Origin of the sequence: Desulfoferrobacter suflitae (assembly GCF_022603395.1) — a bacterium.
GTDB classification, from domain to species: Bacteria; Desulfobacterota; Syntrophobacteria; order Syntrophobacterales; family Syntrophobacteraceae; genus Desulfoferrobacter; species Desulfoferrobacter suflitae.
Map to the genome: position 1 here is coordinate 1 of NZ_JAIBKA010000003.1, position 57,671 is coordinate 57,671.

The window sequence follows — 57,671 nt, forward strand, 5'->3', positions numbered from 1 at the left end:
AAGCATTCCTTCAGAAAATCCGGGTTGTCCTTTCTGAAATCACTCAACACTCTGAAGTTAGGACAGTTCATGTGCGATATATACATAAAGCTCAAATCTTCACGGCATCTCCTCTCAATCTGGCGAGAACTGAATACCCCGCGACTGTACGCATAAAGCAGGATGCCAACGATCAGCCTGGGATCAAAGGCTCTCTGCCCCAAATAACTGTACTTCTTCTCGATACTCGAGATGTCGAGCTGCCTGAAAATGTCATCGTAGACGAAGCACTCGTGGTCCTTCGGCAGTAAATCGAACACGCTCGAAGGAAACAGCAACCTCTGATTAAACTTTACAGGATCATTCTTGAACGGAACTCGCATACTGCTATCCTCTCTAATTTTAGCCAGTATCATCCTATGGATATGCGAGCTAATTGTCAAGTGTATTTAATATATTATTGCTATATTACATTATATACATAATGTCATGTGTTCTCGGACAAGCTCCTAGTAACCACATTAGGTTCTTTGCACGTAATGAGAAGCGTCGTGCAAAGTCATCGGCTCCAATCTCTGGAATCTCATTTTCATTGCCACTGCTGGTCACGAGGACCTCCGGTTAGAGCCCAACGGCAGGGCTAAGCGGACCGAACCACGCCGCCAATGGGCTCGAAATAAGCACCGAAAAATGCGCCCGGCGTGGGTCGGTTCCGCTTGAGCCCTTTGTTAGCAGGCTTTTTCCAGCTTCTCGGCGATCCATTGATTGAGGCTTTTGCCTTCTCGTTGAGCGTTTACATAGGCTTTCCGATGCAAATCTTGGGGCAAGCGAAGCATGAGCCGACCGGAAAACGGCTTATCTGGTTCTTCCCCACGTTGCTCGCAAAACTCGAGGTAGTCGTCGATGGACTCGCGAAAGGCGAGTTCTATCTCCGCAACGCTCTTGCCCTGGAAGGTAATCACATCCCTCAGGTCCAATACCTCACCATGAAAGATGCCTGCTTCGTCATCATATTCGACCTGACCCGTGTAACCCTTATATTTCAACATGGCTCTGTTCCTCTGGACTGATACCTGCTTCTTTCAAGAATCGTCTCATAGATTTAAGTGCTCCCTTTTCTATTTCTTTGCGTGGATGAGGACGGTGAAACACGGTTCGAATTCCGTTGAGATATATCCGAACCCGGGAACCTCTCCCTTCACTCAGTTCGGCACCCAATGCAACGAGCAAAGTCTCGATATCCGTCCAGGCAATGTCGGAGCGGATTGGATCCTCAAAGGTGGCACGAAGTGTTCTTCTGTGTTTGTTGCTCAGCTCCATAGTGCCAATATATGACACCACCTCGCATAAGGGAAGCAGGAATTTGCATCAGGGGACGATGACGCTGGGCGACAGGGTCTGCTAATCGGGATAGGGGGAAGCCTCGCGGCTTCCCTCCTCCCTCACCACCTGGCATACGGATCACGAATCCCGCTGCAAGCGGGATTCGGCTGATTACTCCGGCCCCGCTCGGAGCGGGGTTCGGTTTCCTCTGCCCACCATGAACATCACTCTTTCGAGCAGCTACGTCTCCGCCAGCTTTATCCACACTGCTACGTCTCACAATACTTGACTCTAAGAGTCCCAGTTTAGATGAAGATGTCCTCCCCCACAAGTTGTTGGGAGCTTGAGAGGGAAGAGGTGCGTATTTTAGCAGTCTTGTAAGCCGTCGATCATTTCAACAGCCTCACGGAAGTTGCAGCAATTGACGGCCATGACGATGTCGATTGGATTGAAGTTTTTCTGACAGCGGAAGCACCGGGCCAGGTTGGTTTTGGGGTTGGTGGCGGTTTGGAACTCCGAGCACAAGGGAAAGCGAAAGCCCGGTATCCAACTCGGCGGAGAATCGAAATCAGTGAACGTGCGCTGCTCGATGCTGCGGCCGCTCACGATTTGCGTTGCGCTGGGTAAGCAAGTTGTGGTAACGAAGATAGGTGAATCCGGCAAGAAGCCGGGCTGGTAAGTTTATCAAAGAGGATTGGGTGGCGCGGTCTGCTGGAAAAGCCGGACCCAGTGCCGCTGAATTCGACACGTTTTCCGTTTTATGCGGTCAAGAAGGCCCTGAACCCCAAAGATTTGGGTGGATGGGCCTTTTGCATTTAGGGCGAGAAGCAACCCCAGCAACAGGGAGAACAGCGAACCGTGACACATCGATCAGGCATCGTATTTCTGATCTGGCTGTTGGCCGTGTGCGCGTGCAGCGGGGATGATAAAGCTTCCACAGGCGATCCATCCAAGCCGGCGGCACAAGCATCCCGTGAGCTCCACCTGGCAGGGGGTGACTGGGGGGTTCCCACTCCTTTCACGTTTTACCCCAGAGGGCCGGGTTATATTCATTTGAGCCTGATCTATGACACCCTTGTCTGGAAGGACGCCACAGGCTTGATTCCGTGGCTGGCTGAACGCTGGCAAAGGAGTGCGGACGGCCTGGAATGGACTTTTCACCTGCGCCCCGGAGCCGCATGGCAGGACGGAAAGCCCGTTACCGCCCGGGACGTCTGTTTTACTTTTGACTATTTGCGAAAGCATCCGGTGGAGTGGTTCGATCTGGATGCCGTTGCGACCGTCTTGGAAGTCGACGATGACACTGCACTGTTCCGCTTGCGCAGGCCGTACGCGCCCTTTTTGACTCAAGTGGCGGGAAACGTTCCCATCATTCCGCAACATATCTGGCAGGATGTGGCAGATCCGCGCTCGAGTGCAACCTTTGAGCGGGCAGTCGGCAGCGGTCCCTACCGCCTCAGCCACTACGACAAGGCGCAGGGCGCCTATGCCTACCGGGCCAATACGAACTTCTTCCTGGGGCCGCCGCGCATCGAAAAAATTGTCTTTGTGCCAGTGGGTGATCCGGTGGCGGCTCTCGAAAGAGGCCTGGTGGATGAAGGGGGTGTACCGGCATCACTGCTGGCGCGATTCACCAACCGTGAGGATTTCGCCATGGTTTCAGGCCCTTCCTACTGGGTGTTGACGCTGCGTTTCAACGACGAGCGCTATCCCTTTTCCCGCACAGGGGTGCGCCAGGCGCTGGCCTATGCCGTCGAACGCGACGCATTGATCCGCCAGGCTGTACCGGGCGGGCTGCAGGGAGCCAAGCCCGGCAATCCGGGATTTCTGCCTCCCGATTCCAGCTGGCATGATGCAGCGCTGCAGCATCTCTACCCGCACGACCTCGCCAAAGCAACAGCGCTGCTGCGCGAGAACGGCATAGAAGATCGCGATGGGGATCAGGTCTGTGAAGGAGAGGACGGAGCTCCTCTGCGCTTCACTCTCATTACCACGCCCCAGTACCTGCGCGAAGCGGAGGCAGTGAAGCTGATGCTGGAAAAGATAGGTCTGCCGGTGCAGCCCAAGGCGATGGACGTGAAGAGCCTGGACGCCTCCGTCCGGGAAGGGCGGTTTGACCTGGCGCTTACCGGCCATGGCGGACTGGGAGCGGACCCTTCGGTGATTATGGGCTTTGGAGCGGTGGCAAGAAGAGCGCGCAATTTCGCAGCTCCCTCGATCCCGGAATACACCGTTTTGGCAGAACAGCTGCTGACCTGCCCGGATTTGCCGCAGCGCATGGAATTGTGCCGCAGGATGCAGCGCATCTATGCGCAGCAGCTGCCCACTCTCCCCCTCTACTATCCCGTCTGGTTCAGCGTGTATCGCAGCACCGTCCTGGACAACTGGTTTTATACCGCTCAAGGGGGAGTCGGAATCGGCATACCGTCCCCGTACAACAAGTTGGTCTTCATCCGGGGGAAGCGATCGTGAGCAGGCACCTGCAAAGACGTGCGGCAACCTACCTGCTGGTTTTTCTGGTGGCGGTGTCGCTCAATTTCCTGCTGCCGCGAGCCATTCCCGGAAATCCTCTGGAGGAGCTGAGCAGCGGTCTGGGCAATCTGCCGATCCAGCTCGACCCCGAGACTCTCAAAGCGTTGCAAAGTTATTATGGCCTGGACAGACCGCTGTTGGAACAGTTTCGGCGCTATCTCGAAGGGCTGGTGACCGGCCAGCTGGGCTATTCCATAAGCTACCGTGCTCCGGTCAACAGCCTGCTGCTGCAGCGTTTTCCATGGACCCTGCTGCTGACTTTGAGCTCCCTTGTGCTGAGCTTTTGTGCAGCAGTGTTGCTCGGGACCCGATCGGCCAAAAGAAGAAACGGGGAGTGGAGGGTGCTGCTTCCGGCAGTTTTTTTTGAGAGCGTGCCGTCCTTTGTCCTGGGCAGTCTGCTCCTCGTTTTACTTGGCGTAAAATTACCCCTGTTCCCCCTGAGTGGCGCCTACAGCGCTTTTTCGGATGCCGAAGGGGTGTGGCAAGTGCTCGATATCGCCCACCATGCCGCACTGCCCGTGCTGGTTCTGAGCACGTCGAGTTTTTTTTCCGCCTACCTGGTGGTGAGAAGTTCGGTATTGCTGGTCAGCCAGGAACCCTACGTTCTGATGGCTGCCTTGAAGGGATTGCCCGAGCCGATCATCCGCTACCGCTATGTGCTGCGCACCGCATTGCTGCCGCTCATCACCTTTTTTGGAGTGCGTCTGGCGTATTCGGCCGGCGGTGCCATACTCATCGAGGTGCTTTTCGCCTATCCCGGGGTCGGACGATTGATCTACGAAGCGGTTTTGAGCCACGACTATCCGCTTTTGCAGGGAGCGTTTCTGGTGTTCACCGTGTGGATCATTGCCGTCAATTTTCTGACCGACTGTCTGTACATGAGCCTTGATCCACGGGTCAAAGAGGTGTGAGGCCGTGCATAACTGGAAGCATGTGACAACTTCGCTGTGGAGCCGGTCGGCTGGACGGGTCGGATTGCTGGGGGTTATGGGCTTGACCGTTTTGGCGCTGACGAGCCTGGTGTGGAGCCCTTACCCGCCGGAAGCGGTAGCAGGGGCCAGCCTCATGCCGCCAGGTCTGTTGCATCCCCTGGGGACCAACGGCCTGGGCCAGGATATTTTCAGCCAGGTCCTTTGCGGGTGCCGAGTGTCTCTGCTGGTGGCGTTGACTGTCAGCATCGGCTCATCCTCCTGCGGGTTCTTCATCGGCGCCGCCGCCGGGTATTATCCCAGGCGTCTGGGCGTTTTTCTGATGCGCCTGGTGGATGTGCTGATGGCCATTCCGCGGCTGCCCATGATTATTCTGCTGGCGGTATTTTTGCGTCCGCACCTGTTGAATGTGACTGCCGTGTTGATTTTTCTTTCCTGGCCGGGTGTGGCGCGCACCATACGCTCCCAGGTCCTGGCCCTGCGCGAGCAGGACTCGATTCGTTTTGTGCGTTTTTGTGGGGGCGGCTTCACGTATGTCCTGCACCGCCATCTCATCCGCGAACTGTTTCCTCTGCTGCTGGCCAAAAGCGCCATGGCGGCCAGCTATGCCATCGTGGCCGAAGCGGGTTTGAGCTTTCTTGGGCTGGGCGACCCCACCCTGAAAAGCTGGGGTACGATGATTCGGGGTGCCCTCGACTATCCCGGTTTGCTGTGGATGCCGGCGTGGACCTGGTGGCTGGTGCCGCCTGCAATGATGGTGAGCCTGGCGGTGTTTTTCTGTACCCTGCTGGGATACGGGCTGGATGAGGCGCTGCGACGGCAGGAGGGCGAGTGATGCTGACGGTGCGGGATCTGACACTGAAGGTCACGCGCAAGTGCATTTTCCCGGTCTGGCACGTGGGGTTGGACCTGGGCAAGCAGGAACGGGTGGCGGTTGTGGGCGAATCGGGCGGAGGCAAAACGAGTTTGGCCTGCGGCCTGCTCGGCCATCCGCTGCCGGGACAGCATATTGTTTGCGGCCGGGTGAGCTTTGGCAGGACCGATCTGTTGCATCTTTCCCCTGCGGAGCGGGTGCAGTTCTACTACCGCGACATAGCCCTGGTGCCGCAAAATGCGCAAAACATCTTTCATCCCACCCAAAAACTTTGGAAATCGGCGCGCGAAGTGATGGCCAAAAACAGTCCGGAAAGATTGATGTTTCGGGATGTGACGGAACGGGTGTCGGTTTTCAGTGAGTCGCTCGAACTGCCCGTTGCTTTGTGGTCTCACTATCCCCATCAATTGTCCGGCGGGCAGAAGCAGCGTATGGCCGTCATTCTGGCACTGTTGAACAACCCCCGGGTGCTGCTCCTGGATGAACCGTCCAATGCTCTGGACGAGCTCAATCGCAGAAAGCTTGTCGATTTTCTCACTGCCTGGGCGGGTTCGACGGGGGCCGGGCTGTTGCTGTTCACCCATGACATGGGCATCGCGGCATGTTGGGCAACCCGTATCGTGGTGTTGTACCGCGGTGAAGTGGTGGAGGAATTGCCCGCGCGCATGATCGGTGCCCCGCGCCATCCCTACACGCGCGGACTGGTGGCCGCCAATATCCGCTTGGGAGATCCTCCTTTGAGCCGTTGCGGTATCCCCGGCCATGCCGTTCCCGTTGCGCAAATGCCGAAGGGCTGCGGCTTTTTCGAGCGCTGCCCGCAGGCGCACAGCCACTGCAGGCATGAAATCCCTTCTCTGGTGGCGAGGGGAGAGTCCAAAGTGAGGTGCTTTGCGGTGGATTAGGGGCGACCGGGTAAAAATGATGAACAGCAGGCCTTGCTCCTGATGATATATTTTGAAGTGAGAAGCGGATGCATTGGTCATCTTTCACGTCATGGCGTGATGGTTTGGCCTTTGCATCTTGGGATCCGGCGTTTTGGTTCCGGCATTGCCGGGTGCATTGAGTTGCAGGCTAACCTTAAATATAGGGAGGACAACGATGAGCACGGAATACCCACAGGACCTTCAGGAAGTGATTCGATTTCACGGTCACATGTGCCCCGGTCTTGCCATCGGCTATCGCGCCGCCAAAGCGGCTCAGGCGCGTCTTGACGTGGCCCGGCCGGAAGATGAGGAACTGGTGGCCATCGTGGAATCGGACGGCTGCGGCATAGATGCGATCCAGGCGATGCTTGGATGTACTCTTGGAAAGGGCAACCTGATTTACCGGGACCACGGCAAACAGGTGTACACCATCATCTGCCGGGAACGCGGTCGGGCCGTGCGGGTTGCGGCAAAACCCGGACTCTTTAATCGGAACCCGGACCAGGAGGCGGTTTTTCAGAAAGTATTGGGCGGCCGGGCATCCGAGGAAGAACGTCAGACTTTTTGGGCCTTTCAGAAGGAAAAGGTGGCGGAATTACTGGCGGCGGATCTCGACGCGATTTTCACTATCACCGATGTCTCACCGGAGGTTCCTGAGAAAGCGCGCATTTTCAAATCGGTCAATTGTGCCTATTGCGGTGAACCGGTGATGGAGCCTCGGGCCAGAATCCGGGACGGCAAGCATGCGTGCATTCCCTGTTCCGAAAGCTACGGTCGGGGCTGGTGATGCTTGGATTTGCCGGGCATGGGCGAGCGACAAGTCGGATGCCGCCTGTCGAGTGCGCTGACCAAGCCGCGCCCCCCATTCTTAGCCTGGAAGGCGTGACAAAGCGGTTTAAGGCAGGCAGACAGTGGGTTGAGATTCTCAAGGGTGTGGAGCTTGTGGTGCGGCGAGGGCAGGTGGTTGCGCTGGTGGGGCCTTCGGGCGTGGGCAAAAGCACCCTGTTCCATATCATTGCCGGCCTTCTGGAGGCGGATGCGGGTGCGGCGGAGTTTCAGGGCATGGTGCTGCCCTTGAAGGCAACCCACCAGGGGCGACAGGCCATGTCGCTGGTGTTTCAGGATCCCTACTCGGCGCTTTCGCCTCACCTGTCTGTGGTGGACACGATTCTTGAGCCCCTGCGGATTAAAGGGCACAAGGAAAACCTGTATGACAGGGTGCGCCAGGTTCTTGCTGCGGTCAACCTGGCGCCTGCCGAAAGCTATGTCAACCGCTACCCGGGGCAGCTCTCCGGCGGGCAGCGGCAGCGTGTGGCCATTGCCCGTGCCATTGTTACGGAACCTGCTTTGCTGCTGGCCGATGAGCCCACTTCGATGCTCGATGCTTCAGCCGGCATCGGCATTCTCAACCTGCTGCGCGGGCTTGCCGAGGGCGGCACGGCGGTGCTCATCACCGTGCACGATCTTGCCTCCGCCTGCTATGTGGCCGACCATCTGGCCATTCTCGAAACCGGCGAGATTGTGGAGGAGGGGGCTCCTCAGGCCATTCTCGCCCATCCTGTGCGGCCCATCACCCGCAGTCTCATGGCTGCGGCCAGGTCCTTCTGTACGGCCAATTCAGAACTTGAACTGTAGACTCACGTTGAAACTTCGACCCGGCGCCGGGAAGTAGTATTCCTCGACGTATTTCTTATCCAGCAGGTTTTCCACTCCCGCTGACAGAAGCGCCGTGGATTGCTGGTCTCCCAGGGCGTACCGGAAAACCGGATAGCGAAACAACAGATCCACTGTGCCGAAGGCCCCCAGGTTCTTCAGAGCAACCGGACTCCCAACGGGAACCCCGGCGGCCATATTGGCATCATCCATGATGGGCACGTCGCGCGCTCCAACATAGCGGTAGGCAATGCTTGCCAGGGTCCCGTCCCGGCGTTGGTACTTGAGACCGCAATTGGCTTTGTATTCCGGCAGTTCGGAGAGGGAATCGGAAAGCTTGTTGCTCCCATCAAAAACGTCCCCGTCCTTGTGAGTCTTCTGAAAAGTGAAGTTGGCGAAAGCATAAAAATCTCCCCATATGCGCCCATCCGCCGCCAATTCCACGCCATGGAACTGGACTCCGTCCAGGTTGTAGACGATGCGGCTGGGAGCATAGCCAAATATGGTCCGGATGTAGTTGTCCACCTGGTAGTTATAGTAGGTTAGCCACACGGTGGCATCCGACATGAACTGGTAACTCAGGCCGGTTTCAAATTCCACAGCATCCTCGTTGGTGAGCTCTTTGCGAGCAATGTCGCCGGCAGGATCCACTTCCGGACGGTAGCCTCCATAGTACCAGTAGAATTCAGGGGTGGTGGGGAAGCGGGCGGCACGCGCTACCCGGCCAAAGAGTGCCAACGGCTCGACGGGGCGATAGACGACCCCGAATTTCGGTAGAGGAGTTATGGCGCTGAACTTGGCGTGAACAGTTTCGTAGCCGGCGGGTTTCCCGTTGTTGTAGGCGGTGACCGCATCGATGCTGGTATCGGCGGTAAAATTATCGATCCGCACGCCGCCGTACAGTTCCAACTGTTCGAACGGCCGCCAGGTATCGTCCACATAGAATCCATGCCATTTGCTGGCATCGTTTTCGGCGGGTGATTCGGACAGGAAAGACTTGAAATATCCTTCTTTGACATAGGTGTTGCGCAGATCTCCACTGCCCAGATAGACGCCCTGCCCGCCGAAGCCAAGAAGGTTGCTGCCGAGGTCCCGACTGAAGCGGGTCGACCAGCCCCACGAGTTGTCCGGTGAGGACGTTCGTTCCAAAACCTTTGTATTGAGATCTCTGGATGTCAGCACATCCTTTCGATCCACGTGATTGTAGTACACAAGCGCCTCGGTCTTGAAGCCGAGCAATGTCTGCCGGTAGGCCAGCTCCGTTTCGTACCTGTGTTCAGTATAATAGCTGCCATCCCCGTAGGCATCCCCGGCAGGGAACACGATGCCCGGCCCGATCAACAGGCTTCCGGATGATTCCGGGTAATCGGGGTCGTATCCGGGAGTGCCTTTCCAGTTCTTGACCGGCAGGTTGAAATTGCCGTCCACGTAGCGGAACGCGGCGCGCAGTTCACCATCGCCCCACGGATAGTAGTAGAGGGTTCCGCTGTAATTCTGCCGCATGGCTTCACTGTTCCTGAGATTTCCGTCGGTGCTGTCGAACCCCGCGGTGATGACTCCGCCGGCGTTACCGTAGCGCATCGCGGCGTAATTGCCGGTCCCGAAGGTATTGTAGCGTTTGTAGCCGCCCGACACGCTCACCTCGAGCTCTTCGCCGGGCCTTTTGGGAACCAGATCGATGGTTCCGCCAAGGGTGTTGCCGTACTTGGCGCTGAATGCTCCCTTGCTCACATCCACATCCTCCCAGGCAAGCAGAGGGAGGGTGCTCCAATCGACATAAAAGCCGCCGTACACTCCGGTGCCGTTCAGCAGGCGGCCATCCAGCATAACGTTGTAGCGGCTTTCATCCATGCCGCGCAGCCTGACCTGGCTGCTCTTGGGGGTGAGGATGGAGCGTCGCTGAACATCAATTCCCTGGGTCTTATCCAGCACGTCCGGTATCGTGGAGACCACCGGAGCCTCGTTGTCTTCGATGGATATCACTTGAGTGTTGCCTTCCGGCGTCACCTGGAGCACCTCCTTGATCGGTTCCGCTTCCACAGTGATCATGTCAAGTTTGGTGACTTCCTGCGCTCGTGCAACTCCTGCGATGGTCGGCAGTATGGACAAACAAATCAGCACAGTAAAAGGGCGGTGCATGTTTCCTTTCCTCCTGTTCTCAGCATCCATGGGTTGTCCTTGAAGCTGTTCTGTCGGTGCGAATTGTTTTCAACAGCGGCTTCCGGGCATGGAAAACAAAAAAAGCCGGGAAGGATCAGCGCTCTTCCGAGCGAACCGAAGCCTTCCCGGCTTCACTGTTAGACGAGTGGGCGGCATCGCCGCCGCATGCTGCAGGCTTTGAACCGATTGTCAACCCAGGATCGGAAATGCAGCGGCATCACAAGGGTGTAGGTGTAGCTTGGGTAGAGCGCAGCGAAACCCAACGATTAACTGGCCCGCCCAGCCCAACCTACGGATTTCTACGGAATTCGCCCCCTGATTGCATGCTGCTGCACCTAAAGATCATGTCTCCTGGCTCCGGCCTTCCAGGACCAGCGGTTTGATATCGAGGATCGGCGTGCCGTCATACATGTCGATTCCCTTGACATGCAACACCGACCCTTCCACATCCAGTACTTCAAGTACTGATAATCCGATCGGATTGGGCCGGTGCGGTGAGCAGATGCTGAAGACTCCCATTGCTTCCCGCCGGTGGGGTGGAGTCTGAACCAGCAGTTCGGGGCTGAAAACGGGGCTGCGGTCAAAATAAAAAATCACCACGATCTTCTGACCGGGTTTGATATCCCGCAGACCCTGGCGATATTCTTCATGGACCAGCAATCGGCCTTCAAGGTCCGACACGGTCCAATGCCGGGGCACTTTTTCCGCCTGCGTGCGTACTACCCCGATAGGTTCCATAATGATCCGCATTACTGTCTCCTTAACTACTGCATTGAAGGGTCGTCTACGCCAATGTCGTCGCGCTTCATGTAAATCTCGCCGCCCGTCCTGAAGTAGGGCATCAGCAGGGTCATGGGGAGCTCGTTGAGCTGCCCGTCCTGCAGGTAGGCGTCATTCATTTCAGAACAGACCACATGGCCTACGACAAGGGAGTACTTGTCGCCGATCATCTCATTTTCCAAACGTGCCTCAATCCAGCCAACGGCCTCCTTGATCCGTGGCGGGCGAACTTTCCTGGCGGAGGTGGTCGCCACCCCTTCCTGGGCCAGTTCGTTGACCCCAACAGGGTAGTTCTTGGCGCACTTCATGGCGGCGCTGAAGCTCGGCCTGCCCATCACATTGACCACGAACTCACCGCCGCTGCGAATATTGCGCAACGTGTCGCGCGGCAGTGCCGATGCCAGGGCGATCAGCGGCAGCGGCCGCAGAATCGGCATGACGCAGCTGTACGGGGCGGCATTGGGGGTGCCTTGCGGGTCGACGGTGGTGATTACCGTTACAGGTAACGGAAAAAATCGTTTGAACTGTTCCGGAGCCAGTTCCATTGCTTCCTCCTTCGTGAAATCCAACTTGCCAAAACCAAAATTTTGCGATTCCGCCCTCAGCCCCTTGTCGTGCCGACGCAATGCCGCCAGGGCGGAACGCATCCAGTGATTGATGGTGACTCCCCGAATTCCAGCCCGCATCGCAATGACGACGGCAGTCTTGCTCAGCAAGAATCACCAAATTCAGGCAAAACCAAAAAAGGCCAAAAAGGCGGGCACTCTTCTCTGTGCTCTGTCAGCCTTCCTGGCCTTGATTTTGTTATTTCACGCTGCGTTGAAACGGGCCGCAGCAATTGCCGACCGAATGCATTATTGCCCTTCTTTTACCGGCGCCGTGCGCCGATGTCAATAAATTGTTTATGTGCTGCGCTATCGAGGATGACGTGCCTTGCACCTTGTACCAGCGGATTGCAGGCCGGCCGGCTTATCACGCAGATCGGCGGTGGTGATGCCATTTTGCAATTGACACGGGCCCGGCTCAATTGCTATAGAATAGCGCACGATCGGGCAGGAAGCCCGGCCATTGTTGCGCATACCGATTAGCGTTCAATAATGGGCCATGAAGGCCTGAGCGGGAAGAAATCCCCCAGGGCTTTCGTGGCCTTTTTGTTTTAGCAATAGTATACAATCCAACGATTTTCTGGTAACCGTTTACCAGCGACCCAAAAGGGGTCGACTCAGGCGCTGTGAGTTCAGTGCCTCGGGCCGATTCAAGCCGACTCTTCGGCCTTTAGACCAACTCGGTCTTGGGGTCGGTTGGAAGGATGTGGGGACGGAACGATGTGGGGGAAGGATGATGCAAAGGAAGTGTGAAGGACGGAAGGGGAGGGGTCATCCTTTGGTGCTTGTCTTCCCTGGGAGCGGCCATGTACGTTGCATGTAACGTTGTGGTCGTGCTGCTGCTGGGAATCCTGTCCGGCTGGGCGCACTGTGCCTCTCCAGCACTGGATGCGACCAGGCGGATCGAGGAGGCAATGGCTCTGCAGCAGGGGACGCAGGCGCGCATTGAGGCCTGGAGAACAGAGCAGGAGGAGCTGCGTTCGCGCATTCGCAATTTGCAGAGTGAATTGCGCTATCTCCGCTATCAGGGGGAGCAATACGCTTCCTATTCCACGCGGCAGGAAGAGAACATCCGCAAGGCGGAAGAAAAGTATGCAGGGCTGCAGGAGATTCAAAGAAGTCTGGAGCCATACCTGAATACAGTCTTCGAGCGTCTCAAGGCTTTCGTGCAATCGGACTTGCTTTTTTTGCCGGAGGAGCGGAAAAAGCGGCTTGAGTTCATCGAGGAATCCTTGGGGGATTATCACCTGGCGGCATCGGAAAAATTCCGTCGGGTGCTGGAAGCGTTGCAGGTGGAAGCCGAATACGGCAGATATCCAGAAGTGTACGAAACCTTTCTGGAGCTGGATGGCAGCGCCACTAAAGTGCGGGTATTGCGCCTTGGTCGTTTGGCTCTCTATTACGCGACCCTGGATGGGCAGCAGGCGGGCAGATACGATGCGCAGACGGGGGCATGGAGGGCATTGCCGGGGGATTCGCTGAACGAGATCAAGTCGGCTATTCAAATGATCGGCAAGAGTCGCACTCCGGAACTGGTCAATGTACCGATTCCACATGGGTCTGATGATGTACCGTGAGGAGTTTGCAGGGATGCAGCAGAGCGCCTATCAATTCAGTCTTGCTCTTTTTGTTCTCTTCATCCTGCTGATGCCGGCTGCCGGGTGGTGCGACCGCTGGGACCTGGCGCAAGAGTATGCCGGGACGTATGCGGAGCAGGCCGGGAAAGACGCGGAAACGGCCCAGGCTTTGATCGACCGGGAAAGGCAGGAACTCCTCAAAGAACTGTCCCGTGTCGAAGAAGCCGTGCGTGAAGAAGAACAAAAATTGGCAGAGCGTAAAGCGCGGTTCGATAGTTTGCTGCAGGAAGAACAGGACGTGGCAGCGCAGCTTCGTCAGGGGGGGAGTGAAGCGGAAAAGATTCTTGAGATCTATCTGGCTGCTCAAAGGGATGTGTCTGCGATGCTGGAGGCGAGTTTCATTGCTGTGGGCAGTGAGACCGCAGTGCTCGATCCGGGTGATGCGACGATTCCGAGCCTTGCCGACGTTCAGCGCCTGGTTGATACGCTTTTTGAGGAGATGGTCCGGTCGGGAAAAGTGGAGCGGTATGAGGGGAGTTTCATCGGCCCCGGCGGAACCGAAGTGAGTGGAGAGATACTGCGTTTAGGAGACATCAACGCTCTCTACCGCAGATCCGACGAGGTGGGGTTCCTGAAGGTCGACCGGACTTCAGGTAGCCTGCTGGGCGTTCCGGTCGTCTCTTCCTGGTTTGACCGGGACGAACAGAGCATACACAATTATTTTGAAGGGAAAACTGCGGTGCTGCCGGTGGATCTTTCCGGAGGGGAGGCTCTGATCCACTATGGCAACGATCAGGACTGGCTGGCATGGCTTCGTTCCGGGGGAGTGCTGGTGTGGCCCATACTGCTGGTAGGACTGATTGCATTGCTGTTGATCATCGAACGTATGATTTTTTTGCTGCGAACCAAGGCCAATTCGGAGGCGCTTATTGCGGAGATCGAACAACTGGCGGAGTCCGATCGCTGGCAGGAGTGTGAGGCGCACTGTTGCAATCAAGAGAGGGCTTCGGTTGGTCGGGTTTTACGGGCCGGTCTGCGCAACCTGGGCAGTGACCGCGAAATTGTAGAGAGCGCCTTGCAAGAGGCGATCATGAAGGAACTGCCGCGCCTGGAACGGTTCCTTTCAACCATCAGCGTACTGGCTGCAGTGGCGCCCCTGCTGGGCCTGTTGGGAACTGTAAGCGGGATGATCAATACCTTTCAGGCCATTACCATTCATGGCACCGGGGACCCGCAAATGCTTTCGGGAGGAATCTCGGAAGCGCTCATCACAACCCAGCTGGGACTGACGGTCGCCGTTCCCGTGTTGATATTGCACCATTTGCTGGAGCGCAAGGTGGATGCAATCATCGGCGAGATGGAAGAAAAGAGCACCGCTCTGACTGTTCTGATGCTGAAAAATAGAGGGATTCATGGGGGAATGGTGGATCAGGCTGCTTGATTTGCCGTGGGAAGCCTTGCAGCTGATGCGTGCCGGTGGGAAGATCATTTTGCCCATTGCAGCTCTATCCCTGGTCATGTGGTTTCTCATTGTGCGTAAACTGGCAGAACTGCGGGCTGCGACACGAGAGCGACTGCTCTACGAACAGTACACGCAGGCACGGGCCGATGGAACGCCGCAACCGCCACAGGGATGGCTGACGCAACTCCTCAAGGAATTCGAAGCGCGCAGGAGCTGTGAGGATAAAGCCGACAAAAAGCTGTTGTTCACTCTTCTTAAAAAAAAGTCGTACGACATCCAGCGATCGGTTTCGACCATCCTGGTGCTCGCCTCGATTGCTCCTCTGCTCGGTCTGTTGGGCACCGTAACCGGCATGATATCAACCTTTGATGCCATTTCCCAGGTGGGAACCGGCAACCCGCGCCCACTGGCTGCGGGGATTTCCGAGGCGCTCATTACCACCCAGTGCGGCCTGGCGGTGGCCATTCCCGGATTGATCGTCGGAAGCTACCTGAATCGTCGAGTCGAGCGCTTTCAAGCGCGTTTGGATGAGCTTGGACTGAGACTTTACCGCCGTTATCAGCTGGCTCCTGTGCTCGGCCGGCAGGTTCCCGGAGACGAACGATGATGCGTGCAACTGCGTATCGCTATCGTCGCTCTCGCAACACGGAGCTCAATCTGGCGCCTCTGATCGATATGATCTTCATCCTGCTGATTTTTTTTCTGGTAACAACCAGCTTTGTGCGAGAAGCCGGAGTAGACATTGATCGACCGCAGGCGCAGAGCGCTTCCAATAAGGAAAAGGTCCAACTGATCATTGGAGTCGATGCCGGGGGGCTCATTTACATCGACGGCAAGACCATCGATGTTCGTTCCGTGCGCGCCCGAATGGATCGCTTTGTTGCGGAAACACCGCAGAGTTCGGTGGTGATTGTTGCCGACCGGAAAAGTGAAACGGGAATCGTTGTGCAGATTCTGGACGCATGTCGACTGGCCGGAGTCAAAGACATCAGCCTCTCGGCCGAGAAGAAGGGGCCATGAACAGCTGTAGACTGCACGACTATTTTTGGCCCATCTGTTGCGCGTTGTTGATTAACGGGATGTTGTTCATGGGCATTGCAGTTCTTTGCCGCGAGAGTCCATCGAGTAAAGAAATGACGATCTCCAGCCCGATTCATCTGGCTGCGGGCGCTTTCGCCGTTCCATCCCAACCTGCACACGCGGAGCTGCCACAACCTGCCGTGCCCGAGTTGCCCTCAGAGCCTGAGAAGATCCCCGAGATCCCTCGGCTGAGCGACGCTGCAGTGCACTCGCAGGTGGAACCCGTCAGTGAGATAGAGCTTCCGCAATTGCAGCACGAAATTGCTCCTGATTTGATGCCGGTCAAGATTCCCAAGCCGAGCGAAGGAGTGAAATCGAAAGCAAAACCCAAGCGGCTTTCGGCCCGACCGGCACAGGTTCCAGCGGCAGAGTCGGTGCTCCCTGAGGTGATTGCGTCACCTGCCGGTACTGCGGTGACGAGCGGCACGCCGGGTAAGAGTTCGGGTGCTGCTGCCGGGCAGGCTTTGGCAGGTGCGGACCTGAATTCCAGGGAATTTGGGCTTGGCGAAGTGGATCAGGCGCCGCAGGTGATCAAGCAACACAAGCCCTCCTATCCTCTGCTGGCGCGGCGACGCAACCTGACGGGAAATGTTACGGTGAAATTCCTGGTGGACCGGCGTGGTAAGGTGTGCAAGCCGAAAATAATCGAGGCGCACCCTGAAGGAGTGTTTGAACAATCCGTTCTGGAGAGTGTCACCAAATGGCGTTTTAAGCCCGGAGTCTACCAGGGCAGCGAAGTTTCCACCTGGGTGGTGCTGCCCATCCAGTTTCGTCTTGCAGGCGGCTGAAATGGGAACCGGCGCGAAAATCTTTCAACTAATGCTGGTCGGACTTGTGTCCCTTTCCTTCTGGGTTCCTGAAAACCTGCAAGCACAGGCGCCCAGGAAGGACCCCCAAAAGGTACTTTACCAGGCGAAGCAGGCCCTCGACAACCGACAGTACCGTCGGGCCATCCAGATCATCGAGCATTACCTGAAAGACAGCGGTACTGCCGGGTCCCCTCCTGCTTACGAAATTCTGGGCAATGCCTGGTACCATGAGGGCAACCTTGATGAAGCATACCGAGCCTTTCACAAGAGCTTCCAGTTGAATCCGAAGTCGTTCGAGTCGTGCTCCAACCTGGCAAGTGTTGCCTATGCCATGAGCAACCTGGAGGAAGCGGCTGGCTGGTACGAGAAGGCCCACGGGATCTCGCAGGAAAAATCCGGGGAGCTTCTCTACAAGGCGTCAGTGAGTTACTCCAAAGCAGGGAAGAAAACAGAGGCCCGCAGGGTGCTGCAGCAGATCCTCGAAGAGCAGGAGAAGATGCCGCAGTCGTGGTGGCAGCTGTTGATCCATGCGGATATCGATCTGGCTGACTGGAATGCGGCGGCACAGCATCTGGTGGCGTATCTGGATCGGTACCACACGGACGCGGAAGATTGGAAGCTGCTGGCGAAGGTCGCGGTGAACCGGAAAGACTACAAGACGGCAGCCGTTGCTCTGGAAATCGCCCATGTTCTGAAGGGACCGGAAAGGTCGGCATGGAAAGAGCTGGCAAACCTCTACTTCGCTCTGGATATTCCTCTGCAGGCGGCTCGCTGTTTGGTAAAAGCCTTCGGTCCGAATCCCTCGGCGTCCCAGTGTGACGAAATGGCAGGAGCCTATGCGCGAGCGCATCGCCTGGCGGGCGCAATCGATTATGCGCGGCGGGCGATTGAGCTCGATCCAACCAGTGAGCGTTATGTGGAGATCGGCAAGCTGTATTATCAGGCGGGTCGCTGGCAGGAGGCGGCGGATGCCCTGAACGCCGGCTTGCGGTTGGATGCTGCTTCCGGCCTGGCCCACTTGCTGTCGGGCTACACCGCCCTCGAACTGGACGACCTGGAAGCTGCCCGCTCGGCTTTCCAGAAGGCGGCCTGGGATGATGCCTGCAAAGCCCGGGCTCAGCAGGCAATGCGTGCCTTGGATTATTAGTGGACGAAGGCAACGTGGCGGCACACTCGACGAGTTTGCCTTGACCATAGGAGCGTTTTGATCTAGAAAATAACACAACGGTCGCCTGAAGGCGGTTGGCTCCATACGAATTTTTACCGGCGGTTTTCAATTTGGCCACGAAGGCTTACGCCCGACCAGAGGGCAGGGGGGTCTCGTGGTTTTTTTTATTTTGCAGCATCCATCGCAGGCACTGGAGGGTTATGTCATGTGTGAAGCACACGCTTATCTGACGAGAGAAGGCAAAGAAGAGCTGGTTATGCAGAGTGTCGAAGTGCTCCGACCGGAAGGTGATCAGCTGTACATGCAGAGTATCTTTGGGGAGCAGCGCTGGATCAGGGGGCACATAAAGGAAATGAATCTGGTGCAGCACCGCATCGTTTTAGAGGAAGACTAGGCGGCCGTCTGAAAGCTCCTTCTCCCTCGATGGAGAGGGTTGTGATGAGGAGGCAACGGGTTGAAATCTCATTTCTTCATTTAACCTCTGTCCCTCGATGGGGAGAGGTATTTCTCATTCTCGGACAAGTTTCCAGCTGCGGGAGACCAATTTGCTCAGGATAGCAGTCATTGACGGACAGGGCGGGGGGATCGGTTCTGTCGTTATTAAGAAAATCAAGCAGGTTTATGGCGAACAGGTTGAAGTCTGGGGTCTGGGAACCAATGCCATTGCAACTTCTCAGATGCTCAAGGCAGGGGCCAACCGTGGAGCGGCCGGGCAAAACGCCGTGTGCCACTGTGCCCGGCAGGCGGACATCATTGTGGGTTCCATTTCGATTTTGATCGCAAACGCCATGATGGGTGAGGTCACCCCCGCAATCGCTCAAGCTATGGGGTCCTGCACTGCCACCAAGATTTTGCTTCCCATTTCCCAGGATCCCGTGCTGGTCGTCGGCAGCGTGCGTGAACCTCTGCCGCACCTGGTCGACCAGTTGGTGAACGACTACCTGAAACCCTTTGTGGATGCCAGCGGCAAGCCCTAATTTGATTCGCATCTGCTGGAGCCTGTTTGAGAACGGGTCGAAAGGGTGCCGCGATCCTTGCAACACACGCCATATTCGAGCGATCATGCGCTTTTCGGGGCTCCAACTGCTGTCGGAATGACTTCGGGCGGCCTTGCCGGACAGGCTCCGGGCGTCCCACGCCCCTGATCGCGCCCCGTCTGCCTCCCGCTGCAGGCAGGAACCTCCGGTCTCTGCCACTCCATCCTTATTCGAGACCTGTGCGGTCGGCGGCCCGCCCTCGACTTCCCATGCCGCATGAAATTCAGCATTGACAATATCCGCTGTTGACAGTATTGTTATTGATAATGATTCTCTTTTAATAGATGTCTGCTTATAGGGAAAATATGAATACTCGCCCCTCCACCACCCAACAACGCATCGATCAGATGGTCGCCAAGCTGAAGGCGCACGATTGCAGGATAACTCCACAGCGACTGGCCATCCTCAGAATACTGGCGGCCGGCGAGGACCACCCTTCGGTAGAAATGGTCCATGAAAGGGTCAAACATGAATTTCCCACAACCAGCATCGCTACCGTCTACAAAACGGTTCATCTGCTCAAGCAGATCAACGAGGTAGTGGAAATCGCTTTTCCCGACTGGAGCAACCGTTACGATGGCGGCAAACCCTTTCCCCACCCTCATGTGATCTGTATCCGTTGCAGGAAAATTACCGATCCGAAGCTTGGCTTCCTGAAGAATATGACAGCGCAGGTGGCCGCTGAAACCGGATTTGACATAGTGGAGTACCGCCTGGATTTTTTTGGCATTTGTGCCGACTGCAAAGAAAAAGAAGGACCGACAAAGGAGGAATTGACATGACCAACGACGAGCGCAAGCCCACCACAAACGATGCCGGAATCCCCGTATCCAGCGATGAATACTCGCTGACCGTGGGGCCTGATGGACCCATTTTGCTGCAGGATTACTATTTGATCGAGCAGATGGCCAACTTCAACCGCGAACGTATTCCGGAGCGCCAGCCTCATGCCAAGGGGTCCGGAGCGTTCGGCTACTTCGAGGTGACCAAGGATGTCAGCGCCTACACCAAGGCAGCGGTGTTCCAGCCGGGTACCAGGACGGAAACGCTGATTCGCTTTTCCACCGTGGCCGGCGAGCGTGGCAGCCCGGACACCTGGCGTGACCCGCGCGGCTTCGCGCTGAAGTTTTACACCAGCGAAGGCAACTACGACATGGTGGGGAACAATACTCCCATATTCTTCCTGCGCGATCCCATGAAATTCCAGCACTTCATTCGCTCCCAGAAGCGCCGTGCCGACAGCGGCCTGCGCGATCACGACATGCAGTGGGATTTTTGGACCCTGTCGCCCGAGTCGGCGCACCAGGTCACCTGGCTGATGGGTGACCGCGGCATTCCCAAAACCTGGCGACACATGAACGGTTATTCAAGCCATACCTACATGTGGGTCAACGCCAAGGGGGAGCGTTTCTGGGTGAAGTACCACTTCAAGACCGATCAGGGCATTGACTGTCTCACCCAGGCGGAGGCCGACCGAATCGCGGGCGAAGACGCCGATTACCATCGACGCGACCTGTTCGAGGCCATCAAGCGAGGAGATTATCCCAGCTGGACTCTGAAGATGCAGATCATGCCCTTTGCGGAAGCCGAGACGTACCGCTTCAACCCTTTTGACTTGACCAAAGTGTGGCCGCACAGCGACTACCCGCTGCATGAAGTCGGGCGTTTAGTACTGAACCGCAATCCAACCGACTTTCACACCGAAATCGAGCAGGCGGCGTTCGAACCGAACAATCTGGTACCAGGCATTGGTCCCAGTCCGGACAAGATGTTGCTCGCGCGGCTGTTCTCTTATGCCGACGCTCACCGGGCCCGGCTGGGTGTCAATTATAAGCAGATTCCGGTCAACCGGCCCAAATGCCCTGTACACAGCTACAGTAAGGACGGCGCCATGCGCGTCGAGAACGTATCCGACCCGGTGTATGCACCAAATTCCAAGGGAGGCCCGCAGGCCGATGCCAAGCGCTATCCGCAGGTAGAGGTGTGGCAGGCCAGCGGGGAATTTATCCGTGCCGCATATACCCTGCGCAAGGATGACGACGACTGGGGCCAGGCCGGTACCCTGGTGCGCAAGGTCATGGACGCAGAGCAGCGTGATCGGCTGGTGTCCAATGTGGTCGGCCACCTCAAGAAAGGCGTGTCCGGGCCCGTGCTGCAGCGTGCCTGCGAATACTGGCGCAAGATCGACCGGGAGATTGGCGACCGCATTGCTCAAGGCGTAAACGGCGCATGACCGCTGGGAAATTGCCGCCGGCTCGTCATGACCGCAGGGATGGTCCGGGGCGGGCTTCGCGAGCTTTCTGTTTATCTGATTTCACAGGTTTTTTTCGATGACGTGAGGCAAATTCTTCGGCGAGGTTGCGCAGACTGGTTTGCAGCATGAATGCACAGCGCTCACAAAAGAGGATGTGCAATTTGTCAAGCTGGCCGACCTTGGAGCTGAAATGCATCAAACAGAGGGATTCCTCGCAGTGGTACAGCGACAACGTATGCGCGACCTCGTGCAGGGCAACCTTGGCCAGTCGCTCATAGTAGCGGTCAATGGAAACTGCCGTACCGTCCTCATTGTGCCGCAGGCGGAAACCGGAAACCACTGCGGCTCTACCCCCCATTTCGGCTTCACCGAAGACGTAGGTGAGAATCGGAATACACAGGTCAAGGTTGGTCAGCGCAAGAATTCTGGGATATTTGGGAAACGCACACCCGCTCAGGTGTTTGAGAATGAGACCGGCGTCGAACTGCTGCCGGTGAGCCTGGTAGGCATTCTCTGGAACTTCGTGTGGACCCAGGAAGTCGACCTCTATTCCCAGGACTGCCTGGAGGTTGGCTGCCACCACCCGCAGTGCGATTTCTCCCAGCCTGCCCATTTCCACAATGCCCAGGCGCAGGGTCGAAGGCTTGACTTTGGTCATGGGTCCCACTCGTCCAATCTTTGGCTGACCGCTGTTACGAAGCCGTGTCCGACGGTTTCAGACGATACTTCTTGATCTTGTTATGCAGGGTGGTCCTGTTAACCTCGAGCAGACCGGCTGCTTTGGAAATATTCCCATCGCACATGGCCAGGATGCGCTCGATGTGTTTTTTTTCCATTTCCTTGAGGGAGTTCGGGAAGGAGAGGTCGGTGGTGCCGGAGCGGAAGATAAAGGCGAAGTCGTCCCTGCTCAGATGACGCCCCTTGGACAGCACGACAGCACGTTCCAGTGCGTTTTCCAGTTCACGCACGTTGCCCGGCCAGTCATAGGACTGCAGCAAATCGAGTGCCTTCTGCTGAATCCCCATAACGGGCTTGTTGGTTTCACGCCGAAAACGGTCGAGAAAATGATGTGCCAGGGCGGGAATGTCGTCCAGTCGGCGGCGCAGGGGAGGGACTTCTATTTCGATGACATTGAGACGAAAGTAAAAATCCTTGCGAAAGGTCCCCTGCTCGATTTCCCTGGGCAGGTTCCGATGAGTGGCGCACACCAGTCGGAAATCCACCGCTATGTCTTTGGCGCCCCCGACTCGATGAAATTTCTTCTCCTCCAGTACGCGCAGCAGGTCCACCTGCATTTTCAGAGGGATTTCTCCGATTTCATCCAGGAACAGAGTCCCTCCTTCAGCCATTTCCAGACGGCCTTTTTTGGCCCGTGTGGCTCCCGTGAATGCGCCGGTTTCATGCCCGAATAATTCACTCTCCAGCAATGATTCGGTAAATGCGCCGCAATTGATGGGGATGAAGGGACCGTAGCGACGCTCGCTCTTGGCATGGATGGCCTTTGCCACCAACTCCTTGCCCGTGCCCGTCTCTCCTCGCAAGAGTACGGGAGAGTCCACCTTGGCAACCTCCTCGATCAGGGAAAAGAGCTGCTGCATACACTCGGATGAGCCCACCAGGTTCTCATAGCGCATCCTGGTGGCAACGTGTTCCCGCAGCAATATGTTTTCATCAATGAGCTTCTTTTGTTGCAGCAATTTTTCTACCAGCAGCGTCAATTGCTCCGGCTCGAAGGGCTTCATGAGATAATCGTTGGCTCCCCGTTTCATGGCTTCTACAGCGGTTTCGACGGAGGCATAGGCGGTAATCATCACGGCCATACTGTAAGGATAGTCGGCTTTCACACGATCGAGGACCTCCAGTCCACCAATATCGGGCATTTTGATATCGAGAAAGATGAGATCGTATTCTTTGGTCTTGAGCATTTCCAGTGCCTGCCGCCCCCCCTCGGCGCCCTGAACCTCATAACCCGACTTCCTAAGCCAGCCGATGAGCGATTCCCGTACAATCAACTCATCATCAACGACCAGGATCTTGATACGTCCCATCATGACGGATGTGTCCTCCTTTGCCTGTTTGCATGCATGCCCCGACCGTTTGCGGCAGCTTCATTCACAGGTCGCGTCTTCGGGAATTGGGAAAAAGCGAACGATAAAATTGGAGCCCTTGCCGACTTCGCTCTTCACATAGATGGACCCGTGATGCTCTTTGATGATCCCATAGACGACGGACAGTCCCAGTCCGACGCCCTTGTCCTGGTTCTTGGTGGAGAAAAAAGGCTCGAAAATTTGTGACAGCATTTCCTCCGGAATGCCCACTCCGGAATCCTCCACCTCCAGCCGTATCAGGTTCTTGCGGTCCTCCCAGCGGGTCCTCACAGCAATATCGCCTCCGTTCGGCATGGATTCCATGGCGTTGAAAAAAAGATTGACGATGCATTGCTGGATCTGACTGGGATCACCCACCATCTCGGGCAAATCATCCTCCAAATCGAGGTGCAGTTTGACTTCCTGTAATTCCATTTTATGGCCGAACAGAGACACCACCTTGTGGATGATTTCGTTGATCTGGAACGGTTTTCGCTCCATCTTCTGCTGTCTGGAAAACGACAGCAGATTGCTGACAATGTGGCTGCAACGAGCCGATTCCGTATCGATGAGCTGCAGGTAGTATTTGTATTGAGCAAGGTTTTCGGGGGTGAGCGGTTCTTCTTCCAGACCCCGGTGCACCAACCGTGCTAGCGCGTGTATCCCTGAAAGGGGATTGTTGATTTCGTGTACGGAACTGGCGACCAGTTTCCCCAGGGCAATCATCTTGTCTTCATGGATCAGGCGAGTGAGGTTCATGGTCAGGCTGCGGGTTTTTTGCTCTACTCTGTTTTCAAGCTCATCGGTGATGTCTCGCAAAATTTCCAGAACCAGATCTACTTTGCCTTGACTGTTCTTGAGGGGCATCGTGGTCACTTCACAATACCACATTTGACTGTTGCGGTCGAAGTGTTCATGGATGGCATGCGCCATGCCTCCGGTTTCGATGCTTTCCGCCAGGGGACAGATGTCCCCACGTTCACTGCAGGGACCGGTGGCCTGGTGGCTCACTTGATAACAATATTTGCCTATGATCTCGTCCTTGGTCATACCGACCGAATCCAGCAGGGCCTGGTTGGCATCGAGTATCCTCAGATCCGGCTGCATGATGAGAACTCGATCCTGGATACTCGAAAAAATGCTGTCAACGATGCCTTGCACCATTTCCAGCTGGCGCTTTTCCAGCAGATATTCTTCGCGAAATCGAACTATATCGCTGAACAATCTGGATATTGCCGATTCCAAGACTTTCAACCGAGCGGGTTTACGCTTCAGGAAATCCTCCAGCAGCACTTCGTTGCCGGTGAGCTCGATTACCAGGTCAAGATCCTTTATGGCGAAAAAATCATGGTAATCTCTCGTGGTGAAGATACCCTTCTGGCGTGCCAACTGAATCCCTGCCGCGGTATCGTTGATGTCCGCTACCGCGACAATTTGCGCCTGCAGACGTGGAAAACGCTTGGCATCCAGCATTTCCAGAAAGGCCTTGCAACGCTTGCCGCCACCAATAACGGCAATGTTCATCAATTGCTTCGAATGCTTCACCCCATTTCCTTTCCCGATCCCCAGAATGAGTCGGTCAACGGTAGGTGTTGAAAAATTAGATAGCCAGTCGAAAATTTAGACAGCGACTCCTGGGCACCAACCATGCGGCTTTTGAGAAAACCGGGCAATTCGTCGGCTAAAAAGTCAACAATCCTATTCCATAGGATCAGGCCGCGTGAAACGAGTGTGCTCCCGACTTCCGACCGGCTTGTTATTTTGAAAAGGTTTCCAATAAAACGTATAAGTAATTGTATTTAATAGCTAAAAGCGATAAAAAGCCAATCCCTGAAAAGCCTTTTAGGCAGCCGCCTCGGCCAAATTCAAAGGTTGGCACACCTTTTGATTATCTTAGACTACAACTTGATAAACAAGGGAAAAAAGCCCAAAGGAGGCCACAATGAAAACGAAAAGATCAAATCCTGTGAATAAAATGGAGCTCAACGGGGAAAACCAGTGCATATGGATGAAGGCCGGTGTGGTGAATTTCAAATTGTGCGACAATGCCTACGATTGTCTCAGCTGTCCCTTTGATAAGGCCATGTCGCGAGCCGTCAAGAAGGACTCGGCAAAAGTCATCAGCTGGCGTGAAGCCATGAGAGAGCGGCCCTATGCGCAGCGCGAATGTCGCCATATGCTGACGGGCAGGGTCGAACATCGGTTGTGCTCGAATGCGTATCGCTGCGACGTATGCGAATTCGATCAGTCTCTCGACGAAAACGATTTGAATGCAGCTCCCGCAGCGCCCTCCATCAGGAACATTGCAGGTTTTAAAATGGCGGACGGCTATCATTACCATCGCGGGCACAGTTGGGCGAGAGTCGAGCACGGAGGGTTTGTGCGCATCGGCGCCGATGATTTTACCCTGAAGCTGCTGGGTTCTCCCGACGCAGTGCGTTTGCCGAAGCTTGGATCGCATGTCGAGCAGACCGAAGTGGGGTGGTCCATCGAACGGGAACACAAAACCGCTGAGATGCTTGCCCCGTTGAACGGCGTGGTGGTGGCGGCCAACCACAGGGTATTGAATCAGCCGGAGACGGCCAAAAACGATCCCTACGGGAGTGGCTGGCTGCTGGTGGTGGAGCCCAAGCGCCTCAGACCGAACCTGAAAAACCTGCTGTTTGAAAGGGAGGCCACTGTTTGGCTGGGAGATGAGGCCAAGAGGCTGGATGACATTGTGATGGAAACCTACGGTATGTCCATGGCCGCAACGGGTGGTGAGATTGTCGACGACATCTATGGGAATCTCCCCAACGTAAAATGGGAGCGCCTGGTTCACGAATTTTTGCTCACCTGATCGCCATGGTTGCGCCACATGCTGCGAGGCAGGGGTCCCGTTTGCCGGCGGCCCCTGCCTACTTCATACGGCTTAACCAAGCGCGCAGACAAGCAGCCTGTTAAACCTGCCCCGGGAGACGGCCGGCGACCTCATTGGAAGTACTGCGCAGCAACCCCCACCCCATATCCCCGCCTGTAATTGCACTGGTGGTATGGCATTGATGTTCACACCGCGTTGTGGTATCAACCGAAATTGCTATTCAAATGCATAACGTGTGTTTAGGTCGATGTTGCCCGATTACGTCAAGGGGTGATTCGACCTGCGTGCACCTTTTCAAAGAAGCGCTGCAAACGGAGCTAACGTGGGTACTGCTGGAAGAATGAATTGAAAGGAGAATTTCATGGCGATTTCCTTGCGGGTAGTGGTGATTGGCGGTGTTGCTTGCGGACCTAAAACGGCTTCGCGATTGAAGCGCCTGCTGCCCGATGCCGATGTGACAATGATTGAAAGGGGCGGAGTGGTATCTTACGGAGCCTGCGGACTTCCCTACTACGTGGAAGGGATCTTCCCGGATGTAGAAATGCTCACGGAGACTCCCGTGGGCATTCCTCGAACTCCGGTTTTCTTCGAGAAGGCCAAGGGTTTTCGCGTGTGGACCCGCACCGAAGCGGTGCACATTGACAGTAAGCGCAAAAAGGTGCGTGTGCGCCATCTGGACGGGGGGTCAGAAGAAGACCTGGCCTACGACAAACTGGTCATCGCTACGGGGGGACGTCCCCTCAAGCCGCCCATTCCGGGCATGGATCTGGAAAATATCTGGTATGTGCGGGAACTGGAGGATGCTTCCAGCCTGGTGGAGGCCATCGAGCAAAAGAACCTCAAAAGGGCGGTCCTCATAGGAGCCGGCTATATCGGGATGGAAATGGCGGAGGCGCTCAAGCACAAGGGGCTCGATGTTACCGTGGTGGAGATGTTCGACCAGATCATGCCGCAATTTCTGGATAAAGAGATGGCCATGCTGGTGCAAAAGCACATGCGCTCCAAGGGAGTGAATCTGGCCTTGGAGCAGAGGGTGATCTCGCTGCAGGGTAACGGCAAAGTCGCGGCGGTCGAAACGGATAAGCAGACGATCCCTGCCGATCTGGCCATAGTGGCGGTCGGTGTTCGCCCGAACGATGAGTTGGCGCGCGAAGCAGGGCTGCTTTGCAGTCCCAGGGGCGGCATTGTGATAAACGGTTACTGCCAGACCAGCGATCCGCATATTTATGCCGGCGGCGACTGCGTGGTGAACCAGTATGTTCACCCGATAACAGGAGCTCCCCTGTACGTGCCGCTGGGCTCTACCGCCAATAAACACGGGCGGGTCATAGCCAACCACATCGCGGGCCTCACCTCGCCCTTCCAGGGTGTCACAGGCACCGGCATTTGCAAGGTCTTCGACTACACCGCCGGGCGTACCGGCATCACGGAAAAGCTAGCCAAAGAGCTCAACCTGGATGTGGAGACAGCCATTTGGGCAGGCCCTGACTTGCCGCACTACCTGCCCGCCAGCAGGGTGTTGTTCATCAAGATGGTTGCATCCAGACGCTATCGCAAGCTGCTTGGCCTCCAGGTGGTCGGCATGGGGGATGGGAGCAAGCGGCTGGACGTCGCCGCTACGGCCATCTTTTTCGGTGCAACGCTGGATCAGCTCGGCAATCTTGATCTGGGTTATGCTCCGCCTTATTCACCGCCCATTGATCCCATCGCGACCACGGCTCATTTGCTCCTCAACAAGATGAACGGCTTTGCCCGGGGGATTTCGCCGCTGCAGGCCAAGCAGCGCCTGGATGCAGGTGATGATATTGTGCTTCTGGATGTGCGAACCCCCGATGAATACCGGGCCATGCGTTTCCCCGATGAGCGTGTGGTGCATATTCCCCTTGGAGCACTTCGGGAAAGAATCGATGAGCTTCCCCGGGATAAAGACATTCTGTCGTTTTGCAAGGTGAGCATGCGCGGCTACGAGGCCCAGCGCATTCTGAATGCAGCGGGATACGACAGGGTCTGGTTCATCGAAGGGGGTCTTCTGGGGTGGCCGTTCTAAGGCAGGCGGCGGGAATTGACGTTCAACGGGGAGAGAGGGCAGGGGCCTCTCTCCGATTGAGCGCATCACACAAGAATCCGAGTTGTTCGAGTTTCCTTCGCTGCGGCCGTGTTGCTACGGCTCCTGGATCAGCCGCAAGAGCTCTTCGGCGGTTATTTTTGCACTGATGTCGGTGCCTTCGAGCAGACTTCCCGCCAGATCGCGTTTGTCCTGATGGAGCTCGAGGATCTTTTCTTCGATGGTGCCTTCCGTCACCACCCGATAAACCGTTACAGGGCGCAGCTGGCCGATGCGGTGAGTGCGATCCGATGCCTGATCTTCCACCGCCGGATTCCACCAGGGATCCATATGAATCACGTAATCGGCGGCGGTGAGGTTCAGCCCCATGCCGCCGGCTTTCAGGCTGATCAGAAACAGATCACCGCGGCCGGCTTGAAAGGCGTCCACTTCTTTTTTGCGCTCGGCCGGTGGGGTACTGCCGTCCAGGTAGCGATAGTCGATGTGCTGATTGTCAAGATATTCCCGAAGCAGACTGAGGTGGCCCACAAACTGGCTGAAAACCAGGGCCTTGTGCTGATTTTCCAGAAGCTCCGAGATGATTTCGCCAAACAGTTCAAGCTTTGCGCTGGGCACGCCGCTGTCGGGGAGAACCAGGCGGGGATTGCAGGCCGCCTGCCGCAGCCGCGTGATTTCAGCGAGTATCTTGATATGTTTCTGGTTTAACGGTGTGGCATCGGCACTCAGTCGTTCCACGGAACTCCTGCGCAGTGCTTCATAGAAGGCCGCTTCTTCAGGGCTCATCTGGACCCGCAGCAGGACGTCGGTGCGGGGCGGCAACTCTTCCAGAACCTGGCTCTTGGTGCGCCTCAAAATGAACGGCTGAATGAGCTTCTTGAGCCGCTTCCTGGCGTTTTGATCATTGTACCGTTCGATGGGTATGGCGAACCGTTCGTTGAATTTCTTGAAGGAGCCCAGCAGGCCCCGGTTAATAAAGTTAAACAGGGTCCATAATTCGCTCAAATGATTTTCGATGGGAGTTCCGGTGGTGATGATTTTGAAACCGCCCTTGAGGCTCATGGCGGCTTGAGATCGCTTGGTGGCAATGTTCTTTATGGCCTGCGCCTCATCGAGCACAATGACGTTCCAGTCGATGGAGGAGAGAAGCTCGACTTCCTGGTGCAGGAGCCCATAGCTGGTCACCAGCAGGTCATAGGCGGCGAGACGTCTGAGCAAATCCTCCCGGCTGTTGACTCCCAATTGATGCACCCTGAGGGTTGGAGCGAAGCGATGGGCTTCGGTCACCCAGTTCATGCATACCGATGTGGGAGCAACCACCAGGCTGGGTCCCCGGGGAGCACGCTCGAGAATGATGGCGAGCGCCTGAATCGTTTTACCGAGCCCCATGTCGTCCGCCAGGCAGGCTCCGACCCCCATGTGCATGAGCCGCGCCAGCCACTGATAACCTTCCACCTGGTAGTCGCGCAACTTGCCTTTGAAGGTGGAGGGGAGCAGCGGGGTGATCTCCTGCGCCGAGCGAATACGATCCAGCCTTGCTTGCCAGGCTGAATCCGTTTCCAGGTGCGGCAACTTTGCCGTGAAATCCTCGATGGCGAGGGCGGCCAGAGGGTGCAGCCCTATGGCCTTGCCGTGTTTTTCCGAATAGGCCTCCAGCTCTTCCAGGCGCCTGCGTAATTCCTGGGTAAGCGCAAGGAATTGCCCCTCACCCAGAGGAATAAAGCGACTGCCCGTGGCACGGACCAGGTCCAGCAACTGTTTCATATCCAGGACCAGGTTGTCATCCACTCGCAGCTGGCCGCTCACCTCAAACCAATCCATCTTACTCTGAATCTGCATGCGCAACTGGGAAAAAGAGGCTTCAGCGGAGACCCTCAACTTCTCGCCTTCGGGCCATTCGACCACTACCTCACCTTTTTCCTGCAGGGACTTCAAATCGAGCAGCACCTGCAGGCAGGTTTCCGTATCCTCGATCAACCAGCACCGTTCGCCATCGGCATACCCCGCCAGCACGGAAGAATCGGCCTCAACAGCACCGGCCCTGGTCTTCTCCAGCTCAAGGTCGCGCGTTGCCTGCATGCGCTTACCGCCGACATCGGCAATCAGATTATCCGCTCCAATGCCCGGTTTAAGATAGGGGCCGCCATCGGCAAAAGGCTTCACGAACATTTCGACCCTGAATCCCAAACCTGCCGGCATCAGATGCACGTGCGGAGTGGAAACGGCCGCAACCTGCTCCATGTCGCCCGATGCCCCGCCGATGTCGGAATGGACCGTCACCAGTGAGGAGATGTTGGCAATCGTTTGCGATACTTCCTGCTCGGCTGTCGCCGGGACCATCAGTCCTTCCCGGCTCAGCAATTGAGCAATGCGCCGATGTGCTTCAGAAATCTCGATCACCTTGAATCGCGTTGGTGTTTCTCGAACCAGCAGGACTTTCTCGTTGCTCACAGGGGGAGACATGGTGATGCGCAGCTCTGCATCGGCGCGGGTCACCAGGATCTCCGGCTCACCGCGCACGATTTCAACGGAAATCGATGGGTTTTCCTCTAGAAACACCAGTGGATGTCCGATGAGCGCAGGAAGGGCTTTTTGAATATTGAGTATACAGTCGCGATGGTAATAGGGCGAGCTCTGTTCGATAGCCGCAAACACAGCCTTGTCCTGTTCACTGACGCAAGCGAGCTCCTGCACGTTGATTATTCTGGAAATGTGCAGTGTGCGGCCCTTGGTCCAGGTACCCCTGGCAGAGATCTTTTGCTCCTTGGCCTGCAGTGTCACCGATGACTCTCGAAAACCCAGGAGCCAGATCAAACGCCTGTCGCGTTGCCCATCGGCCGTCTTGTCGGCAGTCTGCGCCACCTTATGCAGCGCGCGCAGACAGCGTCGCCAGCCCTCTTCAACCTGAAGGGCCGACAAAAAGGAGCCCATGCCGGTTTCCTCCTGGACGGTGTGCAGGTATTTTTCGCGGATAGGCGTGCGCTGTTCCGTCCGGCACAACAATTCGGCGCTTTCCATGGCCAGCCAGTTCAATCCAATTTCCCGGGATCGGACGAAAACGCCGCTGAGGGTGTCGATCATTTCCTGAGTGAGACTCCCATCCAGCCAGTAGTGGGCAAGGGCTGTGAAAAAGACGGACAAACCGGATTGTTCCTGGTTTTGAGCGATCAATGTACGGGCGGATTCCACTTCACAATTTTCGGCCAAAACAATGGCCTTGAGTGACGTGAAGACGGAGCTTAAGAAGCCATCGCCGGAATCGGCGGAAAGCGCCCTGGAAGCGATTGCACCGATGTCCTCCCACACGGATGCATCGGCACGTGTGAGCAGAGACAGGGCATAGAAGATTCCCGGCAGCCCCGGGAAATAACCGCTTCGCTTCCTGTTGATCTTGCGCCAGAGCTTAAGATCATCTTCGAAGGCCGTGACGGCCTGGTTATTCTTGCCTTCAACAAACCGCAACCATCCCCACAGGCCGATACCTGCCGGGCAAACCGTCGAGCCGAACTGCAAGAGTAATTCTCGTGCCGTGGCAATACGTCCTCCCAGCAGCAGGCGCGAAATCAAGCCGGGGAGAAGAGAGCCCATTTGCGTATGGGACAGCCCCGACAAAAAGCTTGGGTTGAGAGCATATTCGAGTGGCTCGTCATCCGGTGCAAGGGTAATCACGGTATTGTAAAATATGCCGCTCAAGGCCAGGCACTGCAGATTCAGGGGAAGTGTGCGGAACCAGCCGATGTCGAAAGGATTCATCACCACCTGGGTCAAGGGATCGCATTGGGCGGAAACGCCGCTTGTACACTCGGAAAGGAGCAGGTTGCGGCAGCGTTGAGCGAGATTTTCATCGTGCGTGTAAATGCCCATGCGCAATTCGCGTACGACGCGATCGCGGTAATAGGAGGGAAGGTAATACAGGTCGAGGCGCACGGGGAGCTCTTTTCGCACCGCTTTGACCATCGCATGGTAGCGGTTGAATGCCGACGCTCCACCGGTTCTCACGTGGAACCGCCTGGTCGGCTTGAATCCCGCTTTCATGATCTTCACATACTCACGCACACCCGCATCGCGATCATGCAGAAATTTTTGCAGCAACCCTTTGGACCATCCCGATCCATGCTCTGCGATGGCCGCCGCCACGCGCTTGCGTACTTCGGGATTGGAGTCTTGCGCGGCACTTTTCAGGAGCGCTTGAACCTCTTTGTTGTCGGGCGCGATGGTGCCGGCCGTCAGGACTACATTGGCATAAAACGGCCATGGTTCTTTGCGCCACATTGCCAGCAGTACGGGCAGAATTTTAGAGCCCAGCTGGCCGGCGGTATCGACTGCTATTCGGCGCACCGCCGGGGCAATGGGAGTGTTGTCCTCAAACCCCAATTGGCGCACCAGGGATGCCAGCATATCTTCGGCCTGTGAGGGATTCTCGCGCTCACTGCGCTGCAACACTTCGGGAAATCGCCAGATGACCGTCAGCCGGGCATAGATATCCGCTTCCGGTGACAGAGCCTGGTGTAATCGGGCGCCCGACCAGGTGTTAAGATCTTCCTTCAGAGCGGCTCTTTTCAAGATCGACAAGACACACATCGTGCAGAGAGAGCCTGTCGAGGTCCGCAATGCCTGCCCGCTGAATGATCCCTGGCAGGAAACGCAAATCAGTTCTTGCGTTTGACTGTCCAGCCAGGCTGTGGGGTCTGCCACGAGGGCCAGGAGGAGTTTCATCTCAATCAGTGGTTTCTGCTCAAGCGTCCGCCGGGTGACCACTTCCAGGATGGCGTCATGGCACCTCAGTTGCTTATCCAGCAGTTTCAGCCGTTTCAGCTGATCCAAATGAGGTTTGAGCGACGCCACAGAGGTTATAGGCTCGTTCGCAAAAACCAGTCCGGAGCCCCGCAGGCAGTTGTATATATTGCTGATGCTGCTCCTTTCATAGATCACCGAAGACATCTGCAACAAAGCCTGCTGCAGCGGAGTCAACGTTTCATAGTGGGCCATCAGTCTGTTGCGTAGTCTTGCTTGTTCCTGCACTTATGCCTCTTTTAATCGGCGCTTGCACGCCGCAGCAAACCCGCATCAACGGCGGTGGATGGAGTACTTGCGGCACCTTGCCGAAGACTGTTGTCGGGAATCCCATTCCGGGACCTTCCGGGCGGCCCAAAAAGCGGCCTGCCAATCTCATCGAAAATCAAATTATTAGTATACTCAATTCCGCTTTATTCTCCCACCGAAACATCACCGGTGCCGGCAATTCTCATTATGGAGCTCGCAGCTGAACGTAGAGTGGGTGAATCAAAAGCGTAACCCACCGTGTCAACCAATCCCAGGGTGGGTTGCGGCGCACAAAAACGCGCCTCCACCCTGCGAAAAAGGATCAGCAGTATAAATGAGAATTGCCGGCACCGGTGTTGTGCCGAGCGAACTCGTGCATTCGTGCATTCGTTGACAGAGAACTTGAAATTTCTTATCATCGACTCCCTTGTCGCTCGTGTCCCTTTCTCGGCTATCATTGCAACCCTTTGACAGTCGGCGCACTGAGAAGATCAGGACGCCACAATGAGTGGTGATCAGTGACTGTGTGTATGATGCTTGTTCCGATTGCCGATCCATGAGCCTTGTGCGAACTGGCCATCGCAGAAGGACCGCTTGGCTATTTATCTTTCAGGGAAAACACTTCTCTGCTCCGGATACAGCGGTCGCATCGACCGTCGGGCGGCATCTCAGACAGGAGCCGCCGCGTGCCTCATGAAACTGATTGAAGGAAATGATGATGTTCAAGACAATCAATGCCCGACTCTTTCTCGTTACGGCCGCCTTTTTTGTGGCGGCCGGCTGCGTCATCGTTGCTCTGGTCAATTATCAGATGCGTAAAGAGGCGCTGTGGGAAGCCGAAGCCAAAGCCGAGACGCTTCTAGACAGAAACCTGGCCATTCATACCTACTTTTCTCACAAATTGAAGCCCAATCTGTTTGACATCACCGACGAAATCATGCCGGCCAGTTACTTCGATCCGGTGTGGATGTCCTCGACCTACGCGGTGCGCGAGATACAGAAATATTACATGGAGTTATCCCGGCGGGATTATTATTATAAGGAATGTGCGATCGATGCGCGCAGTCCCGAGAATGAAGCGGATCCCATGGAAATCGAGTTCATCAAGGAAATCAATCGAAACGCGAATATTGACTTCCGGTCGGACATTCGCCTGATTAACGGAGAGCCCTATTTTGTAGTTCTGAGACGCGGCGAGGTGATGGAGGAATCCTGCCTGAGGTGCCATAGCAGGCCGGAAAATGCCCCTGCCGATCTGGTCAAGCAATATGGGGCGGAGCGCAGTTTCAACCGCAACACGGGAGACGTGGTTTCCGCCATCTCCATACGTATTCCGCTTGCCTCAGCCTATGCCGAAGCAAATCGTTTTTCCCTGACGCTATCCCTCTGGCTCTGTGCGGTGCTCATTGGGCTGTACATCATCAACTGGGTTGCCAGCCGTGCTCTGGTGCTACGTCCTCTGCAATCGATTCAGGGCCAGGTGGATGCAATCATGTCCCAGCCTGAGCGTCTCGGCGAACAGGTGGCCATGCCCCACGGCAAGGAACTGAAGGATCTGACGGCGGCGTTCAACCGGCTGTCCCTTGACCTGCGGCGGGAACGGGACCTCCTGGAAGACAAGGTGGAGCAAAGAACATTGCAGCTGAAATCAGCCAATGACGAGCTTTCCCGCGAAATTGCCGAACGTGGCAAGGCTTTGCAGCGGGCAGAGGAAAATGAGAAAAAGTACAGAGAATTATTCACCCATTTGCCGGAGGGCTTCGCTTACCAGCAAATCGTTACGGACCCGGATGGAAATCCGACCGACTACGTCATCCTGGAGTGCAACCAGGCTTTTGCTGAAGCCGCCGGAGTGCGTGACGCAGCAATCATCGGCCGGAGGGCCGGGGAAGTATTTTCCGCCGGTGGGTTGTGGGAGTCCGGCTGGATTGAAAGATTCGGCGAGGTCGCTCTGCTTGGCAACGCCATTGGCTTCGAACATCACTTGCAGAATTCCGAGCGCTGCTACCGGGTGATCGCCTACAGCCCCAAAAGGAGTTATTTTGCCTGCATTTTTAGTGATATTTCGCAACGGGTCAGGATGGAAAAGCAACTGGAAAGTCAGAAGGAGTATTTACGGGTGACCCTGGCATCCATTGGCGACGGCGTTATCACGACGGATGTGGACGGCAGGGTGACCCTGTTGAACAAGGTTGCCGAAGAGCTGACCGGCTGGCTGCAGCAGGACGCTCTCGGTCGTCCCCTCAGTGAGGTTTTCCACATCGTCAACCAGAAGACTCGCGAGCGCTGTGAGGACCCTGCGTGGAAGGTTCTGGAGAGCGGCGGCATTGTCGGGCTTGCCAATGATACGGTGCTGATCTCCAGGAACGGAAAAGAGTATGTCATCGCAGACAGCGGCTCGCCGATTCGTGACCGCCTGGGTCAGGTGATCGGGGTGGTTCTTATTTTCCGAGATGTCACCGAAAGGTATCAGATGGAAGCCGAGCTGCGGCATGCGCACAAAATGCAGGCGATCGGGACCCTTGCGGGAGGGGTTGCGCATGAATTCAATAACGTTTTGGGCGTGATCATCGGCAATGCTGAATTGGGCATGAGTGATCTCCCCGAGGGGAACCCGCTGCGACGGAATCTCACTGAGATCAAAACAGCCGGCCTGCGTGCCAAAGATGTGGTCAAACAGCTTCTCAATTTTAGTCGTAAGGTAGAGACGAAAACAAAGCCCATCAGGCTCGCTCCCGTCATCCAAGAATCCCTGCAGCTCATGCGCGCCTCCATCCCCAAGACCATCGACATCAAAGCAGTCATCCAGGACAAGGCGCACGCGGTACTGGCGGATTCTACGCAGATCCATCAGCTGCTGGTCAATCTCTGCACCAATGCCGCCCATGCCATGGGCGAAGCAGGGGGTGTGCTGACGATTCAGCTGGAAAATGTGGAGCTCGATCATGAAGAAGCCTCCAAACATGCGGATCTGTACGCCGGTATCTACGTCAGGCTGAGTGTTGCCGATACCGGCTGCGGAATCGATCCTGCGCATTTGGATAGGATATTCGAGCCCTATTTCACTACCAAGGAGATAGGCAAAGGAACCGGCATGGGACTGGCCGTGGTCCACGGGATTGTCAGGTCGGGCGGGGGAGCCATCGTTGTTGACAGCGAACTGCACCGGGGAACCGTCGTCACCGTCCTGCTGCCGGCAGCGAAAAATGCCGCTGTGGAGGAGGTGCAGGAGAAGAAGACGATTCCAGGGGGGAATGAGAAGATCCTGTTTGTGGATGATGAAGAGTCGCTGGCCAGGCTGGGCGAACTGCTGCTCACGCGGCTGGGTTACCGGGTTGAAACCGAAACCGATCCGTTGCAGGCCTTGCAGAGGTTCAAGTCAAGCCCGGCTGCATATGACCTGGTCATCTCGGACATGACCATGCCCGGCATGACCGGGGATGTACTGTCTGCAGAGCTGCTTAAAATCCGACCGGATATCCGCATTATCCTGTGCAGCGGTTTCAGCGAGCAGATCGATCAGACCAAAGCGCAGGCGATGGGCATCCATGAATATCTGGAAAAGCCCATCAACCTGGAAAAAATAGCCTGCATGGTGAGGCGCGTCCTGGATGCGGCAAGAGACGGAGGGAGCACGAACTGACAGCTTCCCGGGGGGTGATCGACACCTGAAGGGAGGCCCGTGAACTCACCAGGCTGCGGGGAAGAAGATTTCCTCAATAGCGCGCATTGGTCGGCAGGATGTAGCCATATTGTTGCGCGTTTTGCAGAGCTTCTTTTATGGCAAAGACGCGAAAGACGCTGGTTTCAGTGCCGAGGGGCAGCTGGAGGTGATAAAAGTCATTGGTTTTCTGGGCATTGACGGCATCCTGGATGCGCTTTTCTCCGCAATGGTAGGCAGCGATCGCCAGAGTCCAGCTGGGGAGCTGGCTGCGCAGGGCCTTCAATTTGAACAGGAGCTGGTCCAGCGCCCGCTCGTAATCGCTCTGACTGTAGCCGGTAGGTGGTGAGTTCAATCCTGTCGAGCGCACGGTCCCTATTTTGGCCAGCCACACCCGTGGCAACAGGTCCGTTTCTTGAACGATAAAATACTTCAGGTCGTCGGGGAGAGAAAGCTTGTGCAGGCGCTTTTCTATCCACGGAAAATCGCGCTGCATGCGCTTCAACCACAGATACATCTGGGCATTGTTGTAGACCACAATGGTGAATTCCCTGTCAAAACGTTCCCATACTTCCTGCACATGCAGAGGCACTTGTTCCCCGCAGAATACCATGTGGTTGGGCGGTGGGATATAGCCCGCCAGATTTGTTGAATAATCGGATTGGCTGGGGCGGACCTCATCCGGCAGAGGAGAACAGGCCCTGGTCGACGCGGCAGTCGTCGAGGCAGCGGGTGACTTTTCTCGGTCGACCCGACCCGTGGAACAACCGATCATTACGGTCAACAGCAAAAACAGGCAAGCGGTTCGGTAAACGGTCAGGCGAAAGTGCTTCATCACGGCATCTCAGACCTCGTTGGATGGGATTGGATTCAAGCGTTGACGATTGCTGTCACGGGGCAACCCGTCGGCCGATATTTAATCGGAAATCGAGCCGATGTAAAAGAGATTTTGTGTGGCGGCCACCTTGAGCCCTGCATCCGCTGCAAAATAATAGACTTCGGAAATGATCATCAGTCTCCCCCTTGACACTTTTGGGCGGTTTCCCTGCACTTGGGTAAAACGAACACAAAGGTTGCACCTTTGCCCCGTTCCGACTCCACCCAAACCTTTCCGCCGTGCCGCTGCACGATCCGCTCTACGATGGCCAGGCCCAGACCGCTTCCCTGTTCATCCCTGGCTTCCTTGAGACGTTGAAACTTCTTAAAGATGCGTTTGTGATTCCGGGGATCGATCCCCATGCCGTTGTCGAACACCGAAAATTGATGCATATCTCCTCGATCCTCGTAGCCGATCTCAATTCTGGGGTTTGGCGTGTCGCCCAGATACTTCACGGCGTTCTCGATGAGGTTTTGAAAAACGTGCTGCATCTTTTCGGGATCGCAGTAGATTGAGGGCAGGTTATCCGCCAGCGATAATCCTATCTTTCTGGCTTTCAGCGCTGCCTCGAGGTCGTTGACGACGCCCTCGATGATTTCCCGGGAGGCTACTTGCTGAAAGTGGTACCGGACATGGCCGCTTGTCAGAAACGCGCGCAGATCCGAAATGAGTGAGTCCATCCGCTCAGCGCTCGATTCGATGCGCCTCAGGTACTCCGTGACCTGATTATTCGCCTCACCCGCATGGTTGCGCAGGAGCCGCAGCACAAATCCGCGTATGGCAATGAGCGGGGTTTTCAAATCGTGCGACACAACATCCATGAACTCGCGCAGCTCGGCATTGGCCTCCTCGAGTTCTTCCTCGAAGCGCTTCTCTTCGGTGATGTCAATCAGATTCCCCAATATCGAAGGTGTTCCCCGATATTCTATGTCGGTATTCATCCTTCGCACCCAGATGGTCTTGCCTTCCTTGGTAATACCCCTGGCATCATATTCGGACAGCGGCTTCTCTCCCCTCAACCGTTTGGCTCTCATCTCGTCGGTGAAAGCCCTGTCCTCCGGATGCACCAGTCTATGGCTTTCAATGCCAATGAGCTCTTCCCGCGAATATCCGTAGATGCGGGCAAACCTCTCATTGGCGAAAATAATCCTGCCGCCCTGGTCCACATAAATGCCGGTCAAGGAATTTTCCACCAGTTTTTTCCAGCGCTGTTCGCTTTCACTCAGTGCCCGCTCAAGACTTCGGCAATCGAGCAGTTCCCCTTCCAATTGACAGATTCTTTCCTGCAGCGCCTCTAACTGTTCTCGTTCGTCCATGGGCCAATAATTCTCCGTGCAATAGTAGTGGGTCACCTGAAGGGATTTTCCCTCTGACGCATATTACCTGGTCTCAGACCGGGATTCCAGTTTTGTTTGGGGGGTATGCCTGTTTCAATGGCCGGAATCGTTTGGCGGCGTGCAATCCGGCGCGGCGGGCGTTCGCATCTGGCAATCGATGTGAGCAATATGCCGGGCTTTGTATGAAAAGGGCTGGGAGGTTTTGGCGGCCGCTACTTCCAGCCTCCTCCCAATGCCGCGTAGAGTCGCACCCGATTGACGATCTTGTTCAGGTGAATGGCGATGAACCGCTGCTGGGCGGCATAAAGTGAGCGCTGCGCATCGAGCACGCTGAGGAAGGTATCGGCTCCCTTGTCGTAACGGGCGTAGGAGAGTCGATAGCTCGCGGCAGTCGCATCGACCAGGGATTGCTGCGCGTCCAGTTGAGCACCGACGGTGCCCCTGATAGCCAGAGCATCGGCGACATCGCGGAAAGCAGCCTGGATTGCTCCTTCGTATTGGGCCACGGCAATCTCCCTTTGCACCTTGGTTACCTTCACCGCCGACCACAGGCGCGGGTCGAAAATGGGCAAAACGATCCGGGGAGCGTAATTCCAGGCGAGCGAGCCGGACTGGAACAGCCCCGACAGCTCACCGCTGGCGGTCCCGACGGCGCTGGTGAGGGAAATGCGGGGGAAGAGCGCTGAGCGCGCAGCCCCGATATCTGCATTGGCGGCCTTGAGCAAGCTTTCTGCCTGGAGGATGTCCGGGCGCTGCAGGAGCACATCAGAAGAGATGCCGGGTGTCACCCTCGGCAGTGCTTTGATGTCCAACAGCCCCTGCGGCAGCAGATCGGACGGCACGGGAGCTCCCACCAGCAGGTTGAGGGCGTTTTCGTCCTGAGCCAGCAGTCCCGTGTAGAGGGCCAGGTCCACTCGTGCCGCCTCGACCCGCTGCTGCACCTGGCGAAGATCGAGCTCGGGTGCGATGCCCACTTCTACGCGCCGTCGAATCAAATTGTAGGAGGCCTGCTGGGATTCGAGAGTAGACTGGGCCAGGCGCAGGTTGTCCCGATCGGCGGCCAGCGTCAGGTAGGCGTTGGCAACTTCTGCCACGAGCAGAATCTGCGCGCTGCGGCGCGCGTGTTCCGTGGCGAAGTATTCTTCCAGCGCCCGTTCTTCCAGGCTGCGAATACGACCGAAAAAGTCGATCTCCCAGGAGGCCAGGCTCAGGCCGACGTCGTACTGCTCTATGGTCGGGGCACGTTCACTGCCCGAGATTTCGGCCGGTATGCGTTCTTTTCTGGCGCTTGCGCTGGCATTGATGGTGGGCAGCAGTTCGGCGCGCTGGATGCGGTAGAGGGCTCGGGCTCGCTCAACGTTCAAAGCGGCAGCACGCAGGTCCCGATTGTTCTCCAAAGCGGTTTCGATGACCTTGCGCAGTCGCTTGTCGGTAAAAAACTCGTGCCACTCCAGGTCGGGGGAAACCGACGGCCTCTTTTTCGACTCTGTCTCACGGTACGCCGGGCCGCTCGGCCATTCCTCGGGAACCGGGGCATGGGGCCGGGTGTACTGAGGGATGAACGAGCACCCGGTGATAAAAAGGGCCGCCATCGTCAACACTGCAGTACGGCATAAGCGGGATATCGCTTGCGGCAGATCTCCGCCCGTCATCCGCCCTCCAACAGCCAGCATCAAGTCTTTCATAGCGCTACGCCTCCGCAGGATTCTCGGTGTCTGCAACGGGTTTTTGTTCTGCCGCCCCGGCGCCTTTCTTCTTTCCGAACAGTTGCACCACTACCACGTAGAACAGGGGTATGAAGGGAGTGGCCAGGAAAGTGGCGGCGATCATGCCGCCCAGAACGCCGGTGCCGATGGCCGTTTGGGCTCCCGCCCCCGCTCCGCTGGCGATGGCCAGAGGAAGCACGCCAAATCCGAACGCCAACGAAGTCATGACGATGGGGCGCAATCTCAGCTTGGCCCCCTCGAGTGTGGCCTCGACCAGTCCCAGTCCCTCCTTCACCTTGTCCATCGCGAACTGTACGATCAAGATGGCGTTCTTGGTGGTCAACCCCAAAACAGTCAGGAGCCCGATCTGGAAGTAGACATCGTTGGGGAATCCACGCAGGGATGAAGCGATCACGCCGCCGATGACTCCCAGAGGCAAAGTCAGCATAATAGAGATGGGGACCGTCCAGCTCTCGTACAAGGCCGCCAGGCACAGGAAAATGACGATCATGGAGAAGGCGTACAGGAGCGGCGCCTGGGATTTTGCCATGCGCTCCTGGTAGGAAAGCCCGGTCCAGTCGAAGCCTATGCCGCGAGGCAGTTTGCCGGCAATCTCCTCCATGGCCAGCATCGCTTCCCCGGAGCTCTTTCCCGGAGGCGGTGCGCCCCAGATGTTCATGGAGGGAAAGGCATTGAAGCGCTCCAAACGAGGAGATCCGTAGGACCAGCGGCCCGACGAGAAGGCGGTAAACGGTGTCATGGTCCCCTTGTCATTGCGTACATAAAGCCGTTCGATGTCGCCCGGCAGCATTCGGTACGGGGCGTCGGCCTGGACATAAACCCGCTTGACCCGTCCGCCTTGAATGAAGTCATTGACGTAGGCGCTGCCGAAGGCCGCCGAGATGGTATTGTGAATGGCGTTGATGGGGACTCCCAGAGTTCCCGCCTTTTCCCAATCCACATCGATGCGGTACTGGGGGACGTCTTCCAGGCCGTTGGGACGTACCCGGATCAGTCTGGGATCTTCGGCGGCCATCGCGAGCAGTTGATTGCGGGCGGCCATCAGCGCTTCGTGACCCACACCGCCCCGGTCCTGCAACTGGAAGTCGAAACCGCCCGCCTGGCCGAGCTCGACCACCGCCGGTGGAGGGAATGCGAACACCGCAGCGTTGCGGATTTGTGCAAACCTGGCCATGGCCCGCCCCACCAGGGCATCCACCTTTAGCTCGGGCCGGTCGCGTAATTCCCAGTCTTTCAGTCGCACGAAGGATAATCCCGCGTTCTGCCCGGTGCCGGAAAATCCCCTGCCGGCAAGAGTCAGGCAGGATTCCACAGTGTCCTTTTCCTCGATGAGCAGGTAATCGCGCACCTCGTCCATGACCCGTTCGGTCTGTTCGAGGGACGACCCCGCCGGCAGCGTCGCCTGGATGAACATGATCCCCTGGTCCTCGTTGGGAAGATAGGCGGTCGGCATGCGTTGAAAAAGAAACCCGAGAGCCGCCACGATAAGCAGGTAAATGAAGAGGTAGCGCAATTTCCTGCCAATAATATGGCCCACCATGCTATGGAACTTATTCCTGGCCCGGCGAAACGCGCGATCAAACCTGCGGAAGAAGGGACGGAACAAGAAAAAGGCGCTGTCTGCCGGTTCATGACCTTTAGGAATCGGCTTCAACAGCGAGGCGCAAAGCACCGGGGTGAGGATCAGGGCGACCACAACGGAGAGTAGCATGGCGGCAATCAGGGTTACCGAAAACTGGCGGTAGATGACGCCGGTGGAGCCGCCGAAGAAAGCCATGGGGCCGAACACGGCCGACAGCACCAGGCCGATTCCGATCAGCGCGCTGGTGATTTCCCCCATGGACTTGCGGGTTGCTTCCATGGCCGAAAGCCCTTCCTCGTGCATGACCCGCTCCACGTTTTCCACAACCACAATGGCGTCATCGACCAGCAGACCGATGGCCAGCACCATGGCGAACATGGTCAGCATGTTGATGGAAAATCCGAGCAGGCCGAGGATGGCAAAAGTTCCCAGGATCACGACCGGCACCGCCATGGTCGGAATGAAGGTGGCGCGGATATTGCCAAGAAACAGGTACATCACCAGAAAAACCAACAGAATTGCCTCGAACAGGGTCTTGACCACCTCGTCGATGGCCACCTGCACAAAGGGCGTGGTGTCATATGGATAGATGACTTCCACACCGGGTGGGAAGTAATTGGAGAGCTCTGCCATTTTGGCCCGTACCGCATCGGCGGTATCCAACGCATTGGCGCCCGGAGCCTGGCGCACAGCCAGCGCGGCAGTCTGCTTGCCGTTGAACAGAGCGTTCATCTCGTAGCGTTCGGTACCGAGCTCCGTTCGCCCCACATCCCGCACGCGCACAATGGAGCCGTCGGGGTTGATGCGCAGCGGCACAGCGTCGAACTCTTCGGGAGTCTTAAGCAGGTTCTGCACGATGATGGAGGCGTTCATCCGCTGACCTTCCACCGCCGGCGCTCCGCCGAACTGGCCGGCGGAAACCTCCACGTTGTACACGCGCAGGCTCTGAATGACGTCATCGATGGTCAAATGATATTCGTTCAATTTGTCGGGATTGAGCCAGATACGCATGGCGTATTGGGAACCGAAGCTTTCCACTTCACCCACGCCGGGCACGCGCGCCAGCACCTTTTCGATGTTGGACTGGGCGTAGTCGCGCAGGTCATGCCCATTCATGCTGCCGTCCTGCGATACCAGGCCGACGATGATGAGCCAGTTGCGGGTGGATTTGCTGACCTTGACGCCCTGGCGTTGGACCACATCGGGCAGGCTTGCCATGGCCAACTGCAGCTTGTTTTGCACCTGCGACCAGGCCAGGTCCGGATCGGTTCCAGGGGCGAACGTCAGCTCGATCCTGCCGGCTCCCGAAGCATCGCTGGTCGCCGACATGTAGAGCAGCTTGTCAAACCCCGTCATCTTCTGTTCGATGATCTGAATCACGCTGTTTTCTACCGTTTCGGCCGAAGCGCCGGGATAAAAGGCGTCGATGGCGATGGAGGGAGGAGCAATGGGCGGATATTGCGAGATGGGCAGGTTGTAGATGGCCAGACCGCCCGCCAGCATCATGATGATGGCGATGACCCAGGCGAAAACCGGACGGTCCAGAAAGAAATTCGATAGCATCACTTCACTCCGTTATTGGGCCTGCTTAGGCTGACTGCTCGCGCTGGGATCCTCGTTTACGGTTTTCGAGTCGACCGGGACGGTGCTGGTGGGCGGCACCTGATCCACGTCCTTGTAAATGGATTCGCTGCCGCTCTGCGGATTGTCCAAAGGAACGACCCGTACGGGCATGCCCGGTCGCACCTTCATCACGCCTTCGACAATCAACCGTTCTCCGGCGGAAAGCCCGGACGTGACCAGCCATTGGTTGCCGATGGCCCGATCCAGAGTGAGCGTCCGCTGCTCGACCTTGTCGGTGTCATCCACCACTAAAGCGATCGCCTCCCCCTTGGAATTGCGGCTCACCCCCTGTTGCGCCACCAGGATGGCTTGTTCGGCGATGCCTTCCTGGATAACGGCCCGCACAAACATGCCGGGCAGGAGCAAGTGATCCGGATTGGGGACTACAATGCGCACCGTATACGAGCCCGTTGCCGGGTCCACCGTCACCTCGCGGAATTGCAGCTGGCCCTCCAGTTGATACCGAGTTCCGTCCTCCAGCAGAATGCGTACCGTTTTTCCGTTCTCTCCATCTGCGCTGAGTCGTCCCGTTTCCAGGTTGCGCTTGAGGCGCAGCAGTTCGGCTGACGACTGGGTTACGTCCACGTAGATGGGATCGAGCTGCTGAATGGTCGCCAGAGACGCCGCTTGATACGCTGTCACCAGCGCCCCGTCGGTTACGCTGGAGCGGCCGATGCGCCCTGAAATGGGAGCGAGGACCTTGGTGTAGCCCAGGTTGATGCGAGCTGCCTCCACCTGCGTTTTCCAGTATTCTATCTCGGCTTTCGCCTGATCTACCGCGGCCGCAGCATCGTCATAGTCCTGTCGGCTGACTGCCTTATCCGTGAGTAATTCCTTGTAGCGTTGCGCTCTCAATCGAATCGAAGGCAGGTTGGCCCGGGCTTTGCCAAGTGAAGCCCGGGCGGAATCCAGGGCTACCTGAAAGGGAGCGGGATCGATCTGGTAGAGCAATTGGCCGGCTTCCACATCGGAACCTTCCCGAAACAGGCGTTTCTGGATGATGCCGTTCACCTGCGGCCGGATTTCCGCTACCCGATAGGGGGATGTACGGCCCGGCAGCTCGGTGGTCAGTTCAACCCGTTGGGCTGCGATGGTCACTGCGGCTACTTCGGGAAGCGGGGGCGGTCCCGGCTGCTGCCCGTGGCCGTTGTCGCAGCCGGCAATAAACAGCAGACCCGTCAGGGCCGCCAGCACCATTATCCCCGGTAATGATTCACAACCTTTCTTGTTCCGCTGCATCAAAGTCCTCCAAATGGGTCATGTAAGAATTCGGAATCCGTGATTCAGAATTCGAAATGGAGACAGGTGAGTATGAAAAATATTTCAAGATGTCTCATAGTGCTTTGTCATCCACTAGCTCGTGGAGTCGGTGAGAGTGCATGAAGCGGGACGTTGCACGCACCTCATCACAATTCAATCAGCCCCTTGAAGAAGATATTCAAAATAGTGTCCGGGTTTTCCGGATAAGGGTGGCGTTCGGGCTGGTCGAGCCACAGCAGCAGGAAAGCGTCCAGAGTGCTGTCCAGAGCAACGGCCATATCAAAAGGGTCGGCGATGGCTTTGAACCGTTGCTTTCGAATACCTCTCGCGAAAATGGCGGCCAGTCTCTGTAAAAAGGCGTAATAGCGCTTGCGCAGCTCTTCATCCAGTCCAGCCTTGATGTTGAAGCTTGCCCCTCTGCGTTCGGCAAGCAACAGACGAACGAAGGGCAGGTTTGCGCGAAACCGTTCGCCCTTGGAACGGATGTAGCTGCGCAGTTGTTCGATCTCATCATGGGGTTGTTCTATGGCTTGCGTGACGGCATCTTCAAACTTGTCGCACTGATCCAGTACCAGCGCCTTGTAGAGGTCCTCTTTGTTCTCGAAAAACTTGTACAGCGTTCCGATGGCAAACTCAGATCTGCCGGCGATCTCGTGCATGGAGACATTGTGGTAGCCCCGTTCGGAAAAGAGCTCGAGGGCCGCTGCGAGCATTTCCCGACGCTGCCTCGACTTCTCTCGCTCGCGCCTGGTCGGCTTGGTATCTTTCATTGCTTGCTCTTTGGTTGAAGGGTGCGTTTGTGAATGGGACGTCATTATTTAGAATATGACGTCATACTTTTCAAGCTAAATTTTGGCACAGATCACCAATTCGGTTTAACCATGCAGGTCACACGCGCCGGCAGACGCCATTTAAGTGCACTACCGGCGCGCCGGAAGAAACCAGAACGACGGTTCCCGGTTGGCTTTTGGGTGTTTGCTGAACGTGGACAATCCGCAAAAAAGCGGATTCAGGCGGCATCAAAGCAGTTATGGACAGATTACGGCCGTGGTGCTATGGAAGGAGATAAGGGGAAAAGAGAGCCTGCCGGCGGGCAGGACTCACTGCGAGGGGGGGACAGGGAGTGATCTGGGATTCGCGAAAGGGGATGGTGTATGCACAAGCTGTTTTCTCCTCAATCGGTGGTTGTGATCGGAGTCTCCGAGTCGGAAGACAATCTTGGAAGAAACATTTTAAGCAACCTTGTGCGTTTCGGATATCAGGGGAAGATTTATGCTGTGGGGCCCCGTGGCGGCCAGGTGCTGGGCATACCGATACTCCAATCTGTGGACGACCTGGCGGAGCCGGTGGAGCTGGCCGTGCTCCTCACCCCGGCGCGGTTCATCCCGGATATTCTGGCCCAGTGCGGCGCGAAGGGTATCCGCCGGGCGGTGGTGGAATCCGGCGGATTTCGCGAACTCGGCCCGCACGGGCAGACGCTCGAAGATCAGCTGCTGGAAATCTCTGCCCGTTTTGGCCTCTCCTTTGTGGGTCCCAACTGTATAGGCGTCATTCACACCAAAACGGGAATCTACACGCCGTTCATTGCGTTGCCCAAACCCTACAAGCAGGGCAGGGCGAGTGTCTTTGCCCAAAGCGGCGGGGTGGGACTGACCCTGGGCGAGCGGTTGAGCTCTTCGGGCATCGGGGTGAACAAGCTCGTCAGCATGGGAAACAAGCTCAGTCTGGATGAGACCGATTTTCTACAATTTCTTGTGGATGACCCGGATACTCAAATCATCTTTTTTTATCTGGAAGACTTCAAGCGCGGGCGCCAATTCGCCGAGGCGGCCCGCGGCAGTGCCAAGCCCATTCTTTTGTTGAAGTCCAATACCAGCCCTCTCAGCCAGGCCATCGCCCAGTCTCATACGGCGGCTCTTGCCGGCGACGACCAGGTGGTGGATGCGGTCTGTAAGGAAGTGGGCGTTATGCGGGTGCGCTCGGTTGCGGAGGTCATCAATGCCATGCGCGGTTTTTCCATGCCGCCGCTGCAGGGCGGGAACCTCGCCGTTGTTTCCCGTTCGGGGGGCCATGCAGTGGTGGCGGCCGATGCCTGCGCCCGCCGCGGTTTTCATCTTCCCCCGCTGCGCGAAGAGCTGCTGGAAGCGGTCCGCCGGAAGCTCAGGGCCGGCGTGATCCGCCTCGGCAATCCCATGGACCTCGGCGACCTCTACGACATGCCCTTTAATTTCGACGTGGTGAAAAGTGTTTTGCGCCAGGAGGATATTCACGGGGTTATTTTCATCCATGTCACCCATATGACCGTCGAGCGGGAAGCTTCCAGGAAACTGCTGCAGGATTTGTGGGAACTGTCTTGGCAGTATGGGAAGCCTGTGGCCATGGTTGTAGAAATTCCTTTTGAAGAGCGGGTTTTCCTCTTGCAAACGGCCGATTTCCCGTTTTTCTCGGAACCGGGTGAAGCCGTGGAAGCACTGTGGTGTCAGTGGCAGCAGGCAAAACATGCTGCCCGGCGGACCGGTCCGCCGCCGTCGGCACCTTCTCCATCCTGGCGGGAACAAACGGTTGCCTGGCTGAGCGGTTTGAAATCCAAGAATCGTCAGCCTCTATTGCACGAAGCCCTGGAGCTTATGGACCGGATCGACATCCCCACAGCTCCCTGGAAGATGGTCACGGATCTTTCGAGTGCCCGCGAGGCAGCTCGCACCATGGGCTTTCCGGTGGCTCTCAAGGCGGTTGCGCCGTCCCTGCTGCACAAGTCGGAAAAGAGTGCAATCGCCCTGAACATAGCCGGTGACGGGGAGCTCGATAGGCATTGGTCCAGGCTCAACGCTCTCGCCGGTGACGTCGAGGGAGTGGTGGTGCAGAAGATGGTTTTTGCTTCCCGGGAGCTGATCATCGGTGCAAAGAGGGATCCCTCGTTCGGACCGCTGGTGCTGGTCGGATTCGGGGGTATTGTGGTGGAAGTCCTCAAAGACGTCAGCATGCGCCTTGCTCCCATCGGGGCTGAAGCGGCGATGCAAATGCTGAGAGAGCTGTCGGGAGCGCGCATACTCGAGGCCTTTCGCGGCATGCACCAGGCAGACCTCGATGGCGCAGCCCGCATCCTGGTCACCATTTCGCAGCTGATGCACCAAGTTCCTTTCCTAAGTGAGCTGGATTTGAATCCGGTGAGCCTCGATGATGCGGGAAAGGGAGCCGTTGCCCTCGATGCCCGCCTGTTGTTTACACCCGGCGAGATTTCGCGCGCCTGAGCCTGTCGTGACCCGTCTCAAGCGCATCTCTGCCGGCCTGGACCACCACTTTGTTTGGCGGTGACGTTGATCCCGTGCAAGTTATAGCGGTGACGCATTGTCATTTTTTGCAGGTCTTGTTGATGTGTTTCGTCACGCGCAACGCGTGACTCAACCCAACCAAAAACATTATCTTGGAAGCTATAGTGAAGATGGCTGAACGGAGACAGGCATCGCTGCGTTTTTTGCAGTGAGATGAACAATGCTTCGAAAGCACGGAGGAAGGCAATGCAGGCATTTGATTATGCGAAGTGTATCGAGATTTCAAAGCGGGTCCGCTGGGACATCGACAAAGATCTGATGCGCGGGCGCGACTTTGATTTTTCCCAGAAATTCCTTCCCGACGGCATCTCCAGGGTGGATCGACTGAATTTGCGCAGCGATGATTCGCGCAGACTGTTGAGTCAGATCCAGGGCAGAACGTACGCCAACATGTTCGGCTTTGTGGAGCGCTTTATAACCGCAAAAATACTTGAACTGACCCGCGATCACTGGATGGGTGACCAGGTGGCGCTGGAAGCACTGGTACGCTTCAGCGACGAGGAAATAAAGCACCAGGAGTTGTTTCGCCGCATTGAGAAGATGATGGCTGCCGGCATGCCCGAGGGTTACCGTTTTTTGCCGGACCCGAACGGAGTTGCGTTCGCCGTGTTGAGCAAATCAACCTGGGCGGTTTTGGCTCTGATTCTCCAAATTGAACTGTTCACACAGGAACACTACAAGCAAAGCATCGAACCCGACGAAAATCTTTCTCAGTTATACAAAGACATTTTCCTGTTTCACTGGAAGGAAGAAACCACGCACGCCATCATGGATGAACTCGAATGGCCGCGGGAGGACAGGAAGCTCACTTCCGAGCAGAGGGACACGGCGGTAGACGAGCTCATTGAGCTGGTGGTGGATGTGGATGGCATTCTGCAAGCTCAAAGCAGGGCCGACGTGGATTATTTTCGGCAAATCTGTCAAGAATCGCTTGATGACAGGCAAATCGAGAACATCACCGGCGGTGTTCTTGCTGCCTATCGTTGGCAGTACATCTTTTCGGGAACCAGTCACCCGCGTTTTCAGGCGGCTTTGGGCAACCTCATCACAGCGGAGCAGGGAGAGCGCATCAAAGGCGCTCTGGAGACCTTGAAACCCTAACCGTTCACCATACAGCCTTTTATGAACCGCAAGGCGCAAGGAACGCCGAGGTTCTATCCTTGGGGGGCTCTTTGCGTGTCGGTCGGTTCTGAAATCCCTTGTGATTCTATACTTGTTAAGGGAAAAACCATGCATTTCTATGCCGTCAGTTACTGATGGGTTTCGTCACCCTTGGGCGTGACGAAACCCATCAACAAGGCCTGCAAATGCTCCTGCTAAATGAAGTTATGGTCCGTCCATAACCAACACAGGTCGAGAAAGGATTGGTTTCATGGCAAAGTTAAAGCTCAAGGCTCACCATATCGATCGTGACTGGTGCAAGGGTTGCGGCATTTGCGTTCGATTTTGTCCTAAACACGTCTTGCAGCTGGACGACCGGGAGAAAGCGTATGCGGCACATCCGGAGAAATGTATTGGCTGCAGACTGTGCGAAATGCGATGCCCGGATCTGAGCATCACCGTCGAGACTGAAGAGGAAGGAGAGAAGAGTTGACATGAACCCAAAAATACACTTTCTGCAAGGCAACGAGGCCTGCGTTGAAGCTGCCCTGTATGCCGGAGTACAGTTTTATGCGGGCTATCCCATCACGCCATCAACCGAGATCGCGGAGCATATGGCGTATCGTCTGCCACAAAAGGGCGGCAAGTTCATCCAGATGGAAGACGAAATTGCATCGATTTGTGCCATCATCGGTGCCTCTTTGACCGGACACAAAGTGATGACCGCCACCAGCGGTCCTGGTTTTTCGCTGATGCAGGAGGGGCTCGGCTATGCCATCATGGCGGAAATCCCTTGTGTGATCGTGAACGTACAGCGTGGCGGACCATCCACCGGCCTTCCCACCGGACCGAGTCAGGGGGACATCTATCAGGCTCGTTGGGGAACCCATGGCGACCACGCCATCATCGCCCTCACCGCATCCAATCATCAGGATATCTTCGAGATCACGGTGCAGGCCTTCAATATGGCGGAGACGTATCGGACTCCGGTGATTTTGCTGTTCGATGAAGTGATCGGCCATATGCGCGAGCGGCTCATTATGCCGGAAGAGGGCGAAATTCCGGTAGTCGACCGATTGCGCACGTCCGTCAAAGCCGGTGTCGATTATCACCCTTACCTTCCGCGCGAAGACGGGCGCCTGCCCATGTCGGACTTTGGCGGAGAACATCGCTACAATGTCACAGGGTTGTTTCACGATATGTGGGGATTCCCTTCGGACAATCCCGCTGTGGTTCATGGACTGCTGCGTCACCTGGTGGATAAGATCAGGAACAATGTGCAGGCGATCACGCGCTACAAAGAGTATCACCTGGAGGATGCCCAGACTATCTTGATTTCCTATGGATGCTCCGCGCGCTCCGCACTGCATGTCGTGCAAAACAGGCGCGCCCGGGGAGAACGGTTGGGGCTTCTCGAACTGCAATCCCTGTGGCCGTTTCCCTACAGCCTGGTGGAAGAAAAATGTGCCGAGGCTCGTCACATTGTCGTGGTTGAAATGAATATGGGGCAGGTTGTTCGTGCGGTAAAGCGCGCCGTGTACAATCCCGAGCGAGTCGTGCTGGCGAACAGGATCGATGGGAGTTTCATAACGCCAACCGATATCAAAAACATTTTGCGGCTCATTCAGGGAAAGGGAGTATAGGTTATGGCATCGGTTAAGGAATATATACGCGAGCGGTTCTTCCCGCACATTTGGTGCCCGGGATGCGGTCACGGTACCGTGCTGAAAAGCTTAATCACGGCGGTGGATCAACTGGGGCTGAGCAAAAATGATATTGTCATGGTTTCCGGAATCGGCTGCTCGTCGCGCATTGCGGGTTACGTGGACTTTCACACGCTGCATACCCTGCATGGCCGGGCGTTGGCGTTTGCCACCGGAGTCAAGCTTAGCAAACCGCAACTGAGGGTGATGGTGCCCATGGGAGACGGCGATGCTTTGGCCATCGGCGGAAATCATTTTATCCATGCAGCACGGCGCAACATTGCCATGACCGCCATAGTGATGAACAATCGAATTTATGGCATGACCGGCGGGCAATTTTCCCCCTTGTCGGGGTACGGCAAGGCGGCCACCACTGCTCCGTACGGCAATATCGACCACGATTTCGACGTGGTTCAACTGGCCAAGGCGGCAGGGGCGTCTTTTGTGGCTCGCACCACCACCTACCACGCTCCCCAGATGGTCGAAATACTGAAGCAGGCCTTCACCCATAAGGGCTTTGCCGTTGTAGAAATCCTCACCCAGTGTCCTACCTACTTTGGCCGCAAGAACAAAATGGGAGAGGCCCCGGACATGCTCGAATGGTTTAAGGAGAATACCACGCCGATCGGGTCTCAGGCGAAGCAAAAGAATCCCTCTCTGATTGAGCGGGGTGTATTTGTTGCCGAAGAAAAGGCGGAATACTGCACAGAATATGAAAAAGTTGTGGAAAGAGCAATGAAGGGGCGTGAGTGATGGAGAGATGCAGATTGGTTTTTTCAGGTTCGGGGGGGCAGGGAGTCATTACGGCCGCCATCATCCTGGCAGAAGCGGCCGTCCTGTATGAAAATCTCATGGCCACGCAAACACAGGCCTACGGACCCGAAGCCCGAGGCGGCGCAACCCGGTCCGACGTGATCATTTCCGATGCTCCGATCTATTTCCCCAAGGTGACGCAGCCGAATGTTCTCGTCTGTCTTACTCAGGCGGCTTACAACAAATTCTACGGCATCATCCGGCCGGGCGGTCTGCTGTTGAGCGACTCCAAGTACGTGCAGATGGAAACCAGGGTGGATGCCAGGCAGGTGCAGTTGCCCATGTATCAATCGGTCATGGATCAGATCGGCAAGCCGATCGTATTCAACATCTGCATGCTGGGAGCGGTACTCGGTCTCACCCAGGTCATCCAACCCGAAGCGGTTATGAAAGCGCTCGGGACTCGCATACCCGCGGGATTTCTCGATCTGAACCGGAAGGCTCTGGACCTTGGCATGAAGCTGGCCCTTCAGGTCAACGTGTGAAGTTGACACCCCTGCGCAGCATCTCGCTTGCGGTTCTTATTCGAATGGCCGGGTGAGTGGAGCGGTGCGCGCCCATGCGAGCGCAGGTGCCTGGCCGCAGGGGTTCGAGTCCGACCCTCTAGCGTTCCTTCCATTGCGGTTTGCGTTTCTCAAAGAAGGCCTGCACACCCTCCTTGGCATCTTCAGTGGTGCACAGACGGGCGAACGCTTCGTTCATGTAGTTGAACGCCTTGTAGTAGTCCAGGTCGGCCGCTCGGTAAAAGGCTTCTTTGCTGATCTGCACGGCTATGGGGCTCTTTGCCGCCAGGACCGCCGCCCATTTGCGCGCTTCGGCAGGCAGCTCGGCAGCCGGAACCACCTTATTTATCAGTCCCATTTCAAGAGCCTTGGGTGCACCGATCAGTTCGCCGTACAGCAGCAGTTCGAGCGCCCGTTTCCTCCCCACCGAGCGCGACACTGGAACTACCGGCCCGATGCAGTTGAGACCGACGTTGATGGCCGTCAAACCAATGCGCGCGTCTTCTGCGGCAATGGCCAGATCGGCGGCCGCCATGAGCCCTGCGCCGTTTGCCGCTGCAACTCCGTGTACCTGGGCAATAACCGGCTTCTTCATCTGACTGATGGCGGCCAGAGGGGATTCCATCAGTTCGATCCACGCCTGATACTCGATGGCGGTCTTCCCAGCCAGTTCTTTGACGTCGATTCCAGCGCAGAAGGCCTTGCCGGCTCCTTTCAAAAGAATGACCCGCACCCGCGCATCAGCGTCCAGATCCAGCAATGCTGCCCGCAGCTCCCCGGCAAGCGGAGTGTTGAATGTGTTCATGTGATCGGGGCGGTTCAACGTAAGCTCGGCCACAAAGTCGTCACCGATGTCTACTAAAAGGTTCTCATAATTCATACTGACTCATCTCCTTTAGCGTTGATTTGATGAATTTGTCTAAACTGATTGAATTCCAATTGCGAGTTCAACCCAGCAACAATAAAGCACATACTGTTGCAACCTTGTCCTTGTCCGGTTGTGCATGTTGTGATGCGACGTTCAGGTTCCACCCGGCGGCCGCCGTGAGCCTGGATACATTGATGCCAAAGCCGGACATGGAGGGCCTCGCGCTGCCGGGATGGCGGCATTTGTCCCGTCCGGTCAGCTCTGAACAGTCCCCTTGAGCGCGGCAAAAGATCATTTTGCATGAACCTCCGGCGAATCCTCTGGAATGGGAATATCCCAGCCGCACTGCGGTGCGTTCGAGGTCGGCGGTGATTTCATGGACCAATTTGAACACTTCGCTGCGTTCCTCACCGAACAGTATAGCAGTTGGCACATCGATTTTGAAGGTCAGAGCCCGGTCGAAGCGCCTCAGCAGTTGCCGGAATCCGGCGGGACCGGCAACATGAGGCGGGCAGCCGGCCGACAGTCCGTAGTTTGGGCAGCGCGGCTCGCGGCAGAGGTCGGCCAGGGCATCTTCGATCACGATGTCGGCGGTAGAAATAATCGCCGCATCGGTTGCCCCCAGTCGGCGTGCCAGCTGAACCAATTCATCCAACTTGTCCGCGTCTGTTTTGCCCAAATGCTTCATGCTGCCTGTTCCATCCGTCTCGTCGCCAACGCCGTCTCGCCGCGGGGATCTCGATGCGCCCGTCTAATGCAGCGCGCTCTGGCTAATAGTAAACTGATCGGTTTTATTTTATACTCATTATCGATGAAAATCTTCACCCATGGATCAATTTTCTCATGTTCCGTTTCACTGAGACTTGGTCTTCAAGAAAAGCTTTTGGACTTCCGGGCGAGAATGTACCCTAATGTTCTTAACGAGTCTAATCCAGACCCGCGTCTTGCTGGGTCCAAACGGCATGCCTGCCGGTGTAACGGTATGTGTCGGGGATGTCGGGAGGTCGCGGCGAGAATCGCTGAATTCAGATGACAGGAAAGGGAATGAGTGAAGCGGCAGCCTGGCGGAAATACCCCATCGGATGTAGATTTCCCGAGTGCCGTCCGGCAGGAACAAGCTCGAAAGGTCGTCGGGTCTCGCATCAAGGCATCGCAGATCGATGTGCTGCGGGTCCTGGCCATGGCCGGGGTATTCATGCATCACTGGTGGCGCGGAGGCAAAGAGAGCGGCATCATTGAATTTGGGATTACGGCAGTCGCTCATGCGGGCCGGCTCGGTGTTGTTATGTTCAACTTCATCACCGGCTTTGTTCTGGCCCTGCCTTATCTCGGCCCCGAAAAGCGCCCCAGTCCGTCTTATTCTGAATTCATGCAGCGGCGGTTCTTGCGCATTGTTCCACCTTATCATCTGGCATTGATCTTGTTCACCCTCCTCAATGTGGTCATCTTCACTCCGACCCGATACTTTTCGACCCTATTGCGTTTTCTCAAAAATTTCTTTTTCCTTCAAGGACTGGATCCGTCAACCCTGATGACCAACCTGGCCGCCTACTGGTATCTCACCCTTCTGGCCTCCTTTTATCTGGTTTTCCCATGGGTGCTTTATCTTTTTCGCCGGTTGGGGCCGCAAGCAGCCGGCCTGGTCCTCTGTAGCATCTGCTGGGGCGGGCTTGCTCTGCAGCACGTTCTTGCCCCGGACTGGCGGCCTTTATCAGGTATGCTCTATTTTAATCTGCCTGCGCGTCTTCCCGAGTTTGCCATGGGCATGTGGCTGGCGGCCGCCTGGAAGCCGGAAACTGCCCGCGCGCGGGGCCTGCCGCTGGACCGGCCTTTCCTGTTGTTCCTCTTGGCATTGGCCTTGTTTGCCTTGTTGGGCGCTTCTTTTGCGCAGAGCATGGCTAAACCACTGAGCCTCATCTATCAGGCGGCCTGCAGTTTCACGTTTTTTGTGGCCCTGTTTGTCCTCCCGGGGGTGATCCGACTGGGCGAATGGGACCTCATGGTCAAAGTGTCATCGGCGACCTACGGCATCTATTTGGTTCATCAGCCCCTGTGCACATACGCCGGATTTTGGCTGGGCGGCAACCTGAACCACCTGACCAAGGCGTTGCTGGTGCTGGTCACGATGGCGCCCGCATCGTATCTTGTGTCTCGGGTATTGGAAAGGCTTGCCCACAGGATTGTGACCTGCACTGCGGCAAGAACCAGGTTTCGTTGATTCGCGCTGAAACTTCTGTTGCAGCTCGCTGACATTTTTCGGCTCGCATTCTGCCTGGCCAGGCCGCAGAAGGTCGTGTTCGATCAGCGACTCACTTCCGACGATGCCCCATGGGCGGCACACTGCGCTGTCGCATGAAAAATTGTGCGATGTCGACACTTGTTGATAAACGGGACTGGTGCTATACAGTTGCGTTAATTCATTGGGTTCATGAGCTGTCTGATTCTGTTGTTGAGTGCTTCAGAAGGGGTGCTATGGAGAAATTTTTTCAAGCCAACAGTGTGGTGGTCATCGGGGTTTCCAATTCTCCGGGCAATCTCGGCCGGGCTATGGTCTATAATCTTTTGGAGTTTCGTTATACGGGCTGTGTCTATTTGGTGGGGCGCGAGGGGGGTGCTTTTCTGGGGCACAGGATTTATGCATCGGTTGCGGATATTCCTGAGTCGGTTGAGCTGGCGGCCGTTCTGGTCCCCGCCGGTGTGGTCCCATCCGTGCTGAGGGAGTGTGGAGAGCGGGGGATCAAGAGAATCGTGGTGCAATCCGCCGGCTTTCGAGAACTTGGCGAGGAACGGATGGACCTCGAGCAGGAGGTCATGGAATGCCTTGAACGCTACCAAATGCGCATGATCGGTCCCAACTGCATCGGCATCATCAATCGTCAAAATGGGTTGGCAGTGCCTTTCATGCCGTTTCAGGCGGAAGCTCCCCCCGGCCGTGTGTCGATTGTCTCGCAAAGCGGGGGCGTGGGCGCCATGATGATCAACGGGCTCGCCTCCGAGTATTTGGGGTTCAGCAAATTTGCAAGCATTGGCAACAAGTTGGATGTGAACGAAGCAGATTTGTTGGAATATATGATGCGGGATGAAAAAACTGATTCGATCTTCTGCTATCTGGAAGGAATTGCGGATGGCCGCAGACTTATGGAGGTTGCCTGCGGCTCATCCAAAGTGGTTGTTGTCCATAAGTCAAACACGGGCAGGTCCGGTTCTGTTATTGCGCGTTCCCACTCGGCCTCGCTTTCGTCCGATGATCAGGTGGTGAATGCGGCCTTCAGGCAATGCGGCATTTTGCGTGCCCAGGACCAGGGGCAGGCCCTGCAAATGCTCAAAGCTTTCATGCTGCCGCCCATGAAGGGCAATCGCCTTGCGGTCATATCGAGGTCCGGCGGTCATGCGGTCATGGCGGCCGACGCCGCTGAAGAACTCGGCTTTTGTTTGCCCGCTTTCCCGGACGATCTGGTACAAATGGTGGAAGCGCACTCGAGAGCGAAGGTCATCCAGTTTCACAACCCCATGGACCTTGGAGACCTGTTCGATCTCAAACTCTACCGGACTCTGGCGGAGAAAACCTTGGCGCGAGAAGACATCGACGGACTGCTCTTCATCCACAACTACCAGGGAATATTTGACGCCTCTGAATCGCGGAGGCTGATCCAAGGCCTTGGAGACATCTTTCATCACGCTCACAAGCCGCTGGCAATCTGCGTATTTACAACCCGCAGTGAATTGGAATATAATCGAAAGTCTTCAACATTTCCTATATTTACAGATCCGCGGGAAGCTTTGAAGGCGCTTGCACTGAACCGCAGCAGGCAGCTTTGCAGCCCGCTGCCATTTTCTGCGGCCAGGCCGTCCGGGGTCGACAGAGCCAAAGTCCGTCAGGTGTTGCCAGAGGACGCAACCGGCCCGCTGGCCCCCGACAGGGTTGCTGCTGTTTTGAGCGCTTACGGAATCCCGCTGATAGACTGGCGCCACGTTGACCGGGAAGTCGATGCAGTGAATGCGGCAAAGGACCTCGGGTTGCCGGTGGTTGTGAAGACGGCTGAGCCCGAGGTGATTCACAAGAGCGATGCCGGTGCGGTTCATCTCA

General features: G+C 56.4%; 46 protein-coding genes (1 of these 46 running past the window's edge). 27 read left to right on the forward strand and 19 right to left on the reverse strand.

Features of this window, described 5'->3' with window-relative positions; all coding sequences use genetic code 11:
• The 4 genes from K1V27_RS05530 to K1V27_RS05540 form a co-directional block, all read right to left on the reverse strand.
• Positions 1–362, reverse strand: a 362-nt coding sequence (locus K1V27_RS05530; protein WP_258928577.1) for a transposase, incomplete at its 3' end; no start/stop codon positions are given.
• A 345-nt stretch (positions 363–707) separates the two neighbouring features.
• Complete coding sequence (locus K1V27_RS05535) at positions 708–1,028, reverse strand: type II toxin-antitoxin system HicB family antitoxin (RefSeq protein WP_258928579.1); 321 nt, start codon at positions 1,026–1,028, stop codon at positions 708–710.
• A complete protein-coding gene (locus K1V27_RS22745; protein WP_353740533.1) occupies positions 1,015–1,299 on the reverse strand; it encodes a type II toxin-antitoxin system HicA family toxin in 285 nt (94 codons plus the stop codon). The genes K1V27_RS05535 and K1V27_RS22745 overlap by 14 nt, the downstream gene beginning before the upstream one ends.
• Before the next feature lie 369 nt (positions 1,300–1,668).
• The gene (locus tag K1V27_RS05540; RefSeq protein WP_258928581.1) at positions 1,669–1,908 is read right to left on the reverse strand and encodes a hypothetical protein; all 240 of its coding nucleotides are present in this window, start codon (positions 1,906–1,908) and stop codon (positions 1,669–1,671) included.
• 252 nt (positions 1,909–2,160) lie between these two features.
• Between K1V27_RS05540 and K1V27_RS05545 the strand changes: the two genes are divergently transcribed.
• From K1V27_RS05545 to K1V27_RS05570, 6 genes are all read left to right on the forward strand, one after another.
• Positions 2,161–3,774 (forward strand): ABC transporter substrate-binding protein, encoded by a 1,614-nt coding sequence (locus K1V27_RS05545; RefSeq protein WP_258928583.1) that lies wholly within the window; start codon positions 2,161–2,163, stop codon positions 3,772–3,774.
• Complete coding sequence (locus K1V27_RS05550; protein ID WP_258928585.1) at positions 3,771–4,745, forward strand: ABC transporter permease; 975 nt, start codon at positions 3,771–3,773, stop codon at positions 4,743–4,745. Before K1V27_RS05545 ends, K1V27_RS05550 begins: the two co-directional genes overlap by 4 nt.
• Positions 4,746–4,749: 4 nt before the next feature.
• Positions 4,750–5,598, forward strand: a complete 849-nt coding sequence (locus K1V27_RS05555; RefSeq protein WP_258928587.1) for an ABC transporter permease — start codon at positions 4,750–4,752, stop codon at positions 5,596–5,598.
• The gene (locus K1V27_RS05560) at positions 5,598–6,539 is read left to right on the forward strand and encodes an oligopeptide/dipeptide ABC transporter ATP-binding protein (protein WP_258928588.1); all 942 of its coding nucleotides are present in this window, start codon (positions 5,598–5,600) and stop codon (positions 6,537–6,539) included. The genes K1V27_RS05555 and K1V27_RS05560 overlap by 1 nt, the downstream gene beginning before the upstream one ends.
• Before the next feature lie 196 nt (positions 6,540–6,735).
• Complete coding sequence (locus tag K1V27_RS05565) at positions 6,736–7,347, forward strand: FmdE family protein (RefSeq protein WP_258928589.1); 612 nt, start codon at positions 6,736–6,738, stop codon at positions 7,345–7,347.
• Positions 7,348–7,442: 95 nt separating this feature from the next.
• Entirely contained in the window at positions 7,443–8,195 is a 753-nt protein-coding gene (locus K1V27_RS05570; protein ID WP_258928590.1) for an ABC transporter ATP-binding protein, read from the forward strand.
• Here the strand turns inward: K1V27_RS05570 and K1V27_RS05575 are convergent.
• From K1V27_RS05575 to K1V27_RS05585, 3 genes are all read right to left on the reverse strand, one after another.
• Positions 8,178–10,352: a TonB-dependent receptor gene (locus tag K1V27_RS05575; protein ID WP_258928591.1), complete on the reverse strand. Its 2,175-nt coding sequence runs from the start codon at positions 10,350–10,352 to the stop codon at positions 8,178–8,180. The two genes, K1V27_RS05570 and K1V27_RS05575, sit on opposite strands and share 18 nt — an antisense overlap.
• Positions 10,353–10,715: 363 nt before the next feature.
• Complete coding sequence (gene tsaA / locus K1V27_RS05580; protein WP_258928592.1) at positions 10,716–11,123, reverse strand: tRNA (N6-threonylcarbamoyladenosine(37)-N6)-methyltransferase TrmO; 408 nt, start codon at positions 11,121–11,123, stop codon at positions 10,716–10,718.
• Positions 11,124–11,137: 14 nt separating this feature from the next.
• Entirely contained in the window at positions 11,138–11,869 is a 732-nt protein-coding gene (locus K1V27_RS05585) for a flavin reductase family protein (protein ID WP_258928593.1), read from the reverse strand.
• Between the two features lie 695 nt (positions 11,870–12,564).
• On the opposite strand from K1V27_RS05585, the gene K1V27_RS05590 reads away from it, so the two are divergent.
• The 10 genes from K1V27_RS05590 to K1V27_RS05635 all read left to right on the forward strand — a co-directional run bounded on the left by K1V27_RS05590 (position 12,565) and on the right by K1V27_RS05635 (position 21,124).
• Complete coding sequence (locus K1V27_RS05590) at positions 12,565–13,335, forward strand: DUF3450 domain-containing protein (RefSeq protein WP_258928594.1); 771 nt, start codon at positions 12,565–12,567, stop codon at positions 13,333–13,335.
• A 13-nt stretch (positions 13,336–13,348) separates the two neighbouring features.
• Positions 13,349–14,776, forward strand: a complete 1,428-nt coding sequence (locus K1V27_RS05595; protein ID WP_258928596.1) for a MotA/TolQ/ExbB proton channel family protein — start codon at positions 13,349–13,351, stop codon at positions 14,774–14,776.
• A complete protein-coding gene (locus tag K1V27_RS05600; protein WP_258928598.1) occupies positions 14,748–15,404 on the forward strand; it encodes a MotA/TolQ/ExbB proton channel family protein in 657 nt (218 codons plus the stop codon). The genes K1V27_RS05595 and K1V27_RS05600 overlap by 29 nt, the downstream gene beginning before the upstream one ends.
• Positions 15,401–15,817, forward strand: coding sequence for an ExbD/TolR family protein (locus K1V27_RS05605; RefSeq protein ID WP_258928599.1), 417 nt, complete (start codon positions 15,401–15,403; stop codon positions 15,815–15,817). The genes K1V27_RS05600 and K1V27_RS05605 overlap by 4 nt, the downstream gene beginning before the upstream one ends.
• Positions 15,814–16,665 carry an energy transducer TonB gene (locus K1V27_RS05610; protein ID WP_258928601.1) on the forward strand — a complete coding sequence of 284 codons (852 nt, stop codon included), beginning with the start codon at positions 15,814–15,816 and terminating at the stop codon, positions 16,663–16,665. The genes K1V27_RS05605 and K1V27_RS05610 overlap by 4 nt, the downstream gene beginning before the upstream one ends.
• Position 16,666: 1 nt before the next feature.
• On the forward strand, positions 16,667–17,833 hold the full coding sequence (locus tag K1V27_RS05615; protein WP_258928602.1) for a tetratricopeptide repeat protein: 1,167 nt from the start codon (positions 16,667–16,669) through the stop codon (positions 17,831–17,833).
• A 226-nt stretch (positions 17,834–18,059) separates the two neighbouring features.
• Positions 18,060–18,248 (forward strand): CooT family nickel-binding protein, encoded by a 189-nt coding sequence (locus K1V27_RS05620; RefSeq protein ID WP_258928603.1) that lies wholly within the window; start codon positions 18,060–18,062, stop codon positions 18,246–18,248.
• 151 nt (positions 18,249–18,399) lie between these two features.
• The gene (locus K1V27_RS05625; RefSeq protein ID WP_258928604.1) at positions 18,400–18,831 is read left to right on the forward strand and encodes a DUF3842 family protein; all 432 of its coding nucleotides are present in this window, start codon (positions 18,400–18,402) and stop codon (positions 18,829–18,831) included.
• Positions 18,832–19,196: 365 nt separating this feature from the next.
• Entirely contained in the window at positions 19,197–19,673 is a 477-nt protein-coding gene (locus K1V27_RS05630) for a Fur family transcriptional regulator (protein WP_258928605.1), read from the forward strand.
• Complete coding sequence (locus K1V27_RS05635) at positions 19,670–21,124, forward strand: catalase (RefSeq protein ID WP_258928606.1); 1,455 nt, start codon at positions 19,670–19,672, stop codon at positions 21,122–21,124. The genes K1V27_RS05630 and K1V27_RS05635 overlap by 4 nt, the downstream gene beginning before the upstream one ends.
• Positions 21,125–21,149: 25 nt before the next feature.
• On the opposite strand, the gene K1V27_RS05640 is transcribed toward K1V27_RS05635, so the two are convergent.
• From K1V27_RS05640 to K1V27_RS05650, 3 genes are read right to left on the reverse strand one after another with little or no spacing between them, the layout of a single operon-like run.
• Positions 21,150–21,803: a hypothetical protein gene (locus K1V27_RS05640; protein WP_258928607.1), complete on the reverse strand. Its 654-nt coding sequence runs from the start codon at positions 21,801–21,803 to the stop codon at positions 21,150–21,152.
• 34 nt (positions 21,804–21,837) lie between these two features.
• The gene (locus K1V27_RS05645; protein ID WP_258928608.1) at positions 21,838–23,196 is read right to left on the reverse strand and encodes a sigma-54-dependent transcriptional regulator; all 1,359 of its coding nucleotides are present in this window, start codon (positions 23,194–23,196) and stop codon (positions 21,838–21,840) included.
• Between the two features lie 57 nt (positions 23,197–23,253).
• Complete coding sequence (locus K1V27_RS05650) at positions 23,254–24,777, reverse strand: ATP-binding protein (RefSeq protein ID WP_258928609.1); 1,524 nt, start codon at positions 24,775–24,777, stop codon at positions 23,254–23,256.
• 397 nt (positions 24,778–25,174) lie between these two features.
• Between K1V27_RS05650 and K1V27_RS05655 the strand changes: the two genes are divergently transcribed.
• Together K1V27_RS05655 and K1V27_RS05660 are read left to right on the forward strand one after the other, a co-directional pair.
• Positions 25,175–26,071 (forward strand): glycine cleavage system protein H, encoded by an 897-nt coding sequence (locus tag K1V27_RS05655; RefSeq protein ID WP_258928610.1) that lies wholly within the window; start codon positions 25,175–25,177, stop codon positions 26,069–26,071.
• 382 nt (positions 26,072–26,453) lie between these two features.
• Complete coding sequence (locus tag K1V27_RS05660; protein WP_258928611.1) at positions 26,454–28,139, forward strand: FAD-dependent oxidoreductase; 1,686 nt, start codon at positions 26,454–26,456, stop codon at positions 28,137–28,139.
• A gap of 114 nt (positions 28,140–28,253) precedes the next feature.
• Here the strand turns inward: K1V27_RS05660 and K1V27_RS05665 are convergent, their stop codons facing one another.
• Positions 28,254–33,176: an SNF2-related protein gene (locus K1V27_RS05665; RefSeq protein ID WP_258928612.1), complete on the reverse strand. Its 4,923-nt coding sequence runs from the start codon at positions 33,174–33,176 to the stop codon at positions 28,254–28,256.
• Positions 33,177–33,915: 739 nt separating this feature from the next.
• On the opposite strand from K1V27_RS05665, the gene K1V27_RS05670 reads away from it, so the two are divergent.
• On the forward strand, positions 33,916–36,840 hold the full coding sequence (locus tag K1V27_RS05670) for a c-type heme family protein (protein ID WP_258928613.1): 2,925 nt from the start codon (positions 33,916–33,918) through the stop codon (positions 36,838–36,840).
• Between the two features lie 73 nt (positions 36,841–36,913).
• Here K1V27_RS05670 and K1V27_RS05675 read toward each other — a convergent pair whose 3' ends face one another.
• The 6 genes from K1V27_RS05675 to K1V27_RS05700 all read right to left on the reverse strand — a co-directional run bounded on the left by K1V27_RS05675 (position 36,914) and on the right by K1V27_RS05700 (position 46,034).
• Positions 36,914–37,693, reverse strand: coding sequence for a lysozyme family protein (locus tag K1V27_RS05675; RefSeq protein WP_258928614.1), 780 nt, complete (start codon positions 37,691–37,693; stop codon positions 36,914–36,916).
• Positions 37,694–37,869: 176 nt separating this feature from the next.
• Positions 37,870–39,051, reverse strand: coding sequence for a sensor histidine kinase (locus K1V27_RS05680; RefSeq protein WP_258928615.1), 1,182 nt, complete (start codon positions 39,049–39,051; stop codon positions 37,870–37,872).
• A 233-nt stretch (positions 39,052–39,284) separates the two neighbouring features.
• Complete coding sequence (locus tag K1V27_RS05685; protein ID WP_258928616.1) at positions 39,285–40,757, reverse strand: efflux transporter outer membrane subunit; 1,473 nt, start codon at positions 40,755–40,757, stop codon at positions 39,285–39,287.
• A 4-nt stretch (positions 40,758–40,761) separates the two neighbouring features.
• On the reverse strand, positions 40,762–43,944 hold the full coding sequence (locus tag K1V27_RS05690; RefSeq protein ID WP_258928617.1) for an efflux RND transporter permease subunit: 3,183 nt from the start codon (positions 43,942–43,944) through the stop codon (positions 40,762–40,764).
• A 12-nt stretch (positions 43,945–43,956) separates the two neighbouring features.
• Positions 43,957–45,243, reverse strand: coding sequence for an efflux RND transporter periplasmic adaptor subunit (locus K1V27_RS05695; protein ID WP_309573998.1), 1,287 nt, complete (start codon positions 45,241–45,243; stop codon positions 43,957–43,959).
• A gap of 167 nt (positions 45,244–45,410) precedes the next feature.
• Positions 45,411–46,034, reverse strand: coding sequence for a TetR/AcrR family transcriptional regulator (locus K1V27_RS05700; protein WP_258928618.1), 624 nt, complete (start codon positions 46,032–46,034; stop codon positions 45,411–45,413).
• A gap of 384 nt (positions 46,035–46,418) precedes the next feature.
• Here K1V27_RS05700 and K1V27_RS05705 point away from each other — a divergent pair, with 384 nt between their 5' ends.
• The 6 genes from K1V27_RS05705 (at position 46,419) to K1V27_RS05730 (ending at position 52,698) form a co-directional block, all read left to right on the forward strand.
• Positions 46,419–48,515, forward strand: coding sequence for an acetate--CoA ligase family protein (locus K1V27_RS05705; protein ID WP_258928619.1), 2,097 nt, complete (start codon positions 46,419–46,421; stop codon positions 48,513–48,515).
• A gap of 267 nt (positions 48,516–48,782) precedes the next feature.
• Entirely contained in the window at positions 48,783–49,697 is a 915-nt protein-coding gene (locus tag K1V27_RS05710; protein ID WP_258928620.1) for a hypothetical protein, read from the forward strand.
• 271 nt (positions 49,698–49,968) lie between these two features.
• Positions 49,969–50,190, forward strand: coding sequence for a 4Fe-4S dicluster domain-containing protein (locus tag K1V27_RS05715; RefSeq protein ID WP_258928621.1), 222 nt, complete (start codon positions 49,969–49,971; stop codon positions 50,188–50,190).
• A 1-nt stretch (position 50,191) separates the two neighbouring features.
• A complete protein-coding gene (locus K1V27_RS05720; RefSeq protein ID WP_258928622.1) occupies positions 50,192–51,340 on the forward strand; it encodes a 2-oxoacid:acceptor oxidoreductase subunit alpha in 1,149 nt (382 codons plus the stop codon).
• Positions 51,341–51,343: 3 nt separating this feature from the next.
• Positions 51,344–52,153: a 2-oxoacid:ferredoxin oxidoreductase subunit beta gene (locus K1V27_RS05725; protein ID WP_258928623.1), complete on the forward strand. Its 810-nt coding sequence runs from the start codon at positions 51,344–51,346 to the stop codon at positions 52,151–52,153.
• Positions 52,153–52,698 carry a 2-oxoacid:acceptor oxidoreductase family protein gene (locus tag K1V27_RS05730; protein WP_258928624.1) on the forward strand — a complete coding sequence of 182 codons (546 nt, stop codon included), beginning with the start codon at positions 52,153–52,155 and terminating at the stop codon, positions 52,696–52,698. The genes K1V27_RS05725 and K1V27_RS05730 overlap by 1 nt, the downstream gene beginning before the upstream one ends.
• A 118-nt stretch (positions 52,699–52,816) precedes the next feature.
• On the opposite strand, the gene K1V27_RS05735 is transcribed toward K1V27_RS05730, so the two are convergent.
• On the reverse strand, positions 52,817–53,596 hold the full coding sequence (locus tag K1V27_RS05735) for an enoyl-CoA hydratase-related protein (RefSeq protein ID WP_258928625.1): 780 nt from the start codon (positions 53,594–53,596) through the stop codon (positions 52,817–52,819).
• A 67-nt stretch (positions 53,597–53,663) separates the two neighbouring features.
• Complete coding sequence (locus tag K1V27_RS05740; RefSeq protein ID WP_258928626.1) at positions 53,664–54,272, reverse strand: DUF2284 domain-containing protein; 609 nt, start codon at positions 54,270–54,272, stop codon at positions 53,664–53,666.
• A gap of 360 nt (positions 54,273–54,632) precedes the next feature.
• Here K1V27_RS05740 and K1V27_RS05745 point away from each other — a divergent pair, with 360 nt between their 5' ends.
• The gene (locus K1V27_RS05745; RefSeq protein ID WP_258928627.1) at positions 54,633–55,802 is read left to right on the forward strand and encodes an acyltransferase family protein; all 1,170 of its coding nucleotides are present in this window, start codon (positions 54,633–54,635) and stop codon (positions 55,800–55,802) included.
• Between the two features lie 254 nt (positions 55,803–56,056).
• On the forward strand, positions 56,057–57,671 hold the 5' portion of the coding sequence (locus tag K1V27_RS05750; protein ID WP_258928628.1) for an acetate--CoA ligase family protein. Its footprint extends 440 nt past the window's final position; the window shows 1,615 of its 2,055 coding nt (coding positions 1–1,615); it begins with the start codon at positions 56,057–56,059; the stop codon falls past the right edge of the window.

Excerpts from the sequence above, each read along its gene's own strand:
- K1V27_RS05535 (WP_258928579.1), bottom strand. The coding sequence starts at position 1,028 with ATGTTGAAATATAAGGGTTACACGGGTCAGGTCGAATATGATGACGAA.
- K1V27_RS22745 (WP_353740533.1), bottom strand. The coding sequence starts at position 1,299 with ATGGAGCTGAGCAACAAACACAGAAGAACACTTCGTGCCACCTTTGAG.
- K1V27_RS05560 (WP_258928588.1), top strand. The coding sequence starts at position 5,598 with ATGCTGACGGTGCGGGATCTGACACTGAAGGTCACGCGCAAGTGCATT.
- K1V27_RS05565 (WP_258928589.1), top strand. The coding sequence starts at position 6,736 with ATGAGCACGGAATACCCACAGGACCTTCAGGAAGTGATTCGATTTCAC.
- K1V27_RS05575 (WP_258928591.1), bottom strand. The coding sequence starts at position 10,352 with ATGCACCGCCCTTTTACTGTGCTGATTTGTTTGTCCATACTGCCGACC.
- tsaA (WP_258928592.1), bottom strand. The coding sequence starts at position 11,123 with ATGCGGATCATTATGGAACCTATCGGGGTAGTACGCACGCAGGCGGAA.
- K1V27_RS05590 (WP_258928594.1), top strand. The coding sequence starts at position 12,565 with ATGTACGTTGCATGTAACGTTGTGGTCGTGCTGCTGCTGGGAATCCTG.
- K1V27_RS05595 (WP_258928596.1), top strand. The coding sequence starts at position 13,349 with ATGCAGCAGAGCGCCTATCAATTCAGTCTTGCTCTTTTTGTTCTCTTC.
- K1V27_RS05600 (WP_258928598.1), top strand. The coding sequence starts at position 14,748 with ATGGGGGAATGGTGGATCAGGCTGCTTGATTTGCCGTGGGAAGCCTTG.
- K1V27_RS05605 (WP_258928599.1), top strand. The coding sequence starts at position 15,401 with ATGATGCGTGCAACTGCGTATCGCTATCGTCGCTCTCGCAACACGGAG.
- K1V27_RS05610 (WP_258928601.1), top strand. The coding sequence starts at position 15,814 with ATGAACAGCTGTAGACTGCACGACTATTTTTGGCCCATCTGTTGCGCG.
- K1V27_RS05615 (WP_258928602.1), top strand. The coding sequence starts at position 16,667 with ATGGGAACCGGCGCGAAAATCTTTCAACTAATGCTGGTCGGACTTGTG.
- K1V27_RS05620 (WP_258928603.1), top strand. The coding sequence starts at position 18,060 with ATGTGTGAAGCACACGCTTATCTGACGAGAGAAGGCAAAGAAGAGCTG.
- K1V27_RS05630 (WP_258928605.1), top strand. The coding sequence starts at position 19,197 with ATGAATACTCGCCCCTCCACCACCCAACAACGCATCGATCAGATGGTC.
- K1V27_RS05635 (WP_258928606.1), top strand. The coding sequence starts at position 19,670 with ATGACCAACGACGAGCGCAAGCCCACCACAAACGATGCCGGAATCCCC.
- K1V27_RS05640 (WP_258928607.1), bottom strand. The coding sequence starts at position 21,803 with ATGACCAAAGTCAAGCCTTCGACCCTGCGCCTGGGCATTGTGGAAATG.
- K1V27_RS05645 (WP_258928608.1), bottom strand. The coding sequence starts at position 23,196 with ATGATGGGACGTATCAAGATCCTGGTCGTTGATGATGAGTTGATTGTA.
- K1V27_RS05655 (WP_258928610.1), top strand. The coding sequence starts at position 25,175 with ATGAAAACGAAAAGATCAAATCCTGTGAATAAAATGGAGCTCAACGGG.
- K1V27_RS05660 (WP_258928611.1), top strand. The coding sequence starts at position 26,454 with ATGGCGATTTCCTTGCGGGTAGTGGTGATTGGCGGTGTTGCTTGCGGA.
- K1V27_RS05670 (WP_258928613.1), top strand. The coding sequence starts at position 33,916 with ATGTTCAAGACAATCAATGCCCGACTCTTTCTCGTTACGGCCGCCTTT.
- K1V27_RS05675 (WP_258928614.1), bottom strand. The coding sequence starts at position 37,693 with ATGAAGCACTTTCGCCTGACCGTTTACCGAACCGCTTGCCTGTTTTTG.
- K1V27_RS05680 (WP_258928615.1), bottom strand. The coding sequence starts at position 39,051 with ATGGACGAACGAGAACAGTTAGAGGCGCTGCAGGAAAGAATCTGTCAA.
- K1V27_RS05685 (WP_258928616.1), bottom strand. The coding sequence starts at position 40,757 with ATGAAAGACTTGATGCTGGCTGTTGGAGGGCGGATGACGGGCGGAGAT.
- K1V27_RS05690 (WP_258928617.1), bottom strand. The coding sequence starts at position 43,944 with ATGCTATCGAATTTCTTTCTGGACCGTCCGGTTTTCGCCTGGGTCATC.
- K1V27_RS05695 (WP_309573998.1), bottom strand. The coding sequence starts at position 45,243 with ATGCAGCGGAACAAGAAAGGTTGTGAATCATTACCGGGGATAATGGTG.
- K1V27_RS05700 (WP_258928618.1), bottom strand. The coding sequence starts at position 46,034 with ATGAAAGATACCAAGCCGACCAGGCGCGAGCGAGAGAAGTCGAGGCAG.
- K1V27_RS05705 (WP_258928619.1), top strand. The coding sequence starts at position 46,419 with ATGCACAAGCTGTTTTCTCCTCAATCGGTGGTTGTGATCGGAGTCTCC.
- K1V27_RS05710 (WP_258928620.1), top strand. The coding sequence starts at position 48,783 with ATGCAGGCATTTGATTATGCGAAGTGTATCGAGATTTCAAAGCGGGTC.
- K1V27_RS05715 (WP_258928621.1), top strand. The coding sequence starts at position 49,969 with ATGGCAAAGTTAAAGCTCAAGGCTCACCATATCGATCGTGACTGGTGC.
- K1V27_RS05720 (WP_258928622.1), top strand. The coding sequence starts at position 50,192 with ATGAACCCAAAAATACACTTTCTGCAAGGCAACGAGGCCTGCGTTGAA.
- K1V27_RS05725 (WP_258928623.1), top strand. The coding sequence starts at position 51,344 with ATGGCATCGGTTAAGGAATATATACGCGAGCGGTTCTTCCCGCACATT.
- K1V27_RS05730 (WP_258928624.1), top strand. The coding sequence starts at position 52,153 with ATGGAGAGATGCAGATTGGTTTTTTCAGGTTCGGGGGGGCAGGGAGTC.
- K1V27_RS05735 (WP_258928625.1), bottom strand. The coding sequence starts at position 53,596 with ATGAATTATGAGAACCTTTTAGTAGACATCGGTGACGACTTTGTGGCC.
- K1V27_RS05740 (WP_258928626.1), bottom strand. The coding sequence starts at position 54,272 with ATGAAGCATTTGGGCAAAACAGACGCGGACAAGTTGGATGAATTGGTT.